Origin of the sequence: Paraburkholderia sp. RAU6.4a (genome assembly GCF_050435625.1) — a bacterium.
Taxonomy (GTDB): Bacteria; Pseudomonadota; Gammaproteobacteria; order Burkholderiales; family Burkholderiaceae; genus Paraburkholderia; species Paraburkholderia tuberum.
In genome coordinates, this window is the sequence record NZ_JBNDKQ010000003.1 from 2,646,379 (window position 1) to 2,702,375 (window position 55,997).

54 protein-coding genes and 4 pseudogenes (2 of these 58 only partly in view) are annotated in these 55,997 nt (G+C 62.3%); 37 read left to right on the forward strand and 21 right to left on the reverse strand.

The window, feature by feature from the left end:
- The 4 genes from OKW40_RS36780 to OKW40_RS36795 all read left to right on the forward strand — a co-directional run.
- Positions 1-1,300: the 3' portion of a molybdopterin cofactor-binding domain-containing protein gene (locus tag OKW40_RS36780; RefSeq protein ID WP_429493807.1), read on the forward strand. 953 nt of this gene lie to the left of the window's left edge; the window shows 1,300 of its 2,253 coding nt (coding positions 954-2,253); its start codon lies beyond the left edge, outside the window; its stop codon occupies positions 1,298-1,300.
- A gap of 17 nt (positions 1,301-1,317) precedes the next feature.
- Positions 1,318-2,622 (forward strand): c-type cytochrome, encoded by a 1,305-nt coding sequence (locus OKW40_RS36785; protein WP_429493808.1) that lies wholly within the window; start codon positions 1,318-1,320, stop codon positions 2,620-2,622.
- A gap of 301 nt (positions 2,623-2,923) precedes the next feature.
- Positions 2,924-4,234 (forward strand): MFS transporter, encoded by a 1,311-nt coding sequence (locus OKW40_RS36790; protein WP_429493809.1) that lies wholly within the window; start codon positions 2,924-2,926, stop codon positions 4,232-4,234.
- 103 nt (positions 4,235-4,337) lie between these two features.
- Positions 4,338-4,652 carry a cytochrome C oxidase subunit IV family protein gene (locus OKW40_RS36795; protein ID WP_184069323.1) on the forward strand — a complete coding sequence of 105 codons (315 nt, stop codon included), beginning with the start codon at positions 4,338-4,340 and terminating at the stop codon, positions 4,650-4,652.
- 1 nt (position 4,653) lies between these two features.
- Here OKW40_RS36795 and OKW40_RS36800 read toward each other — a convergent pair whose 3' ends face one another.
- On the reverse strand, positions 4,654-5,220 hold the full coding sequence (locus OKW40_RS36800; protein WP_429493810.1) for a hypothetical protein: 567 nt from the start codon (positions 5,218-5,220) through the stop codon (positions 4,654-4,656).
- Between the two features lie 257 nt (positions 5,221-5,477).
- Between OKW40_RS36800 and OKW40_RS36805 the strand changes: the two genes are divergently transcribed.
- From OKW40_RS36805 to OKW40_RS36830, 6 genes are all read left to right on the forward strand, one after another.
- Positions 5,478-5,837, forward strand: a complete 360-nt coding sequence (locus OKW40_RS36805) for a hypothetical protein (RefSeq protein WP_429493811.1) — start codon at positions 5,478-5,480, stop codon at positions 5,835-5,837.
- Positions 5,837-6,340, forward strand: a complete 504-nt coding sequence (locus OKW40_RS36810) for a DUF4123 domain-containing protein (RefSeq protein WP_429493812.1) — start codon at positions 5,837-5,839, stop codon at positions 6,338-6,340. Before OKW40_RS36805 ends, OKW40_RS36810 begins: the two co-directional genes overlap by 1 nt.
- Complete coding sequence (locus tag OKW40_RS36815) at positions 6,327-6,671, forward strand: hypothetical protein (protein WP_187610258.1); 345 nt, start codon at positions 6,327-6,329, stop codon at positions 6,669-6,671. Before OKW40_RS36810 ends, OKW40_RS36815 begins: the two co-directional genes overlap by 14 nt.
- Positions 6,672-6,907: 236 nt before the next feature.
- Positions 6,908-7,291: a restriction endonuclease fold toxin 5 domain-containing protein gene (locus tag OKW40_RS36820; protein WP_429493813.1), complete on the forward strand. Its 384-nt coding sequence runs from the start codon at positions 6,908-6,910 to the stop codon at positions 7,289-7,291.
- A 7-nt stretch (positions 7,292-7,298) separates the two neighbouring features.
- On the forward strand, positions 7,299-8,030 hold the full coding sequence (locus OKW40_RS36825) for an immunity 52 family protein (protein ID WP_429493814.1): 732 nt from the start codon (positions 7,299-7,301) through the stop codon (positions 8,028-8,030).
- 615 nt (positions 8,031-8,645) lie between these two features.
- Positions 8,646-9,215 carry a hypothetical protein gene (locus OKW40_RS36830; protein WP_429493815.1) on the forward strand — a complete coding sequence of 190 codons (570 nt, stop codon included), beginning with the start codon at positions 8,646-8,648 and terminating at the stop codon, positions 9,213-9,215.
- 27 nt (positions 9,216-9,242) lie between these two features.
- Here OKW40_RS36830 and OKW40_RS36835 read toward each other — a convergent pair whose 3' ends face one another.
- The 7 genes from OKW40_RS36835 to OKW40_RS36865 all read right to left on the reverse strand — a co-directional run bounded on the left by OKW40_RS36835 (position 9,243) and on the right by OKW40_RS36865 (position 15,710).
- Positions 9,243-9,899, reverse strand: a complete 657-nt coding sequence (locus OKW40_RS36835; protein ID WP_429493816.1) for an amino acid ABC transporter permease — start codon at positions 9,897-9,899, stop codon at positions 9,243-9,245.
- A 2-nt stretch (positions 9,900-9,901) separates the two neighbouring features.
- Positions 9,902-10,669 carry an amino acid ABC transporter permease gene (locus OKW40_RS36840; protein WP_187610261.1) on the reverse strand — a complete coding sequence of 256 codons (768 nt, stop codon included), beginning with the start codon at positions 10,667-10,669 and terminating at the stop codon, positions 9,902-9,904.
- Positions 10,670-10,731: 62 nt separating this feature from the next.
- Positions 10,732-11,553 carry a transporter substrate-binding domain-containing protein gene (locus OKW40_RS36845; RefSeq protein ID WP_429493817.1) on the reverse strand — a complete coding sequence of 274 codons (822 nt, stop codon included), beginning with the start codon at positions 11,551-11,553 and terminating at the stop codon, positions 10,732-10,734.
- Between the two features lie 62 nt (positions 11,554-11,615).
- On the reverse strand, positions 11,616-12,710 hold the full coding sequence (locus tag OKW40_RS36850; RefSeq protein WP_429493818.1) for an ABC transporter ATP-binding protein: 1,095 nt from the start codon (positions 12,708-12,710) through the stop codon (positions 11,616-11,618).
- Positions 12,711-12,736: 26 nt separating this feature from the next.
- Complete coding sequence (locus OKW40_RS36855) at positions 12,737-13,630, reverse strand: ABC transporter permease (RefSeq protein WP_429403206.1); 894 nt, start codon at positions 13,628-13,630, stop codon at positions 12,737-12,739.
- Positions 13,627-14,610 (reverse strand): ABC transporter permease, encoded by a 984-nt coding sequence (locus OKW40_RS36860; RefSeq protein ID WP_429354233.1) that lies wholly within the window; start codon positions 14,608-14,610, stop codon positions 13,627-13,629. The genes OKW40_RS36855 and OKW40_RS36860 overlap by 4 nt, the downstream gene beginning before the upstream one ends.
- 5 nt (positions 14,611-14,615) lie before the next feature.
- On the reverse strand, positions 14,616-15,710 hold the full coding sequence (locus tag OKW40_RS36865) for an ABC transporter substrate-binding protein (protein ID WP_429493819.1): 1,095 nt from the start codon (positions 15,708-15,710) through the stop codon (positions 14,616-14,618).
- A 491-nt stretch (positions 15,711-16,201) separates the two neighbouring features.
- Here OKW40_RS36865 and OKW40_RS36870 point away from each other — a divergent pair, with 491 nt between their 5' ends.
- Positions 16,202-17,095: a LysR substrate-binding domain-containing protein gene (locus OKW40_RS36870; protein ID WP_090805978.1), complete on the forward strand. Its 894-nt coding sequence runs from the start codon at positions 16,202-16,204 to the stop codon at positions 17,093-17,095.
- Positions 17,096-17,130: 35 nt separating this feature from the next.
- Here OKW40_RS36870 and OKW40_RS36875 read toward each other — a convergent pair.
- Positions 17,131-18,214 (reverse strand): annotated as a pseudogene (locus tag OKW40_RS36875) (calcium:proton antiporter).
- Between the two features lie 318 nt (positions 18,215-18,532).
- Positions 18,533-18,892, reverse strand: coding sequence for a BON domain-containing protein (locus tag OKW40_RS36880; RefSeq protein WP_184067215.1), 360 nt, complete (start codon positions 18,890-18,892; stop codon positions 18,533-18,535).
- 369 nt (positions 18,893-19,261) lie between these two features.
- Between OKW40_RS36880 and OKW40_RS36885 the strand changes: the two genes are divergently transcribed.
- Both OKW40_RS36885 and OKW40_RS36890 read left to right on the forward strand, forming a co-directional pair.
- Complete coding sequence (locus tag OKW40_RS36885; protein WP_184067218.1) at positions 19,262-19,891, forward strand: DNA-3-methyladenine glycosylase; 630 nt, start codon at positions 19,262-19,264, stop codon at positions 19,889-19,891.
- Positions 19,892-20,193: 302 nt separating this feature from the next.
- The gene (locus OKW40_RS36890) at positions 20,194-20,535 is read left to right on the forward strand and encodes a DUF4148 domain-containing protein (RefSeq protein WP_184067221.1); all 342 of its coding nucleotides are present in this window, start codon (positions 20,194-20,196) and stop codon (positions 20,533-20,535) included.
- A 267-nt stretch (positions 20,536-20,802) separates the two neighbouring features.
- Here the strand turns inward: OKW40_RS36890 and OKW40_RS36895 are convergent, their stop codons facing one another.
- The gene (locus tag OKW40_RS36895) at positions 20,803-21,246 is read right to left on the reverse strand and encodes a CBS domain-containing protein (RefSeq protein WP_018420894.1); all 444 of its coding nucleotides are present in this window, start codon (positions 21,244-21,246) and stop codon (positions 20,803-20,805) included.
- Positions 21,247-21,584: 338 nt separating this feature from the next.
- Between OKW40_RS36895 and ribA the strand changes: the two genes are divergently transcribed.
- The 3 genes and pseudogenes from ribA to OKW40_RS36910 form a co-directional block, all read left to right on the forward strand.
- Positions 21,585-22,235, forward strand: coding sequence for a GTP cyclohydrolase II (ribA, locus tag OKW40_RS36900; RefSeq protein ID WP_090805969.1), 651 nt, complete (start codon positions 21,585-21,587; stop codon positions 22,233-22,235).
- Positions 22,236-23,777: 1,542 nt separating this feature from the next.
- On the forward strand, positions 23,778-24,518 hold the full coding sequence (uppS, locus tag OKW40_RS36905; protein WP_429493820.1) for a polyprenyl diphosphate synthase: 741 nt from the start codon (positions 23,778-23,780) through the stop codon (positions 24,516-24,518).
- 10 nt (positions 24,519-24,528) lie between these two features.
- Positions 24,529-24,693 (forward strand): annotated as a pseudogene (locus OKW40_RS36910) (cation-transporting P-type ATPase); the annotation flags it as partial.
- A 195-nt stretch (positions 24,694-24,888) separates the two neighbouring features.
- On the opposite strand, the gene OKW40_RS36915 reads toward OKW40_RS36910, so the two are convergent.
- The 4 genes from OKW40_RS36915 to OKW40_RS36930 all read right to left on the reverse strand — a co-directional run bounded on the left by OKW40_RS36915 (position 24,889) and on the right by OKW40_RS36930 (position 28,786).
- On the reverse strand, positions 24,889-26,115 hold the full coding sequence (locus OKW40_RS36915; RefSeq protein ID WP_429493821.1) for a sugar-binding protein: 1,227 nt from the start codon (positions 26,113-26,115) through the stop codon (positions 24,889-24,891).
- A complete protein-coding gene (locus OKW40_RS36920) occupies positions 26,093-27,031 on the reverse strand; it encodes an ABC transporter permease (RefSeq protein WP_090805964.1) in 939 nt (312 codons plus the stop codon). Before OKW40_RS36920 ends, OKW40_RS36915 begins: the two co-directional genes overlap by 23 nt.
- Before the next feature lie 111 nt (positions 27,032-27,142).
- A complete protein-coding gene (locus OKW40_RS36925) occupies positions 27,143-27,883 on the reverse strand; it encodes an ATP-binding cassette domain-containing protein (protein WP_184067230.1) in 741 nt (246 codons plus the stop codon).
- A 468-nt stretch (positions 27,884-28,351) separates the two neighbouring features.
- Positions 28,352-28,786 (reverse strand): MarR family winged helix-turn-helix transcriptional regulator, encoded by a 435-nt coding sequence (locus OKW40_RS36930; protein WP_184034244.1) that lies wholly within the window; start codon positions 28,784-28,786, stop codon positions 28,352-28,354.
- A gap of 473 nt (positions 28,787-29,259) precedes the next feature.
- Here OKW40_RS36930 and OKW40_RS36935 point away from each other — a divergent pair, with 473 nt between their 5' ends.
- Positions 29,260-31,194, forward strand: coding sequence for a chloride channel protein (locus OKW40_RS36935; RefSeq protein WP_429493822.1), 1,935 nt, complete (start codon positions 29,260-29,262; stop codon positions 31,192-31,194).
- The gene (locus OKW40_RS36940; RefSeq protein ID WP_184067236.1) at positions 31,178-31,432 is read left to right on the forward strand and encodes a hypothetical protein; all 255 of its coding nucleotides are present in this window, start codon (positions 31,178-31,180) and stop codon (positions 31,430-31,432) included. The genes OKW40_RS36935 and OKW40_RS36940 overlap by 17 nt, the downstream gene beginning before the upstream one ends.
- A 28-nt stretch (positions 31,433-31,460) precedes the next feature.
- Here OKW40_RS36940 and pal read toward each other — a convergent pair.
- A pseudogene (gene pal, locus OKW40_RS36945) lies at positions 31,461-31,959 on the reverse strand (peptidoglycan-associated lipoprotein Pal).
- Between the two features lie 533 nt (positions 31,960-32,492).
- Between pal and OKW40_RS36950 the strand changes: the two are divergent.
- The 14 genes from OKW40_RS36950 (at position 32,493) to OKW40_RS37015 (ending at position 47,781) form a co-directional block, all read left to right on the forward strand.
- On the forward strand, positions 32,493-32,756 hold the full coding sequence (locus OKW40_RS36950; protein ID WP_429493823.1) for a chloride channel protein: 264 nt from the start codon (positions 32,493-32,495) through the stop codon (positions 32,754-32,756).
- Between the two features lie 255 nt (positions 32,757-33,011).
- Entirely contained in the window at positions 33,012-33,398 is a 387-nt protein-coding gene (locus tag OKW40_RS36955; protein WP_184069008.1) for a hypothetical protein, read from the forward strand.
- A 531-nt stretch (positions 33,399-33,929) separates the two neighbouring features.
- On the forward strand, positions 33,930-35,186 hold the full coding sequence (locus OKW40_RS36960; protein ID WP_184069005.1) for an ABC transporter substrate-binding protein: 1,257 nt from the start codon (positions 33,930-33,932) through the stop codon (positions 35,184-35,186).
- Between the two features lie 116 nt (positions 35,187-35,302).
- Positions 35,303-36,172, forward strand: coding sequence for a branched-chain amino acid ABC transporter permease (locus tag OKW40_RS36965; RefSeq protein ID WP_429353831.1), 870 nt, complete (start codon positions 35,303-35,305; stop codon positions 36,170-36,172).
- 53 nt (positions 36,173-36,225) lie between these two features.
- Entirely contained in the window at positions 36,226-37,119 is an 894-nt protein-coding gene (locus OKW40_RS36970; RefSeq protein WP_260321477.1) for a branched-chain amino acid ABC transporter permease, read from the forward strand.
- Complete coding sequence (locus tag OKW40_RS36975; RefSeq protein ID WP_429353830.1) at positions 37,116-37,865, forward strand: ABC transporter ATP-binding protein; 750 nt, start codon at positions 37,116-37,118, stop codon at positions 37,863-37,865. The genes OKW40_RS36970 and OKW40_RS36975 overlap by 4 nt, the downstream gene beginning before the upstream one ends.
- A complete protein-coding gene (locus tag OKW40_RS36980) occupies positions 37,862-38,590 on the forward strand; it encodes an ABC transporter ATP-binding protein (RefSeq protein WP_184049842.1) in 729 nt (242 codons plus the stop codon). The genes OKW40_RS36975 and OKW40_RS36980 overlap by 4 nt, the downstream gene beginning before the upstream one ends.
- Positions 38,591-38,834: 244 nt before the next feature.
- On the forward strand, positions 38,835-40,436 hold the full coding sequence (locus OKW40_RS36985; protein ID WP_187610277.1) for an APC family permease: 1,602 nt from the start codon (positions 38,835-38,837) through the stop codon (positions 40,434-40,436).
- A gap of 524 nt (positions 40,437-40,960) precedes the next feature.
- Positions 40,961-41,692 carry a YfdX family protein gene (locus OKW40_RS36990; protein ID WP_429493824.1) on the forward strand — a complete coding sequence of 244 codons (732 nt, stop codon included), beginning with the start codon at positions 40,961-40,963 and terminating at the stop codon, positions 41,690-41,692.
- Between the two features lie 375 nt (positions 41,693-42,067).
- Positions 42,068-42,391 carry a DUF1840 domain-containing protein gene (locus OKW40_RS36995; protein WP_090805945.1) on the forward strand — a complete coding sequence of 108 codons (324 nt, stop codon included), beginning with the start codon at positions 42,068-42,070 and terminating at the stop codon, positions 42,389-42,391.
- Positions 42,392-42,959: 568 nt separating this feature from the next.
- Entirely contained in the window at positions 42,960-44,123 is a 1,164-nt protein-coding gene (locus OKW40_RS37000) for an MFS transporter (RefSeq protein ID WP_429353827.1), read from the forward strand.
- 95 nt (positions 44,124-44,218) lie between these two features.
- The gene (locus tag OKW40_RS37005) at positions 44,219-45,511 is read left to right on the forward strand and encodes a chloride channel protein (protein WP_184050100.1); all 1,293 of its coding nucleotides are present in this window, start codon (positions 44,219-44,221) and stop codon (positions 45,509-45,511) included.
- 43 nt (positions 45,512-45,554) lie between these two features.
- The gene (locus tag OKW40_RS37010) at positions 45,555-46,214 is read left to right on the forward strand and encodes a hypothetical protein (protein WP_429493825.1); all 660 of its coding nucleotides are present in this window, start codon (positions 45,555-45,557) and stop codon (positions 46,212-46,214) included.
- A gap of 688 nt (positions 46,215-46,902) precedes the next feature.
- Positions 46,903-47,781, forward strand: a complete 879-nt coding sequence (locus OKW40_RS37015; RefSeq protein ID WP_429403194.1) for a DUF4396 domain-containing protein — start codon at positions 46,903-46,905, stop codon at positions 47,779-47,781.
- 395 nt (positions 47,782-48,176) lie between these two features.
- On the opposite strand, the gene OKW40_RS37020 is transcribed toward OKW40_RS37015, so the two are convergent.
- Complete coding sequence (locus OKW40_RS37020) at positions 48,177-48,587, reverse strand: hypothetical protein (RefSeq protein ID WP_429493826.1); 411 nt, start codon at positions 48,585-48,587, stop codon at positions 48,177-48,179.
- A 78-nt stretch (positions 48,588-48,665) separates the two neighbouring features.
- On the reverse strand, positions 48,666-49,571 hold the full coding sequence (locus OKW40_RS37025) for an NmrA family NAD(P)-binding protein (RefSeq protein WP_429493827.1): 906 nt from the start codon (positions 49,569-49,571) through the stop codon (positions 48,666-48,668).
- Between the two features lie 247 nt (positions 49,572-49,818).
- Here OKW40_RS37025 and OKW40_RS37030 point away from each other — a divergent pair, with 247 nt between their 5' ends.
- Positions 49,819-50,724 carry a helix-turn-helix domain-containing protein gene (locus tag OKW40_RS37030; RefSeq protein ID WP_429493828.1) on the forward strand — a complete coding sequence of 302 codons (906 nt, stop codon included), beginning with the start codon at positions 49,819-49,821 and terminating at the stop codon, positions 50,722-50,724.
- Between the two features lie 39 nt (positions 50,725-50,763).
- Here the strand turns inward: OKW40_RS37030 and OKW40_RS37035 are convergent, their stop codons facing one another.
- The 3 genes from OKW40_RS37035 to OKW40_RS37045 form a co-directional block, all read right to left on the reverse strand.
- Positions 50,764-51,615, reverse strand: coding sequence for an anti-sigma factor family protein (locus tag OKW40_RS37035; protein ID WP_090805934.1), 852 nt, complete (start codon positions 51,613-51,615; stop codon positions 50,764-50,766).
- Positions 51,612-52,130: a sigma-70 family RNA polymerase sigma factor gene (locus OKW40_RS37040; protein WP_018421072.1), complete on the reverse strand. Its 519-nt coding sequence runs from the start codon at positions 52,128-52,130 to the stop codon at positions 51,612-51,614. The genes OKW40_RS37035 and OKW40_RS37040 overlap by 4 nt, the downstream gene beginning before the upstream one ends.
- A gap of 158 nt (positions 52,131-52,288) precedes the next feature.
- The gene (locus OKW40_RS37045; RefSeq protein ID WP_429493829.1) at positions 52,289-53,014 is read right to left on the reverse strand and encodes an anti-sigma factor family protein; all 726 of its coding nucleotides are present in this window, start codon (positions 53,012-53,014) and stop codon (positions 52,289-52,291) included.
- A 166-nt stretch (positions 53,015-53,180) separates the two neighbouring features.
- Between OKW40_RS37045 and OKW40_RS37050 the strand changes: the two genes are divergently transcribed.
- The 4 genes and pseudogenes from OKW40_RS37050 to OKW40_RS37065 all read left to right on the forward strand — a co-directional run.
- Positions 53,181-53,471, forward strand: a complete 291-nt coding sequence (locus tag OKW40_RS37050; RefSeq protein WP_429493830.1) for a DUF4148 domain-containing protein — start codon at positions 53,181-53,183, stop codon at positions 53,469-53,471.
- A 206-nt stretch (positions 53,472-53,677) separates the two neighbouring features.
- Positions 53,678-54,740: pseudogene (locus tag OKW40_RS37055) on the forward strand (catalase family peroxidase).
- Positions 54,737-55,276, forward strand: a complete 540-nt coding sequence (locus OKW40_RS37060; protein ID WP_187610286.1) for a cytochrome b — start codon at positions 54,737-54,739, stop codon at positions 55,274-55,276. The pseudogene OKW40_RS37055 and the gene OKW40_RS37060 overlap by 4 nt, the downstream one beginning before the upstream one ends.
- Before the next feature lie 197 nt (positions 55,277-55,473).
- Positions 55,474-55,997: the beginning of an SNF2-related protein gene (locus OKW40_RS37065; protein ID WP_429493831.1), read on the forward strand. The gene runs 2,971 nt beyond the window's last position; the window shows 524 of its 3,495 coding nt (coding positions 1-524); the start codon lies at positions 55,474-55,476; its stop codon lies beyond the right edge, outside the window.

The window sequence follows — 55,997 nt, forward strand, 5'->3', positions numbered from 1 at the left end:
GAACGAGGGCGCGGGCGCGCAGGTATCGATGAAGCGCATCGTCGACGATCTCGCGGCGGCCTCGCAACATGGCGGCGCGGTGGCGCGCAAGGACGGCGACGTCGGCCGCGCGTTCGGCGATGCGAAGTCGCGCGTCGACGCGGTCTACCAGCAGCCGTTCCTCGCGCACGCGACGATGGAGCCGGTCAACGCCACGGTCCACGTGCGCGGCGACGCCTGCGAAATCTGGCTCGGCTCGCAGGTGCCGACGCGTGTCGTCGATGCGGCGGTCGCGGTCACGGGCTTGCCCGCCGACAAGATCATCGTGCACAACCATCTGATCGGCGGCGGCTTCGGACGGCGGCTCGAAACCGACATGGTCACGCAGGCCGTGAAGGTCGGCAAACAGGTGTCGACGCCGGTCAAGGTGCTGTGGACGCGCGAGGAGGACATCCAGCACGACATGTACCGACCGTACTACTACGACACGATCTCCGCCGGGCTCGACGCGAACGGCAAACCGATCGCGTGGCAGCATCGCATCGCCGGGTCGTCGATCATGGCGCGCTTCGCGCCGCCCGCGTTCAAGAACGGGCTCGACCCCGATGCGGTGGAGGTCGCCGCCGATCTGCCGTACGACCTGCCGAACCAACTGGTCGACTACGTGCGCGTGGAACCGCACGCGGTGCCCACCGCGTTCTGGCGCGGCGTCGGGCCGACGCGCGGCACGTTCGTCGTCGAGAGTTTCATCGATGAACTCGCCGCGCACGCGAAGATCGATCCGGTGCAGTACCGGCGCGATCTGCTCGGCAAATCGCCGCGCGCGCTGAACGTGCTCAACCTGGCCGCGCAGGCCGGCAACTGGGGCAGCGCGCTGCCCAAGGGGCAAGGGCGCGGCATCTCGGTGATGCACGCGTTCGGCAGCTTCTTCGCGATCGTCGTCGAGGTCGCGGTCGAGCAGGGCGAAGTGACGGTCAAGCGCGTCAACTGCGCGGTCGATTGCGGGATGTTCGTCAACCCGAACACGATCGAAGCGCAGGTGCAGGGCGGCATCATCTTCGGCATCACGGCGGCGCTTTATAGCGAGATCACGATCAAGGACGGTCGCGTCGAGCAGAACAACTTCACCGACTACCGGATGCTGCGCATCAACCAGACGCCGCCGATCGACGTGCATATCGTGAAGAGCGGCGAGGCGCCCGGCGGCATCGGCGAACCCGGCACCGCGGCGCTCGCGCCCGCGCTGACCAACGCGATCTATGCGGCCACCGGCACGCGGCTGCGGCAATTGCCGGTTGGCCGCCAACTGCACAACGCCTGACGCGAAAGGAGCCCGACATGAAAAAAATGCTGAAGGGTCTTGGCGCGGCGCTATGCGTCGCATTGCCGTTTATCGCCCAGGCGCCTGCTGATGCCGCAACTGCGTCAGCCACCGGCGCAGCCGATCAAACGCTCGTGCAACGCGGCGCTTACCTCGCTCAACTCGGCGATTGCGCCGCTTGCCACACCGCGCCGAAAGGCAAGCCGTTCGCCGGCGGCCTGCCGATGAACACGCCGATGGGCCGCATCTACGTGACCAATATCACGCCCGACGCACGGACCGGCATCGGTGGCTACACGGAAGCCGACTTCGCGCGGGCGCTGCGTGAGGGCGTCGCGAAAGACGGCCACAACCTGTATCCGGCGATGCCGTATCCGTCCTACGCGAAGGTCGACGACGACGACGTGAAGGCGCTGTACGCGTTCTTCATGCACGGCGTCGCGCCGGTGCAGCAGGCGAATCGCGAGTCCGACATCAAGTGGCCGTTGAACATGCGCTGGCCGCTGATGTTCTGGAACATGGCGTTTCTCGAGAAGGGTGCGTATCGCGATAAGCCGGGTAAGGACGTCGCGTGGAATCGCGGCGCGTATCTGGTGCAAGGGCTCGGACATTGCGGGTCGTGTCACACGCCGCGCGGTGTTGCGTTCCAGGAAAGTGCGCTCGACGAAAGCGGCAGCGCATTCCTGAGCGGCGCGCTGCTCGACGGCTGGTTCGCGTCGAACCTCACGGGCGAGCACAACACCGGGCTCGGCCGCTGGAGCGACGAGGATCTGCGCACGTTCCTGAAGACCGGCGCGAATCGCCATGCATCGGCGTTCGGCGCGATGACGAGCGTGATCAACAACAGCACGCAAGCGATGAGCGATCAGGACGTCGCGGCAGTCTCGACGTATCTGAAGTCGCTGCCGCCGGTCGGCGGCACCGGCGCGGCGGCCTATACGTACGATCCGCAGGCGACGAAGGTGTCGCTCGATCGCCCCGCGAACGATGCCGGCGCACGCGTCTATACGGCGTATTGCATGCATTGCCACGGCGTCGACGGGCACGGCTTCGCGCCGATGCTCGCGCCTCTCGCCGGCAATCCGAACGTGCTCGCGAAGGACGCGTCGTCGCTGATCAACGTCACGTTGAACGGCACCGGCGATCTCGTGATCGACGGCGTGCCGTCGCCGTTTCCGATGCCCGGCTTCGCCGCGGTGCTCGACGATCAGCAGATCGCCGACGTGCTGAGCTTCGTGCGGGCTGGCTGGAACAACGGCACGCCGGCGGTCGGTGCGGCGGAGGTGGCGAAGTTGCGGCAGTCGACGCAGGCGGGGCGTTGATCGGTCGCTAAGTGCGGCGCAGAAGCGCGCTTGCCGACCTCGCGCCGTTTCAGGTTGTGGGCCAACCGACGGCAGCTATCATAGTGGGCCGGCCACACCGCGCCTTCGTCGATGGACTCGCCGTCGGCCAATGCCGACATTTGCACCACGATCGATACAGGCGCATTGGTCCTATCGGAGTCCCCGTCGTGTTCGAACGGCTCTCAGAATTGGCCACGACCTTCGTCCGCGGTGCGGCGTCGAAGTCTCTGCGCGACGCTCATGGACTTCCGACATGACCCTATCCAGTCAAGCCCGAAACGTGTCGGTCACACCGTCGGCTTCTCGCCTGTCGACGCTCAGTCACATACAGATCGCGTCGCTGTGGTTTGCGCTCTTTACCCAATGGATGACGGTCGTTCCGGTGCTCGTGCCGGCACAGGTCGCCGATATGCTCGGACGCGATGCCGCGTTGAAGGAAGGCGTGGCCGGCTCCGTCATTGCGTCCGGCGCATTCATTGCGATGATCGTGGCGCCAATCGCCGGCGCGCTTTCAGATCGCTGCTCTGCAAAACATGGACGTCGGCGACCGTTTCTCGTCACCGGCGTGTTCGGCATTGCGGTTGCACTGGTATGGCTTGGTTCATTCAACGGCGGGGGGAGCGTAGGGATGTATACACTCGCGTTCCTGCATCTCCAGTTCTGGTGGAACTGGGCGGCGGGGCCGTACGCCGGGCTGGTGCCCGATGTCGTGCCAAAACAGGAAACCAACCGCGCGAGCGCGTGGCTCAACGTGATGACCGTGCTCGGCACGATCACTGGCAACGTGGTGCTCGTTGCCCTCTATTCTCCGGGCCACCTGTATCCTACGGTTGCCGCGTTCATTGCGATCATGTTGCTCTGCCTTTGGCTGACGATTCGCGGCTCGCGCGAGCCGACACCTGTCAGATCCCGAGAACGGTTCGAGCTCGTCACGTTCATGCGCTCGTTCTATCTCGATCCACGCCTGCACCGAAACTTTTACTGGGTGCTGGTAACCCGTCTGTTCGGCAACATGGGAATCTGGTCGATCTTCGCCTTCATGTTGTACTACCTGCAGGACGTGATCGGCATTCGTCATCCGACCAGTCTCCTGAATGGGCTGCTTGGCGTCGGCGTGGTGCTAGCGATCCCGGCCAGCCTGCTGGGCGCACGGCTCGCCGACCGGCACGGCGTCGTTCCCGTTGTCCGCCTGACCAGCTGGATCATGGCCGGAGCTGCGATTGGCTTTGTCCTGCTGGCGTTGCATCCAAACCTGTTGCTGGTGATCACAGTCGGGCTGGTTTTCTGCGCCGCTTACGGAACCTATCAAGCCGTCGACTGGGCACTCGCGCTGCAAGTGTTGCCAGACGATGCGTCCAGCGGCAAGGACATGGGCATCTGGCAAGTGTCGATGGTGCTACCGCAGATCCTCGGCCCTGCCGCGACCGGGTGGATGCTGTCATGGGTCAAGGCGTTTGCCGGTGCCGGACCCGCCTATGTCGTCGCGTTCGTCGTCGCAGCAGGGTGGTTCGTGCTCGCGGCGTGGTTCGTCTCTCGCATCAAGATTGCTTCCCGGCAGCACGTATCCACCGGGGTCAGCGGGCGATCATGAGATGGCGCTCGCTCGCGCATGGCGGTCTGATCCCGGAGATGCTCCGACTTGAACTCCAGAAAACCAAATGTCGGCAGCAAATCGGCAGTTTCGCGTCGAGCCTTTGCATGCATTGCGTCTGGGCGCGTGGAATAGCGCGATCAACCTGTTTATCGCAGTGGCAAAGGGGTTGCTGGTGGCGATCTACTTCATGGATTTGCGCCGTGCCTCGCCGATGCTGCGCATCGCGGAGGTCACCGCATTGCTGGCATTGGGCCTGCTTTTCGGCTTGAACGGTACCGATTATTCGACGCGAACCATTCACGTCTCGCCTTGGCAGGCGCCGGCCGGGCCGCAAGATGCTGGGGCGGCCGGGGCATCGGGTCGTCAGCTTTCTGGTGCTGCGGTCGGCGCTCCGTGCGACGCGGGCCGATGCTGAATCAGCCGGCCGATCGGTAATGGCGCGCTCGTTCGGCTAGGCGCGCCTTCAATGCCGACGTTTGTCGGGAAATTTCCATTGCGGCCGAGTGTGCGCGGTCGAGGCACGGCGTCGTGTGATCGACTCTTTTTTCATGAGCCGTTAGGTACAGGACATTCTTGAAGTTTCCCCAGAACAAGTTCTTTTCGCCGTGGAGCATTTCAACGTCGTCGTACAGAGACGGCTCGTAAAGCCCACAGATCATTCGCAGTTCATCGGTTTCCTTGCGGATAGACAGGTAGCGCTGATCATATTCATATTCGCCCATTTCAGCGCGCCAGTTGATATCTATGCTGTCTTGTGAGAACTCTCGACCTATGGCGGTCAACTGCCGATGCACTGTAGCCAGTCGCTCAAGGGCAAGAGCTTTCTCTTTCTCGCGCAACTCGCCATTCCGTTTCAATGTCTCCTGCTCGATCTGAAAGCGATGATTGCTCCGCTGCGTCTGCATCTGGATAACGGCGGTGAGAGCGCCGCCGAGCAAGGCGGCCGAACCAGCAACGATTGACGAAAGGATCGCGGTATCCATATTGAGTGAAAGAAATATTGAAAAGTGAACTGGCGGATATGGACGCATCATGGACAAAGTACTAATCGGCGTCAATCAATAACGGCACAGGCGGCTCGATGCAATCATTTTAGTCCTGCGCCAGCAAGAATGTGCCTGAAACCTTCAGAATTGTGAAAGTCTGTCAAAACCGCGTTATCTCAATTTAAAGTCGTTGACCGTGTCGCTTTTTAGATGGTTAATTCGTCGGGTGTTTTCTGGAAAACAGCAGAGGTCAGATGGAGCAGCAGAAACAGGATGAAACCGGGGGTAAGGAAGAGTGCCAGCTTTGCCGTATCACCTATTCAATCTACTCAAACTTCCCGCCAATGCCGTCCGCAATTGCGCTGAACGCCGAAACCGGCGAATGGTTTCCGTTCGATAGGCTTCGGTCGTATTCAAACGGCTACGACATGGCCGAGGCCCTCGGTTACGCGTGGGCATGCGATTGTCGCGGACGCTCCCCTGATACCGCGCAGAAAAAAGGCCCGTTATCGATCCACCGCGCAACGCCCCGGTCGGCGCTTCCGCAGTCGTCTATCTGTCTCGAATGCATGATCCACGCTGCCGGGCAAGGCGCGATGACCCTGGAACGCTGATGATTCCCACCTCTGTCAATGAACAGCTTCGCCAGTACGGGGAACGGCACTTCAGTGGCCACGTGCTGGCGCTCGTGGATGGCATCCAGTACCAGCAGCATACCGGCCAGCAACTCACGCCCGAAAACGATAGGACGGTTTCGCTGTTCGCGGGCACGAACGACATGGCACTCGCACACGCGGGGCCGTGGCTGTTTGATCCGAAGACGACACCCGACCATCTTGCGAACCTGCGCGAACTCGAACAGGCCCGCCCTGGCGTGATCTGGCTGATCACCTCAGAGAGCCTGGAGAGGCAGGCCGCAAATCTGCGCCCGCACCTGAATATCCAAATACCGGACGGACGATCCGCTCTGCTGCGCTTCTGGGACCCCAGGGTGTTGCATGCGCTCAATGCGGTATGCCACGGCAAGAGCGAGCGCGATCTTTTCAGGGCTGCCGAAGCTTGGCACTACCTCAACGAAGGAAGACGGTTCACCATCAACGACAATGGAATTTACTGAAGGACAATGGGCGCTTCTGAAAGACTACGAAGACCGTAACTATGTGGACTTTATCCGTGGTCATATCGTGCGCGACTATCCCGCGCTGGCCAATGATCCGACCTTGCGCGACCGGCTTAATGCGGCCTTCGCGCAAACAAAGGTACTCCGCTTTACGCGTGACGTGCCGATAGTCGATTTCCTGTATGCGGAAGCAACCACGCCGGGGTTTTACTGGATTCCGGCGGTCATAGCATGGCTGCACAAATCAGGCGTTCCGGCTGAACAGCGATTCGAAATGCTGCTACAGGCGACGGGTAAAAGACAACAAGAAATGAAGGAGAAACGCTGATGGGTTTTCCATTCCCGGCGACGCTCGCACGCGCAGCAAACGCAATGGCGCAGGCAATGCCAATACCTGTTCCGGTCCCCACCACCGCACCGTCTGCTGGTCCTGCGGGCAGCAGCGGCACTGGCGCGGGTGCAGACGGCGGATGGGGCGAACTACCGCGTGACCGGAGCCGCGAGCGCGAAAGGCCATGCAAGTGCCCACCAGAGAAGGGCGATGAAGTCACGCGCAGGTACGGTATGAGTCCGAAGTCCCGGCGTTATCAAGCCCGTATCACCGGAAAAGCATATGGGATCGACACTGACGCCAAAGGCTGCGAGACTCGCGGTGGTTGGAATCAGGAGTGGGCGTGGCTTGGAACTGATTTCGATGGCTTCGTGACGGCACAGTGCCTATTGCAAGAGGCAAAGGATGACTACGATCAGTTCCTAGATGAAGACGATGAACCGGTCTTTTGGTTTGCGGGATTCAAAAGTATGGCCGATACCATCGCAGAGCAGGCGAAGAAAGTGAATGCCAACCCTCCATCGAGATTGATGTGGTATTTTGGGACACCTAAAGCAAGGGAATACATAATGCCAACGCTGCTGAAAAACGGCGTCCCTTCTGTCTACCAACCTTGAGATCGCAATGAATCTATTTGCTCAGTATAGGGATACGCCCAATTTACCCAATGCCGACTTCGACTTTCATCTGCGTCGCTTAAGGCCTGTAGTTGATGCACTTGCAAGTCAAGATGCAATGCTTAAGGAGTGGTATATCCAGGGGGGCAGCGCCGAGGAAGCGCTTCGGTATCGCGTTTACGGAGAGAATCGTCAACCTTTGCCTACGGCCATTGATGAGATGACAAAAGAATACAAGGGAAAATCGAGGGATGATCCAAAATCAATTGGGATTTGGAATGGGGCGGCACAGAAAGATGGTGCTTCATTCACGATATCTATCGATGGTGGAGATGGTTTCTCCCAACAATTCGACTTTAATGTCAAAGAAAGATCAAATGAATCATCTCGACTTGGGGGGTATCAAGCCGTCGCGCAGATTGTCACGAAAGTCGTAGAAGTGTATGCGCCGTCCTATGCCATCTTCGGTCCACGCAAGTACTTTGTCAACTCGGTTTTCGATAATCGTCCCGGCGTAAGCTGGATGCTCTACCTACCGCACGCTCTCACAGCCGCCCAAGTGCCCGAAGCGCGCGCCCTTATCCCTGTCATGTGCGATGGCAAGCAGCAAGGCACGATCATCGTCAGCGTGACGGATGAAGTCTTTGACGTGAACAACCGGGAGCACGTCAATTCGGCTAATGATATCGAAATCCGCCTCGCCGACCAAGACCTGTTGCCGCGTTTCGTTGATCTCTGAGTTCGGCTCGCTACCACCGCTTCGGCGGGGCTTTGCCTGCGAAAAGGCCCGGCGAGCGGGCCTTTCGTGGTTACGCGTGATTCCAGAGAGTGGCCTCAGGGGCGATCGGCCACGATGCCACTTGCGCTGTTCCGCTGCGATCTTCTCCAGCAGTTGCAACAGCTGTTTCGCGCCTGCCGGCTTCATCCGCCTGTTCCATAGCGGCCCGGTATTCATCAGGCGTCGGCTTGACGCCATCACAGCACCGGTTCACCACCACCGTAAGCGCATCCATCGGCGGCCCGGCATACCGGGCACGCAACGATGCCATTGCATCACACGTGAGTTGGGTCAGGTCTTGACAATTAGTAGAAAGTCGCAAAAACAAAAAAAGGGTTACACGCCGATGCGTTGTAACCCTTCAATGATTTCGGTTGGTTGCGGGGGAGGAATTTGGCACAAGGAGACAGATTGTGGGGCATTGCCAGAAAATTGACGAGGAAATCCAATGGAGAAATGCAGCGTATAAACGCTATCGCGGCCTGTCCATCGGCGTCTACTATAAGAAAATCACGGGGTGCGCGGACGGCCTGAGCGCCGATCCGATTCAATGCAACGCCTTCCGGATATGGTGAAATGAGAATAGCCGCCTTTATCGCGATCCTGTGTATTGGCTACGTCGCCGATTCGCAATCCGCTATCGGTATGGAAGTGGTCACGCGTTGCGGACTCCGAAGCGATCAGAGTCATACGCTCGCATTGCTGCGCGATCATCCCATAGATAGCACGGCGATTTTCTATCTCAGCAAGAACAGCACCGCGCCGGTACGACTTTATGCGGGGGACGAGGATCAATCGCGGGGCGATGAAATACAGGTGGCATGTATCGATTCAAAGGAGCGCGTATTCGTGATATCCGGCGAATTCATATCGAACTATCTCCAAGGCGTTGCGATCCGCTACAACACGAAGGCGGGGCGATGGGAGTGCGTCGATTTCGCCGAGCGCGAACGCCCAGCCGCCATTTATCTCGATCCGAAAGGGTTAGTCGTACTGATACCCAATAGCGGGCGGAACGAGTCTCCCGAGCGATACATTATTTACCGATACGACCCTGGTGCCGGACTAGCGAAGCGAGCCTATTCGGATCACCTTCCGCATTCCAGTGTTGTGCCAATTCCGGTCCCCAAAAATCGACCGGAGTGACAACAACAAACACGTTTGTTGATAGGGTCACCGATGCTGTCCCACCTTCTGCCGCTTTTCGAGCACGCGAGCATACCAGGTCAGCGGAAAACACATCGCGAAGTAGATCATCGCGACCATGCCGTAGATCGGAAACGGCCGGAACGCGGCATTCGTGATCATCGTGCCGGTCTTCGTCAGTTCGGCGAAACCGATGATCGACGCGAGCGCGGTGCTCTTGACCACCTGCACGAGAAAACCGACGCTCGGCGCGACCGCGATCTTCAGCGCCTGCGGCCACACGATGTAGCGCAACTGCTGGCCGAACGTCATACCGAGGCTCGCACCCGCGGCCCACTGACCGCGCGGCACCGCTTCGACGCAGCCGCGCCAGATGTCGACCAGATACGCGCTCGTATAGAGCGTCAGCGTGACGGTCGCGGCGGCCCACGGCGACACGTCGATGCCGATGAGCGGCAAGCCGAAGAAGGCGAGAAAAAGCTGCATCAAGAGCGGCGTGCCCTGAAACACCTCGACGTACAGCACGACGATGCGGCGCAGCCACGCGATCGGCGACACGCGCATCGCGAGCAGCACGAGCCCGACGATCCCGCCGCCGACGAACGCGATCAGCGACAGCAGCAGGGTCCAGCGCGCGGCGAGCAGCAGGTTGCGGGCGATGTCCCACAGCGTGAATTCGACCATGATCAGCGCTCCGTCGGCAGGGTGCGCGCGCCGCGCCACATCAGGCGGCTGCGCCAGTTGCGCGGCAAGCCGTCGTTGCCGCTACTACTGCGGTTGTTACCTCGTGCCGCACGGCCCGCGAACAGCCCGCGGCCGAAGCGGTTCAACAGCTGCCGCAACACGATCGACATCAGCAGATAGGCGGCCGTGATGATCACGTAGCTCTCGAACGAGCGGAAGTTGCGCGACTGGATGAAGTTCGCCGCATAGGTCAGGTCGGGCACCGAGATCTGCGACACGACGGCCGAGCCGAGCATCACGATCAGCACCTGGCCGAGCAGCGCGGGAAACACGTTGGCGAGCGCCTGCGGCAGCACGACGTAGCGGAACACCTGGCGCCCATGCAGGCCGAGCGCCTGGGCGGCCTGCACCTGGCCGCGCGAAATCGAATCGATGCCGGCGCGCACGATCTCGATCGCGTACGCGCCGAGATTGACGGTCATCGCAAGAATCGCGGCCTCTATTTCGTCGATATGAATGCCGAGGCTCGGCAGGCCGAAAAACACGAAGAACAACTGCACCAGAAACGGCGTGTTGCGGATCAGCTCGACGTAGCTCGCGACCAGCCAGCGCGCCCACTTCGGCCCGGCCGCCGCGATGCTCGCGCCGGCGATCCCCACCAGCCCACCCGCCAGGGTCGACACGGCCGTGAGGCCGAGCGTCACGGCGGCGCCGCGCGCGAGCATCCCCGCATACAGGCCGAAGCCGCTGAAATCGAACGCGTAAGTCATGGCCTCGTGCCCATCGTAGGATCAGATCGCGGCGCGGCCTTCACGGCGCCACGCCACAGGTTTCAAAAATCGGCCGGCAGCGGCGCGCGCAGCCACTTCTGCGAAATCGCGTTCATCGTGCCGTCCTTGCGGGCCTTGGCAATCGTTTCGTCGACCTTCGCCTTCAGGCGCGGCTCGTTCTTGTTCAGACCGACGTGATCGGGCGAGCTGAACAGCGCGAACTTCTGCTCCGGATCGTTCGCCGGATGCCGCGCGAGAATCGTCGCGCCGACGTCGTTGCCGACCACCATCAACTGTACCTGACCAGAAAGAAACGCCGAAATAGCGCCGTTCGGATCGTCGAAACGTTTGATGTTCGCCGACGGCGGCGCGATCTTCGTCACGCTCAGGTCTTCGAGCGTGCCGCGCGCGACCGAGATCGACTTGCCGCCGAGGTCGGCGGCGGTCTTCACCGGCAGCGACTTCGGGCCGAACACCGCGAGGTAGTACGGCGCGTAGGGTTGCGAGAAGTCGATCACTTTTTCGCGCTCGGGCGTCTGGCCGACCGACAGCAACAGGTCGGCCTTGTGGTCGGCGAGAAAGGCCATGCGGTTGTCGCCGGTGACCGGCACCAGTTCGACCTTCGCGTTGAGCGCCTTGCCGATCAGATTGGCGACGTCGATGTCGTAGCCGACCGGTTTCATGTCCGGACCGATCGAGCCGAACGGCGGATAGTCCTCGAATACGCCAATGCGCACGGTGCCGGACTTCGCGATGTCGTCGAGCGCGTCGGCATGCGCGGCCGACGGCAGTGCGCACAGCGCGCCGAGCGCGGTCATCGCGAGCGTCGCGGCGAGCGTCGCGAACACGCGGCGGGTCGATTGGAGAGCGGGGTGCTGGTTCATGATGTGTTCCTCTGTCGTAATACGGTAGTTATTCAGGCAAAGCCGTGTGATGGATTCGGGTATCAGGCGGCGCGCGCGGCGATCAGCTTGCACGCGTGCGGCGGCAGCTCGGCGAGCACCGGCATGCCGAGCGCGAGCCCGGGCGTTTCGCGCGGCGTGGTTGCGGCGGTCAGCGTGAAGCCCACGCAATCGATCGTCGCTTCGAGCGAGGCGCCGACGTCGCGAATGAACGTGACGGTACCGGGCAGCCGGTTCGGGTTCGGTGCTTCCGTGGCCGCCTTCACGCAGATGTCCTCGGGGCGAATCAGCAGGCGGATCGCGTCGCCGGCCGCACCCGGCTGCCGCGCATCGGCGAGCGGCGCGCCCGGGTGCGGCGTCACCGCGATGCGCCGTCCGCCCGGCAGGCTCACGACGCCCGCGCCGTCGTACCTCACCGGCAGAATGTTGCCGAGCCCGATGAAGTCGGCGACGAACTCGCTGACCGGATCGCGGTAGATGTCGAGCGGCTTGCCGACCTGCGCGATGCGGCCTTTCTCCATCACGACGATCTCGTCGGCCATCGTCATCGCTTCGCGCTGGTCGTGCGTGACCATGATCGTCGTGATGCCGAGGCGTTGCTGCAGCAGGCGGATTTCGACCTGCATCGCTTCGCGCAGCTTCGCGTCGAGCGCGGACAGCGGTTCGTCGAGCAGCAGCAGTTGCGGCTCCGAAGCGATCGCGCGCGCGATCGCGACGCGTTGGCGCTGACCGCCCGACAGTTGCGTGACCGGCCGGTTCGCCATGTGCGGCAGCTGGATCAGTTCGAGCAGTTCGGCGACGCGGCGCGTTTGCCGTTCTTTCGCGACCTTGCGCAGCTTCAGCGGATACGCAACGTTCTGCGCGACCGTCATATGCGGAAACAGCGCGAGCGACTGGAACACCATGCCGAAGTCGCGCCGATTGGCCGGCAGTCGCGTGATGTCGCGGCCGGCGAAATGAATGCTGCCCTCGGTCGGCGTTTCGAGGCCTGCGATCATCCGCAGCAGCGTGGTCTTGCCGCAGCCGGATGGGCCGAGAAAGCACACGAGCTTGCCGTCGGGCACGCTCAGGTCGACGTCGTCGACGGCATGCACGGCGCCGAAGCGCCGCGTGACGGCCTGCAAGGTCAGATGGGTCATCGGAGGCTCCAGCAAAGGTGGCGGGTTCACAGCGCGACGCCTTCGTCGCCGATCAGCTTTTCGAGCAGCCAGATCAGCGCGAAGTCGATCGCGACGATGACCACCGCGAAACAGAACACGGTCGGATCGAGCGACGACACCGTGCGGCTATAGAGCCATACCGGCAGCGTCATCGTGTCGATGCTGTAGAGAAAGAACGTCACCGTGAACTCGTTGAACGACACGATGAAGGCGAACAGCATGCCGGCGAGAATGCCGGGGCGCATCAGCGGCAGCACCACGTCGATGAGCGCGCGGCCGGGGCTCGCGCCCATCACGAGCGCGGCTTCCTCGAACTCGGGGCCGATCGACGCGACCGACGCCGCGCAGTTCTTCACCGTGAACGGCAGCGCCAGGATCACATGCGCGATGATCAGCCGGCCGACGCCAAGCTCGACCGGCAGCACGTTGAACACCAGCAGCAGCGACAGGCCGAGCATCACGAGCGGATAGACGAGCGGCAGCGCGACCAGTTGCTCGACCACCGGCTTGCCGTGAAAACGGTAGCGCGACAGCGCGTACGCGGCGGGCACGGAGACCAGCGTCGCGATCAGCATCGTCGATAGCGCGACGACGAGACTCGTGCTCAGCGCGGCGCCCATCGACAGCGTATCGGTCGCGTCCGGTGACACGAAGCTGTGCCACGCCGCGCGGTACCAGTGCAGGCTGTACGCGTGAGGCGGGAATTCGAGCGTGTCGGCCGCGCTGAACGACATCGCGATCATCGTCAGGATCGGCAGCGCGGCGAGAAACAGCACCACGCCGGCGACGAGCGCGGTCGCGCGGCCGAGCTGGCCGGGCATCGTCTGCGGCAGGCGCGGGAAGCGCGGCGAACGAGGTTCGGTGCGCGGCAGGTGCGAGGTCGGCAGCGGCGTGCTCATGCGTGAGGCTCCCCGGTCAGGCGTTGGGTGCGGCGCACGAGCCGTTGCGACAGCGCCATCACGGCGAGCGTCGCGATCATCAGCACCACGCCGGAAGCGGAGGCGGCCGGCCAGTTCAAGAGCGGCGCGACCTGATCGTGCACCAGCACCGCGAGCATCGGCACACGCCGGCCGCCGAGCAGCAGCGGCACCGCGAACGCGCTCGCGTTGTACGCGAACACCAGCAGCGCGCCCGACACGAGGCCCGGCATCGCGAGCGGCAGCAGCACGTGACGCAGCGTTTGCCAGCGTGTCGCGCCGAGAGTCGCGGCGGCTTCCTCGTACGAGAGCGACACCGCGCGCATCGCGCTGGACAGCGGCAGCACGGCGAGCGGAAACGCGGTCTGGATCAGCCCGAGCAACACGCCATGCTCGCGATACAGCCACATCACCGGACGCTCGACCAGTCCGCTCGCGAGCAGCGCGTGATTGAGCAGACCCGCCGGGCCGAGGATCACGAGCCAGCCATAGCCTTGCAGCAGCAGATTGACGAGCAGCGGCAGCAGCACACCCGCGAGCAGCAGCCGGCGCGCGAGCCGCGATGTCGTGCGCGCCATCGCGAGCGCGACCGGAATCGCGAGCACGACCGCGCACAGCATGCTCTGGAACGCGAGCCGCAGCGTTAGCCACAACGATTTCAGGAAGTAGCCGTCGAGCAGGTCCGCGTAGTTCTGCAGCGTGAAGCTGCGCCATTCGTTGCCGGACGTGCCAAAGCTCATGCGCAGCACGACCAGCGCGGCCGCGCCGAGTATCGCCAGAAACAAAAGGATCGGCGCGAGCAGCAGCCACGGGCGCGCTTTCGCGAGCGTCGTTGCGCCGGCAGCGGGGTCGGTCACGGCCGTCGCAACCACTGCGGAAGCGGAGGCGCCGCCGCCGGGCGCTGGGCCCGGCGCGGCTTCGTCCGGCATCATCGCGGCACGCCGCGGGAAGCGCGCGAGCATCGTGGTTACGCCGAGAAGATTTCGGTGTAGCGCTTGATCCATGCCGGCTGCACGGCGGCGAGCGCCTTGTCGTCATGCAGCACGGCTTTCTCGGCGATCTGCTGCGGGCTCGGCACGAACGCGCGGCTCTCGGCCGGAATCATCGCTTTCGAGTTGACCGGGCCGTTCAGCACATCGGCCGCCATGCGGCCTTGCACGCCGGCATCGAGCGAGTGATTGATGAACGCGTGGATCAGGTCGGTATCGCCCGGATGCGCTTTCGGAATCACCGTGAACATCAGTTGCGTCGCGAAGCCTTCCTTCATGCCGTAGGTCACGCCCATCTTGTATTCGGGCTTGCGGATCTGATCCGGGAAAAACGCGGGCGAGTAGATGCCGCCGATGTCGAGCGAGCCCGTGCGGAACAGGTCGGCCACCTGGTTCGGGTTCTCGCCGAGCGTCATCACGCGGTCTTTGAGCTGCGCGAGCTTCTTGAAGCCGGGCTCGATGTTCTGCTGCGAGCCGCCGTTCATCTTCGCGGCGATGATCGCGAGATCGACCGCTTCGGCCCACTCGGGCGGCGGCAGGAAAACGCGACCGGCGTATTTCGGGTCCCACAGCGCCTCGTACGACGAAGGCGGCGTCTTGACCGTCGCGGTGTTGTAGATGAGGCCGTCGGACCACAGCAGATAGCCGACGCCGAAACCGTTCGCGCCGGTGCGGTACGGCGGCGCGACTTCTTTCAGGTTCGGCAGGCGGTCGAGGTCGGGCTTCATCAGCAGGCCCGCGTCGGCGAGGCCGGAGGCGCCGACGCCGGCGAGCGTGATCACGTCATAAGTGGGGCGCTCGCCCGCTGCCTTGACTTTGGCGACCATGCCGGAGGTGCCGTCGGCGCGATCGGCGATGACCTTCGCGCCGGTCTTCGCGGTGAAGGTCGCGGCGATGTTGCGCAGCGCGGCCGTGCCGGTATCGTCCGACCACGTCAGGATGCGCAGCGTCTTGCCGCTGAAGTTGTGCTCCTGCGCGCGCAGGTTGAGGAACGGCATCGGCAGCGCGGATGCCGCGAGCGCCGTACCGATTGTCTTGATGGCCTGCCTTCTACCCCGTTTGATCTGCTGCATGGCGGTCTCCTGTGTTGAACGCCCGTTGCCCATGATTCGCCGTGACCGCTGCCGGATCTACCGTGCGTGGATGCACTGTAGGTTTGCCAAAATCACGCAACAATCGAAATATGCGCATGGATCGCATGACGTACGCTCATGGCTCGCCGCCGGCGAACGCGGTGGCGAGCGATTTGGCGACGCGCCGGGAAGCTACGGGCGATGGCTTATGCGGGTTAACGTCCAGATCTGGCTGAGGAATCCCAGCGGGCGTCGAGGTATGAGGAAAGCTCGGTTCTGGTGCGATTGCTGAAGGCTTTTTTGCACCGCGCCGGTGCGACATTCCTCGGTACGGGCGTTTTTCACGCATGCCATGAGTCGAACGCATGCGGGTTTGCCCCGCGCCCACTCGTGCGCGCATAGCCGATCGCGTATGCTGTGGGCTTGACGGGCAGGGCGGCGAGGGGCGCTGCCGCAGCCACGCAATGATTTTTTCTGATCCTGGACATCCGATGCGACGCCTACCGCCGCTCAACGCGCTGCAGATTTTCGAAACCGTCGCGCGCCATCGCAGCTTCACGCGTGCCGCCGACCATCTGTGCCTGACGCAAGGCGCGGTCAGCCGGCAGATCATCGCGCTCGAGGAGTACTACAAGTTTCCGCTGTTCAAGCGTCACGCAAAGGGGCTGACGCTGACCGCCGAGGGCGAAATGCTGCTGCCGGCGGTCAAGGAGAGCTTCGCGCGGATCGAGGAAATGTCGCTGCGCTTGACGAGGCAGCGCACCGATCTCGCGCTCAAGGTGCCGACCTGCGTGATGCGCTGGATGCTGCCGAAGATCATGCGCTTCCAGTCCGACTATCCCGATCTGCACGTGCAGATCACGACCACCTGGCAGCACGACGTCGATTTCCAGAGCGAGCCGTTCGACGCGGCGATCATCTATGGTTCGTCGCCCGGTGCGGACGTGCAGGCGGTGTCGCTGTTCGAGGAGCGTCTGACGCCGGTCTGCACGCCCGAGCTGCTGAAGGACAAGCCGCTCGCGCAGGTCGCCGATCTCGGGCGCCACACGCTGCTGCATCCGACGCGCGATCACCGCGACTGGAAGATGTGGCTCGCGAAAGTCGCGGAAGCCGATTCGGCGGGCGCCGCGACGATCGACGCGGAGCTCGGCCCGAGCTTCGATACGCTCGACATGGCGACCAACGCCGCCGCGCAGGGTTTCGGTGTCGCGATCAGCGACCTCGCGCTAATCGACGAGGACGTCGCCGCCCGGCGCCTCGTGCGGCCGTTCGATACCGTGCTGAAGACCGGCTGGCGCTATTACTTCGTGTATCCGGACTCAGTCGCGCAACAGCAGAAGCTGAATCTGTTCCGCGACTGGATCGCCGAGCATTGGGAAGAGTGAGGTTGCCGTCCGCCCGTGCCGGATAAGGCATCGCGTCACGGCGCGAACGACAGAAACAGATAAGCCGCGAACAGCGACAGATGCACGGCGCCTTGCAGAATCGTCGTGCGCCCGGTGCTGAGCGTCAGCGTCGCGACCACCAGCGTGAGCGCGAGCAGCACCATGTCCTTGCCATCGATGCCGAGCACGATGGGCTGACCGATGTACAGGAACACGCCGGCGACGGTGGGAATGGTCAGGCCGATACTCGCCAGTGACGAGCCGAGCGCGAGGTTCAGGCTGGTCTGCAGACGGTCGGCGCGCGCCGCGCGCAGCGCCGCGAGTCCTTCCGGCAACAGCACCAGCGACGCAATCACGATACCGACCACCGCTGGCGGCGCGCCCACGCTCAGCACCGCTGACTCGACCACCGGCGACAGCACTTTCGCGAGCAGCACGACCGCGACGAGGCTCACGAGCAGCAGCGCGCCGCTGATGGCTGCGAGGCGCGCGCCGGGCGGCTCGGCATGGACGTCTTCGTCGGGCACGCCGGCGAGGAAGTAGTCGCGATGGCGCACCGTCTGCACGAACACGAACACGCAGTACAGCACCAGCGACGACACGCCGGCAAACGCGAGCTGCGACGGCGACAGGACAGGCCCGGGGCTGGTGGTCGTGAAATTCGGCATCACGAGCGTCAGTACCGACAGCGATGCGAGCACCGCCAGCGCGGCCGCCGCGCCGCGGCTCTGGAAGTCCTGTTCCAGATGACGGATGCCGCCCACCAGCAGACACAGCCCGACGAGCCCGTTGCAGACGATCATCACGGCCGCGAATACCGTATCGCGCGCGAGGCCGGCTTTCTCGGGACCGGACGTCAACATCACCGAGACGATCAGCGCCACCTCGATCACCGTGACGGCGACCGCGAGCACCAGCGTGCCAAACGGCTCGCCGACGCGATGCGCGACCACTTCGGCATGATGCACGGCGGCAAACACGGCCGCGCAAAGCGACATGCCGGCCAGTGCGAGCAGCAGCGTATTGCCCGGCATCGCGTAGGGCGGCGGCGAGCACGATCCAGCTAACGATCGGCGCGACGAGAGTCCAACGAGGCAAGACGGTCGCGGACGAAGTCATGCGGCCTTCCTTTCGGTGCGTATGTGAACCTGAAGTAATATCTTAACAAGTGACGTTAAGCTATTAAATTATCGGGGATAACTCGTTACGAGAAGCCGTCGCCACGCGGTCGGGTCGTCATCGCGACGCGCGTAGCGCATTGAAAATATCGCGGTTTCGGGGGCGCGGGGAATCGCCGCGTCGGATGGTGCGATGGCCGCACCGTGAGGCAATGGTGTCGAGCGCTGCATCGGAGGGGAATTGGCGTCGCGGCGGAGCTTTCCGCCGTCGACGCCAGCTTGCTGCTGTTACCGCAACTTCTTCGGCCGTTCGACCGGATTACTGGCCCATGGCGCGGATCGACAGCGCGCTCTTCACCGACGTCACGCCTGCCACGCCTTGAGCGGCGTTCGTCGCGAGTTCGATCTGAGCCTGTTCCGGCACCGAGCCTTCCAGCGTGACGGCGCCTTCGCGTGCGCGCACGGTGATGTTGCCGACGGTCAGGCCCTTCGTACGTGCGAGCGTCGCGCGGACCTTCTTCTGCAGCGCGCGATTAGCCGCGCGAGTCTGCTTGGCGGTCGGTGCCATTGCCGCCGGCGCTGCGGTCGCGGCCGCCTCGCTGCTTTGCGCGTACGCGTTGAGGGAAGCGAGAACGACCAGTGCGCCGCCGATCATCTTGATTGCTGAGAATGCTTTCATTCAACCATCTCCTGTTGTCGTAGAACGTCGATCCCCGGATGGGGTCGATTTTTTTACACCAGCGGGTACGGCGGGATTCAATGCCAATGGAACAGGTACAGCAGTCTGCGAACGCTTTCAGCCGACACGCAGTTTCAGCGAGCCGCGAAGCGCGCGCCGAAACATGCAAACGGCCGTGTGACCGGCCGGATGAACACAATACAACAATTGGTGCCATGTTGACTTCCATGGCGCAGAAAATGAGGCTTCGGTACAACGAATTTGTCGAGCGTAACCGGTCGATGACGTGGGAGTGGGGCGACTGCGCGCTTGTCGCGAGGCCGTAGGTTTCAGCACCGATTTCAGCACCGACTCAAGGACACCCAGCGCATGCGAAACGAAGCTCTTCCGATCCGACCGTTGCGCCGCGAGGATCTGCCGATCGATACCGTGGAACTCGCGCGCTTCATGGTCGGCAAATATCTCGTGCACGATCTGCCCGAAGGACGCCTGAGCGGACGCATCGTCGAGACCGAGGCGTATCCGCTCGGCGACTCGACGAGCCATGCGTTCATCGGACGTCGTCCGTACAACGGGTCGATGTTCCTCGCGCGCGGTCATGCTTATGTGCGGCTGACCTACGGCGTGTCTTACATGCTCAACATGTCGTCCGAAGCGGAGGAGGTCGGCGCCGGCATCCTGCTGCGCGCGATCGAACCGCTCGAAGGACTCGCGCTGATGGAAGCGCGCCGTCCCGGCGTGCCGCTGCGCGATCTCGCGCGCGGACCCGGCCGGCTGACGGTGGCGTTCGGCATCGGCCAGGCGCTCGACGGCCGCGATTTGTGTACGGGGCGGGGGCTATGGATCGGCGTGATCGAGACTGGCGACGCGCCGATCGGCGTGACGACGCGCATCGGCCTGTCGCGCGAGATGCACCGTCCGTTGCGATTTTTCGAGCCGGGCAGCGCGTTCGTCAGCGGCCCGCGCAAGCTACTGACGATTCCGCATTCGGGCGCATGACGTCGCAGCTACGCGCGTACATCGATTCAGACGTTTCGGCGTGCGTGCGGGCGAATTTTTTCTTCGATCAGACGTATTTCGGAAACATCAGACGCAAAGGTGACGATCCGGGCAATTGTTACCCCAAAGATCATGCTAACGGAGGCGGTTCCACGATATTTTCCGAGATCGTTGCGAACTGAGCAATTTTCTATCTCGAAATTAAGGGTTTTCCCTTGGCAGTGCGGTGACTAGACTCAAGTCATTCGCTGGACACCGAGGTGTCGGCGATGCAGATAAAACCACATTGGAGGGAAGTCACCATGAAATCGCTGATCAAGGCAGTTGCCATTGCGGCCCTTGTCGCCGCGCCAGTCGTATCGTTCGCGCAGTCGAGCCAGCAGCCGGTCACCCGCGCGGAAGTCCGCAGCGAACTGATCCAGCTGGAGCACGCGGGCTACAACCCGGCGACCTCGAGCGACCCGAAATATCCGGCCGACATCCAGGCCGCCGAGCAGCGCGTGCAGGCGCAAAATCCGACCGTCGCGCAAACCCAGCCGAGCGCTGATACCAGCGGTTACGGCGCGCCGATGAGCGGATCGACCCAGGCGGGCGGCATGAAGCAGCCGATGAGCGGCCCGAAGAGCGTCTATTTCGGTAACTAATTTCGGTAACTAAGCAGGCAGCAGAATCTGTGTGCGCGTCGTTTGACGGCGCACACAGCGTTTCATACCCGGTACTGTTTCAAACGAGCGCGCCGCACTCATGCGCCCGAGAGCGTGTGATCCGCGCGCGTAGCGTTCCTCTTTCCGAAGGAACCTCCGCTGCCGCAAGGTAGCTTGGCCCAAGCTCTTAGAGGTTTGGGCTTTTTTTGCGCCTGGTCCCGCGCGGATGATCGATGCGGTGTCGCTCAGCGAAAACCGTGCTGCCTGTCAGAGCCGTTCGCCGTGAATATAGAACTCGAGTTGCTGAATCGTGAACTGCTGTTCCGCGATGATGTCCTTCACGAGGTCGCCAATCGACACCATGCCGACCAGCCTCTCGTTGTCGATGACAGGCAGGTGACGCATGCGCCGCTCGGTCATCAGCGCCATGCAGTCTTCGGTCGTCTGGTCCGGACGAACGAAGCGCACCGCCTTGCTCATGATGTCGCGCACCGGCGTCGCCTTCGACGACCGGTCCATCAGCACGATCTTGCGCGCGTAGTCGCGCTCCGTGATGATGCCGGCGATGCTGTCGCCGTCCGTCACCACCAGCGCGCCGATGCTTTTCTCGGCCATCAACCGGATCGCCTCGTAGACGGAATCGTCGGCGCCGATCGTGTAGACGTCGGAGGGGTTCGGTTTCGTTTTAAGAAGCTGTGCAACGCTTGTCATGGAGCGGCTCCGTTTCGCAATGCAGCACGCCGAAGTGGCGCACTGTCGTGAGGGACAGGCGATACCAGTATAGGCGCGACGTGCGCCCGCGGTACACCGGGAATACCTCGGGCGCGCCGGACGATGCGCGCTGGATTGACGCGGTCCGCACGGGCTTGTTTCGGGTCTCGGGCTCGTGTTTCGCGTGATGCGCGTGTGCCGGGTGCGGCTTGTCGCGGGGCAGCGTCCCGTGCAAGCGAAGGGGCATCCACGTGCTGCATGCGGATTAGCGGTAAACTCGCAATCCACACCTTATCCCCGGCTCGACCGGGTTCATGCCAGCACCATTGTTCAACGCCATGCTCACGTCTCAGGATCCATCGCCCGCAGCGGACGGCGCCGTCACCGGCGAATGCGTCGTGCTCGACGCCACCGCCACGCTGCCCACGCGCTACGGCACGTTCACTTCCTATGTGTTTCGCGTGGTCGACAGCGGCGCCGAACATCTCGCGCTCGTGATGGGCGATGTCGCCAACCAGTCGTCGGTGCTGACGCGCCTGCATTCGGAATGTCTGACGGGCGACGTGCTCGGCTCCTATCGCTGCGACTGCGGCGAGCAGCTCGATCTCGCGCTGCGCTATATCGCGGCAGAGGGTTGCGGCGTACTGCTGTATCTGCGCGGCCACGAAGGACGCGGCATCGGTCTGTCGAACAAGATCCGCGCGTATGCGCTGCAGGAGCAAGGGCGCGATACCGTCGAAGCCAACCTCGATCTCGGCCTGCCCGACGATTCACGCGAATACGATTCTGCCGCGGGCATCCTGCGCACGCTGAAGGTCACGTCGGTGCGGCTGATGAGTAACAATCCCGAAAAGTTCGACACGCTGTCGAAGCACGGCATTCCGGTGTGCGAGCGTGTCGCGCTCGCGATTCCGATGCGCGAGGAAAACGAGCGGTATATCCGCACGAAGCAGCTGAAGTTCGGGCATTACTTCGACGAGAATGAGTAGCCATGTTTTCAGGCTTGTCTCGGTAAGCCCAAAGCCTTCCCAGGATATACGGCAAGTAACTGAATTTTAAGAAAAATATTAACGCTTCAGGCCCGTCGGTTCGTGTGTCGACGCGTGTCTCCGCTTACCCAAACTTGTGATGCTGGCATAGGTTTTTGTGCCGTTATGCAGAAAACCTGCGCCGAGGGAAGAATGCGCTTTGATGCACGTGCCGTGGCCAAGCTGCCGAGCGGCAAGCACATGACGTTTGAGGGATTTCCAGGCCTACGCCTACCAGGCTTCAACGAGCCGCAAGTCACGGACGTATCGCTATAAGTCGCCGATCGACGGTCGCATGCGACAGGTGAAGCTCGTGAGTGGCCGTCGACCTCATTTGCCGCAGCGATCGCTGCGTGGCAAACGAAGCGCGTCGAACGCGATTCCGGAGCCGAACCTTCGACACTGCGGAGAACGGGAATCAGCGGCTGCGCACCCAGGCGATTACACCGTCAGACAGCGGTGCCGCGACTATCTGGAAGGGTATGTAGAAGTAAATCGGAAGACAAAGGGAGCGGTCGAGGTCGCGCGTATATTCAAGGCGAAGCTGGGGCCTATAGGGGATATGCGCGTCACAGCCGTCACACGCGCCCAGGCTTTCGATTTCCTCGAGTCGTACCGGTCGACGCCGGTGCTCGCCTCGCGCCTTCGCATGGAACTGGGTAGCGCCTGGCATTACGCGCTTGATGCTGGTCGTCTTCCTGAACAACATCAGCAAGAAGTGGACGATGCCGATCCGCGACTGGAAGGCCGCACTGAACCGCTTCACGATCCAGTTCGAAGAGCGGCTGGTGCCGGGTTAAGCCTCAACCCGTTTACACAAAATTCCGGACACCCCCCGCGCTTGCCCGTCACGCATTGGTCCGCCCACGACCTTCGACGCGCAACTCGGACGCTTCTTGCAACGCTGGGATGTCCCAACGATATTGCCGAGGCAGTCCTCGGCCACGTACAGCCCGGAATCATCGGCGTCTACAACCGCGATACTTATCACAGGGAAAGGCGTGAGTGGCTCACGCAGCTGTCGCATCGCCTGGCGGCTCCAGCGCCGCCCAGATCTCGTTGCTTATTTTTCGTCTTGTCATCCTGCCAGGATATGGCGTCTGGGCCCAGCCGCGCTGTCCAGGTTGTATCGACGACTCTTAGCGGGAAACGGTATACCACTACACCGCGTAGCTGATCACGTCGGGTGGAAATCGATAGCCAACATAGGAGAGCGGGTTGTCGACGGCGGTATCGTTCTGTTGGGCGGCTGCTTTCATGAACGAAATCATCGCCGGGCCCCCTTAAACCTGCCAATACGTGAACAAAGCCTGGAGAGTATCTCCGTCTTAAGCATCCTTTCAGTTTCGTCTGCATACCATACGATTGTCCATTTCGTCCGGTGGCCCAGCCGATTGTCCACGTGATTTGGTGGCGGTCGAGTTGATCACCAGGAAAAGAGTCCAGGGGCACCTTCATGACCTTCGGGGACTTTCGTGTTCCGCCTGACTCGCGGCGGTTCCCATGATCCATAAAAGTTCGACCGTTAGCGTACCGGCCGTGACCGATGTGCCGCGGCACATTGCAATCATTATGGACGGCAATGGCCGCTGGGCGGCGCAGCGCAGGCTGCCCCGAGTGGCCGGTCACCTCAAGGGTGTCGAAGCGGTCCGCGCGATCGTCGAGGGCTGCGCGCGGCGCGGCGTCGAATTCCTGACGCTGTTTGCATTCAGTTCGGAGAACTGGCGCCGGCCGGAGGACGAAGTGTCGTTCCTGATGCGTCTGTTCGGGGCGACGCTACAGCGTGAAACGGCACGGTTGCACAAGAATGGCATCCGCTTGCGCGTCGTTGGTGATCTATCGGCGTTCGATGCGCACCTTCGGGCGCTCGTGAAGCGAGGGGAAATCAGAACCGCCCACAATACGCGTATGACGCTGACCATTGCGGCGAATTACGGCGGTCGTTGGGATATCCTTCACGCTATAAGCGAGTTACCCGCACGGAGTGCCGTCGATGGTCACGCTGTGCCGGTCGACGAAGCCAGCTTCGCGCAATATCTGGCGATGGCGTACGCGCCGGAACCCGATCTGCTGATCCGGACCGGAGGTGAGCAGCGCATCAGCAACTTCCTGCTATGGCAGCTCGCGTACACTGAACTCTACTTCACCGACATATTCTGGCCAGATTTTGACGACGCCGCGCTTGATGCCGCACTCGCATCATATCGGGCGCGCGAACGTCGTTTTGGGCGCGCAAATGCATGACAGAGGGCCCATGACAACGACATCCGGCAGCACGTCGCATTTGGGGCTGAGCAGCGCGCAAGCCGCGCGTCTGCTGAGCGAGCGCGGCAGGAACGAGCACAACGAGCATCGCGTCGGAGGGCCGACGCGTATCGCGGCACGGTTTTGGGCGCCCGTACTCTCGATGCTCGAGGCGGCGATCGCCCTTCAACTGATCAACGGCGAACGTGTCGAAGCGTGCATTGTTGGCGCGCTATTGGTGTTCAATGCCGCGCCCGGCCTCTTTCAGGAAGAGCAGGCAAATTGTGTCGTCGATGCATTGAGGCAGCGCAGAGTCGGCTCGGTGTCGATCCGGCTCCCGCGTTATCGTGATGATGTGGGCCGCCGGCCTTCAATGCTTCAGGCAAGTGTCGGCGTTCTTCCATGTGCAGACGTCGAGTCCGGTGTGAATGACCGGAGGTACCGACTTCCCTTCCGCGAGGTCACGCATGACCATCGCGGCGCGGTAGCCCATTTCCTCGGGCCGCTGGCCGACGAGCACATTCACCTTGTGTTCCTTGAGCGCTTGCAGTTCGGGCCCGAGCGTATCCGCCGAGACGATCACGAACTTGCCGTTCTTGATCTTGTCCATTATCGGCGCGACAACCTGCGAAAAGGCCTGCGGCGCAAAGAGAGGCCAGCCGCCCGCTAGCAGAAAGGCGTCGAGACCGGTAGGGTGGGCGGTCAGCGTGTCCTGCATCATCTGGTTCGCCTTGGCGGCGTCGTCGTTCACGTAGAGCGGACAGCCACTGATCTCATGCCAGCCGTTCTCGCCAGCGAGCTTGGTGATCCCTTTCTTCCCGGAGAGCACATCGCGCGCGCCCTGGGCCCGCTGGTTGATGTTCTCCGCTGCCGGATTGCCCATCACCAGGCAGACATTGCCGCCTTTCGGCATCAGCATCTTCAACTGCTCGCCAAGCTTGGCGCCCAGTTCGTAGTTGTCGGTGCCGACATAGCTCTTGCGCAGTGACGCATCCTTCGGCAGCAGATCGGCATCCGCGGTGATGACCGGGACCGATCCGCCGCGGCGGCGCAGCACCTCCGCCACAGCCGGCGCGTTCGCTGGCGAGATCGCCATGCTCGCGACGCCCTTGGTCAGCAGGTCGTCGATGATCTGCACTTGCGCGCTCTCGTCCGCGGCGGTCGCGGGACCGGTGTAGTAGCAGTTGTAGCCTTGCTTGTTGAGTTCCTTGTTCGCCCGTTCGCATCCTTGATGCATGAGGTCGAAGTACGGGTTGTCGAGACCCTTCACCACCAGCGCAAGGGTCTTATCGGCCGCGAAGCCAGAGGACGCCAGCATCGCGAGTCCTCCAGCCGCGGCAAGACACATCCACAGTTTCTTCATTGCTTCCTCCTGTTCGGCGCCGGCTCTACGGTGCCCATGTGGGCCTACACAGTCTTTAACGATCGAACGACAGGCCCGAAATCGGAACTCGGCCTTGGAGCGGATCCTCGCGGTCTTGTGAACCCATGCGTGCGGCAGTTCCGCGCCTAATCCGGCCGCACCCGCTTCCCGCGGCACCGGCCGGGAAGCGGCCGGCGCGTCCAACGACATTTCAATCTCCTTGCCGCTCGCCACCGAGCCTGTTAAAAAGCACCGCGACGACGATGAAGCTGCCGACGACCGTGCCCTGCCAGAACGCGTCGACGCCGAGCAGGATCAGGCTGTTGCGGATGACCTCGATGAGCGCCGCGCCGACGATCGTGCCGAAGGCGCTGCCAACCCCGCCGATCAGATTGGTCCCGCCGACCACGGTAGCAGCGATCACGCGCAGTTCGTCGCCCGTGCCGAGGCCTGTCGTCACCGCGCCTAGCCAGCCGACTTCGAGAATCGCCGCGACGCCCGCCATGAGGCCGCAGAGCATGTAGACGGAACAAACGATGCGGCGCACCGGTACGCCGGTGAGAGTCGCCGCATGACGGTTGCCGCCGATCGCGAACACATAGCGGCCCCAGCGCGTCCAGCCGAACGCGAACCAGAACAACAGCCCAAGCAGGATCAGGAACCACACCGGATTGGCGACGCCGAGCGTCGCGCCGCCGCCGAGCGCGAGGAGCTTGCTCCCGTCGGGGCCGAAATCGAAAATGGTCCGGCTGCGGGAGATCACGAGTGCGAGGCTGCGGCCGACGCTCAGCATGGCGAGCGTCACGACGAAAGGCTGCATGCCGAGATACGCGATGAGCAAGCCGTTGACGAGGCCGACCAGCCCGGCGGTCAGTAGTCCCATGCCGATACCGGCCCAGATCGGGTAGCCCGCGTTCATGACGACCGAGAGCACGATACCGCTGATGCCGATCGTCGAGCCAACCGAAATGTCGATGCCGCCCGTGACGATCACCGCCATCATTCCCAGCGCCACGATGGCGACGAAGGCGAAGTTTCGCGTAACGTTGAAAAGATTCTCGGAGGTCGCGAAGGTCGAGGTCGCGAAAGACAGGGCGATACAGGCGACGATCGTTGCCAGCACGACCCAGAACACCTGGCTTGCGAGCAATCCCGACCAGCGAGTATGCGTCCTCGCGGACTGTGGATCATCGAGCAATGGCGGGGTTGTAGGGGGCCTTCGCGGCGCGTCGTTCAATGGTGGCTCCGATGCGAGGCAGTTTCAGGCAGCGGCGATGGCGCCGGTGATCAGTCCGGTCACTTCTTCCGGGGAGGACTCTTCGGTCTTCTTGTCGGCGACCTTGCGCCCGCGCCGCATGACAACCACCCGATGGGCAACGGCGAATACGTCAGGCATGCGGTGGCTGATGAGGATGACGGCGATACCGTGTTCGGACAGGCGTCTGATGAGATCCAGCACCTCGACGACCTGGCGCACACTGATCGAGGCGGTCGGCTCGTCCATGAGGACGAGCCTTGCTTCCGAGAGGCGTGTGCGGGCGATGGCCACCGCCTGCCGCTGTCCCCCCGACATTTGCCTGACGAGGTCGCGCGGGCGCGTCTCGGACTTCAGTGCCTTGAACAGTTCACCCGCACGCCGATACATGGTCGCGTGATCGAGCACGCGGATAGGCCCGAACCCGACCCGCGGTTCGCGGCCAAGGAAAACGTTGGCGGCTGCCGTCAGGTTGTCGCAGAGCGCGAGATCCTGATAGACGACTTCGATGCCGCGCGCGCGCGCGTCGACCGGCTTGTTGAAATGCACGGGATTTCCATCGATGAGAATTTCGCCGTGCGAAGGTGGAAAGTTGCCGGCGACGACCTTCACCAAAGTCGATTTCCCGGCCCCGTTATCGCCCATGAGCCCCACGACCTGACCTGACTCCAGACTGAGCGTCACGTCGGTCAGGGCCTGAATGGCGCCGAAATGCCTGGAAACGCCTCTGAGCTCAAGAAGACTCATGGACAGTCGTGCTCGCTGGAGTGGGGGCGTCCATGGCATTGGCCGGACGGCCAGTAGACACGCGAAGGAAGTAAATATTTTTTAGCGCACGATAGGGCATTTAGCAAGGCACTTCGGCCACCTGTCGAACGTGCCGCCGAATCGGAAGGCGCGTCCAGTGCGGCTGCGCACGAAGCGGCGAGCGGTGGCCGCTGAGGGGCGTCGAACCACTCGCGTCCATCGGAAAATGTCATCCAGCGGACTTCGCGGCACAGGCGCCGCTCCTGGCATGACAAGTACGATCGCCCCAATTAAGGCAGGCCTGAAAGCTTCTGGCGCGTCCGTGCGAGGGTAATCACCCATTAGCCCAAGCGGTCTTGGATGTCTTGAGAATGGGTCGTACGGACACGGGCCAAAGGGCTGGCACGCGGAGATCGTCGCTGGCGCGCCGGCCGTCGACGAATGCTCATCCCTGGCGCCGCTGCATGATCACCAATCTGGCGATTTGGCCGCTCCGCCAACCAGTGGTGTCTGTTGAACCTGAAACTGCCCCAGCGCCCAACCGAATGACTCGATTTCCCGCTTATGCAGCATCGCGAGCTTCAACAGGCACCGCTCGCCTTTTTCCGTCAGGTGGACCTGCACGAGTCGCCGGTCGGAAGCGTCGGGGCGACGCTCGACGAGCCCGGCGGCTTCGCAGCGGGACACGAGCGCCGCGGTGCCGTTGGGCGCTGCCTGCAACCGTTCAGCCAGTTCGCCGATACTGGCCCAGGAGCGGTCGGGAAATCCCCTGACGTGAAGGAGCATCTGATATTGCAGAGGCGTGACTCCTTCCGCGTGAGTAATTTCTTCCGAATACCGCAGGAACCTGCGTAACTGGTAACGGAATGCCGACATGGCTTCGAGATCCTGCTTGTTGGGCATGCCGACCCGGATGTGCGGTGATGTTTGCTTCACTTTGCTACCTGTCTCGTTCGGAACATGGACCAGGCGCCTGAAACCGGATTCTCTGCAGCCTTGCTGAAATCCTGTTGCTCTATCGCAAGGCGCACCGGCAATGCGGCGTGACGGGGTGACAGCGCAAAATCGTATCAGATGGATTGCGTGCCCGCGCCGGATCTGGATGCGGTGAACGGTGGGTGTTCCGTATCGCCACGAGCGTCAAGGTTGGTGAACACGCGTTGATAGGACTATAGTGCATGGCACGGCATGACATGATTGCCGAGGCCTGTCTACCCGGTCGCACCGACCGATTCAGGCGGGCGGTGCGATGTTCGATCATCCCCCCAAGACCGCTCGGCTTCTTTCTGCGTGGACCTTGTATTGCGTGCATGGGACCGATCGAGGCCCCCGCGCCGAACGATGACGCGGTGTTGTCATGCGAGGAGAAGCGGGATATGGCCCCCACGAAGCTCGACGGTAAGGAAGGAGATTCGGCACCTCCTGAAAACGCGCAAGAAGTCGTGAAGCCGCTCGACCTCTATCGCATGAGCATGCTGGGGTTCTGCCTCGGGATCGTGACCGGTTTTGGCGCGGTCGTGTTCAGGATGCTGATCGGCACTATCCATAATGCGGCGTTTCTCGGACGCCTTTCGCCGCTCTACGACGCGAGCCAGTTTACCCCGCCGTCGCCGTGGGGCGCATGGGTGATTCTCGTGCCGGTAGCAGGCGGCTTCGTGGTCACGTGGCTGGTAAGCCGCTTCGCACCGGAAGCAAAAGGGCATGGCGTGCCAGAAGTGATGGACGCGATCTATTTCGGGGGCGGCGTGATCCGTCCGGTCGTGGCGGTCGTCAAGTCGCTCGCATCGGCCATCGCGATCGGCACCGGTGCGGCGGTGGGCCGGGAAGGTCCGATCATCCAGATCGGTTCGGCACTGGGCTCGACGCTGGGTCAGTGGCTGCGGATGCCCGCCAGTCAGCGGATCATTCTCGTTGCGAGCGGCGCGGGGGCCGGCATTGCCGCGACGTTCAATACGCCGATCGGCGGCGTACTGTTCGCGACCGAGCTGATGATGCCGGAAATCAGCGTGGGGACTTTTCTGCCCGTCGCACTGGCAACGGGCACCGCCACGTTCGTGGGACGGCTGTTCCTTGGCGGAGCAGCGGCTTTCCTGGTTCCCCCTCAACTCGGAGCGCTCGATAACCATCTCGCGAGCGGCTTCACGCTGCTGCTTTACGCGCTGCTCGGGGTCGTGGCCGGCGTGGCGGCCGCGTTGCTGATTCGCGGATTGCACTGGGCGGAGGACGCCTTCGATCGCGTTCCGGGGCGTTTTGCGCGCCACGCGCTCGGCATGCTGTTCGTCGGCGTAATGATGTATCTGCTGATGCGCTACGCAGGCCACTACTACGTGGAAGGCGTGGGCTACGCCACGATCCAGGCGACGCTCAATGAACAGTTGCAAGGTGGCCTGTTCCTGCTGCTGCTTGCGCTGTGCAAGATGGCCGCGACGTCGGTTAGCCTCGGCTCCGGCTCGTCGGGCGGCGTGTTCTCGCCGTCGCTGTTCATCGGCGCGACGTTGGGCGCCGCACTGGCGTCCCTGTTCCATCTGCTGGTGCCGGCCGCTCCGGTCAGCGTGCCTGCATTCGCGATGGTCGGCATGGGGGCGGTGGTCGCGGGCGGCACGGGTGCCGCGATGACGGCAGTGGCGATGATCTTCGAAATGACGCGCGATTACGACATCGTGCTGCCGATGATACTTGCGGTTGCGTTCAGCATCGGCACCCGCCGGCTCCTCTCGCGCGAGACGATCTACACGATGAAACTCGTCAGGCGCGGTCATGTCATTCCAGATGCGTTGCACGCCAATATGTTTCTCGTGCAGAACGCGGGGGCGATCATGGAGGCCGACATACTGGTGCTCGACGCGGACGTCCCGTTTCGCGATCTCCTCGATCGCATGGGCGTCGCGCCGTTCCGGCACATCGTCGTCACGAAGGCAGGCATGCTGTACGGCGTGCTGCGCATCAACACCGGCCTGCGCCGCGCGGTCAGCCATGACAATCCGACGGTCACGATCGGGCAACTCGCGCATCGCAACTTCATCGTCGTGAAGCGATCCGATGCGGCGTTCGAAGTGATCAGCGAACTCCGGCAGCGCCGCGCGGTGATGGCCGTGGTCCTCGTCGATGCCGCTGTCGATGGCGCGTTCGACGTGTCCGGCGTGATTGCGAAGGAGCATATTGCGGACGCCGTCGCCCGCAGTATCGATATTTTCCAGCCCCGGGTTCGCGGAAGGACCGCCACGTCGATGCAATCCGTGCGCGTCAACGACGCTTCGTATGCCGTGCACGGCAGGGGTCTCAAGGTGAGCGACCGTGAAGCTGAAAACTGAGTGGCGGACGTTGCGCGAGCGGCTCAAGGCCGCGGTGCACCTTGCGGATTCCGGGAGCACACGGGAAGACCGTTCGCCCGACGCAACCCCCGACCCGCGCGAGTGGGTGATCGTCTATCGCACCGAGCGCGGGTTCTGCTGCATGTACCGGGGCGAGCCGGTCGAATTCGACGAGATGCTGGACGTGCAGATCTGGTCGGAGGAAGAGGACGTGCGGCTCTGGTACTTCGGGCTTTGAACTGGTCCGCGCGTCGTGCGCTGCGCAATTAGCGGTACACCAGGTCGGCGCGGCGATTCTGCGACCACGACGCCTCGTCGTGCCCCAGCGCAACCGGTTTTTCTTTGCCCAGGCTGACGGCTTCCAGTTGAGTCCCGGGCACGCCAAGCGTTTCCAACTCACGCATGACGGCCTGCGAGCGCCGCTCGCCCAGGGCGAGATTGTAATTCGGTGGTGCCGCGCTCGTCGGTGTTGCCCTGTATCAGCACATGCTGGGACGGATGCCGGCGCAGATAGTCCGCATGTGCCTGGAGTAGCGCCTGATAGTCATCCCTGACCGTATAGCTGTCGAAATCGAAATAGATGCTTCGCTTTGCAAGCGGACTGTTGGGATTGTTCAGTTCGTCGATCGTCGAGGGACCGGTACTGAGCGCCGACGCATTGGCAGCCTGGCCGCTCGATGTGACCGTTTGCGGCGTTTTCGTTTCATGACATCCCGCGAGCAGCGCGAGCATCACGAACGTGAGCCGGATCGTGCATTTTTTCATTCTGTCTCCGAGAAAAGTGACGACGTGGAGCAGGGCAGTACGTCGAGGGAAGCGACGTCTTGAAGTCTATGTGGCGTTTGCGTGGTGTGCCTCCGTATTTTCCCAGGCGATGCCGCCATCGGAGCAGCCGCCGTTATCTCGCGAAGGTCATCTGAATGAACTCCTGCCGTGTTCCCCCTTCCTGGCTTTACGAAAAAGGTGCAGGAATCGCTTGAATAAATGTCACAACGTGCTTATTCTAGGGGCTAGTGGTGTGGGACCTGGCGTGCCGATATTGCATGTTATGGCGTATGGTCCGGCAGCAAGCCCACTCGTTTTCAGGCGACAGAAGGCGATTCCCCTCCGCCCAGCTTCACGGCTGGGCTTTTTTTGCGTTGATCCCTATCTGACGTTGAAACCGTCTGCCACTTTCTTCCGCGTCCTGGACAGAAGAACGCTGCAAGATGTTCGGCGGCTTTGGTTCCACTATGGAATCTTCTGGGTGGGCCCGTTGGTCACCGCTCTCGTCGCAGTGCTGGAAGCGCATCTGATTGATGCAGATTGTGACATATTGCGGCGTGCCGACGATCCACGTCGGCGCATCGCTGATGCTTAACGTGCGGCACTTCCATCCCGCGCGATTTCGGACCATCCGCGGCGTCGATCTCGAGCACAGGCTCGCGTTCGCCGGCGCCCCCGCAGGTCTGTCGGCGGCGTTCAATGCGCCGCTTGTGAACGCGGTCTTTGCCATCAAGGAATTGACCCGCAGCTTCGACGCACGCATGAGCGGCGTGATCATTACGGCGCAATCGAAGTAGGCAATTACATGCCCGGTCTGCTCGCCGTCGCGGTGCTGCTGATCGGCGTCATCTCCGGGTTGGCAAGGCCTTCGTGATTGTCATCGCGATGATCAATAGGGAGCACCGGGTGCGGGATCCATCGGTGCGCTGCACTCGCAGATAGGGAGTAAACACAGATTTATTTGGCAGAGGCGACCCGCTATCATGCAGCGACTGTGCCGTGAGGCGGCAAGTTCCAAACGTCTGAATTCTGAAGTGACACAGCGATCATTCATGAAGTCTGCGCCAGACTCATCAAAACTCCTTCGCAAGCTCACCAAGGCCGTGCTGTTGGTCGCGACAGCCATTTGCGGCAGCGTGAACGCGATGACAGGTGATCGTATGCTGGACGAGTTAGTGCCGCTGGATTCCTCTGGTCCATGGGCCAAGATGAGGTCTTCGAGCAGAGGCTCGACCTCTGAGGCAGTATCCTCTCCAACGACACCATGGTATCCGGAGCGCGCCGATCCGTATTCCCGGTCTTCTTTGGCGGACATATCGCTGGCAGCGCACGGCGAAATCCTGGCGTTTGACGATGCGTACACGCCGTCACGTAATGCGTTTGGCGCAGGAAGTTTCGCACTCAGCGCGTTGGGTTTCGGGGCTTCGAGCCTCGATTAATCATCTCGATCGCGGTAGCGAGGGCCGTGGCTCGTCTTGCCTGATTGTGGAGGGGAACTCACCCATTCGAAATCGGCCATCTCTGTAACGGACGCCGCGCACGAAACGCCGATGTGGTCCCACAATTTTGCCTTCGCTTTGGCGCAATCTTTGACAAGCGAATCGGTTGCGAGCGCGACCACTACCTACGATGCTGCCAGATCTCCCAACACCCGGCGCGAGCATCGGGGTTGTTCCAGATGCCCCAATGGAGGAAGGGTTCTTCAGAGTGGAGGTTTTCCCGAGTCTCTTTCATGCGCATCCCGGGACATTTACTGAAGCGCTTTACCCGCGCACCGCACCGGTGTGCGTTGAATCACCGCGATAGACCGGCTGGCACTCAGAGGTTTCGTTACGTCTCATGGAATTATGTCATATCGTGCACTAACATTTGATATGCGTTGGAAATCCGAAGCGTAGAAATCGGACCCAGCTTTCCCAGGAGGAGAGCGCGAGCATTGCTCGGACGTGTCCATTCTGTGGGAGACCGAAATGGGAAGACTATCGACCGCGGGCCGACGGCATCGCCGGCTCGTACTGAAGGCTGCTGCCGCAGCCGGAATTGCGCAGATCGGCGCACCCTTCATCATCAAGGCGCGCGGAGAGGTTCCAATCAAATTCGGGCTCGACGATCCGTTGACAGGTACCTATGCCGAACTCGGCAAGAACGAGCAAATGGGTTGCGAATACGCGATCGATCAGATCAATGCGCGCGGGGGCATATTGGGTCGTCCGGTTCAGCTCATCGTGGAGGATTCCACCAGCGCGGATACTGGCGCTGCTGTACAGAAGGCGCGCAAGCTGATCGAACGTGACAAGGTGGACTTCCTGCTTGGCAATGTCAACTCGGCCATGGCGCTTGCGATCGGGCAGGTTTCAAACGAATTGAAAACACTGCATATCGTGACGGGTGGGCATACCGACGCCGTGACCGGTACAGATTGTCACTGGAACGTCTTTCGGGTCTGCAATACGACGAGGATGGAAACCAACTCGGTATCGAAGGTCCTGTTCGACCGGTACGGAAAAAAATGGTTTTTCATCACCCCCGATTACGCATTTGGCCACACCTTGCAACTCGGCTTCGAGGCGAGCCTGAAGAAGTTCGGAGGGGTGGAGGCTGGAGCCGCGTTGGCGCCGCTTGGCACCACCGACTATTCGTCATATTTGATCAAGGCGCAGGCTGCCGATCCTGACGTCATCCTGTTTCTTACCGCAGGTCAGGATGCTGTCAATTCGCTTAAGCAGGCGGTGCAGTTCGGCCTTAACAAGCGTTTCCACATCGCCGGGGCGCAGCAGGAACTGGAGGTGCTCGAGGGCTTGCCGCCGGATGCGCGAATCGGTACGTGGGTATTCGAATGGTACTGGGACCAGCCCAACGTACCCCACGTAGCGGAATACGTGGCCGGCATCCGTAAGAAGGCCGGGAGAGTGCCGACTGCCAGACACTGGTTCGGGCACGTCGCTGTCAATAGCGTTGCACTCGTCGCTAATCAGGAGAAGACGCTTGACGCGGTGAAACTGGCACGGGCGCTCGAAGGCTTCAAGTTGCCGCCGGACGTAGGGCTGATGCCGGACACACCGTTCTATCGGGCCGGCAACCATCAGCTCATGCCGGATCTCTATGTGGGACATGCGGTAGCGCAGGGACCTAGACCTGATGATCTATTCCACGTCGATCAGCTGGTAAAGGGCATCGACGCGGCGCTGCCGGTCGGCGAAACCGGCTGCCGTCTGACATGGGCATGACCGGTTCGGGGAGCCAGACAGGGGGCTGAGTGCCTAATGATGTCGCGCTGCCGCAACGGCCGCGCGACCGATGAGCCGGGACATCGGAAGCGGACGTCGGCAGCACAGGTAACGGTATGACGCAACTGATCCTGTTCAACGTTTTCAACGGTATCGTCATTGGCGCGTTTTACGCGCTGATGGCGCTTGGCCTGTCGCTGATCCTGAATCTGAGCGGTGTCATCAACTTCGCGCACGGCGGATTCCTGGCAATCGGCGCTTACCTCGCCTACACGATCATGCCGTATGTCGGCTTTTGGGCGGCGCTTGTTATTGCACCCTTGCTGACGGCTGCTCTCGGACTGCTGATCGAGCGGGTACTGATTCGCCGGCTGTATGGAAGAGATCCCCTATACAGTCTGCTGCTCACGTTCGGGCTCGCGTTTCTGCTGCAGGACGGTAGCCGCTATATCTGGGGGCCTCAGACATTGCCATACCAGATTCCGGACGCGCTGAACCAGCCATTGACGTCCTCGTTCTTCTTTCTAACGGGCTATCGTGTGTTCATGGTCGTTCTGGTTGTGATCGTCGTGGCGGCGCTCTTCATGTTCCTGAAGTTCACTCGATCCGGCATTCGTATCCGCGCTGGTGTCGGAGACCTCGAAACGGTCGCGACACTGGGCGTGAATGTACGGTGGCTTCGCAGCATGAATTTCGGCCTCGGCATCTTTCTCGCGGGGCTGGCTGGCGTACTGGCAGCCGGCATGCTCGGACTGCAACCGACAATCGGGGATTCGCTCATCATGCCGAGTTTCGTTGCGATCATCGTCGGGGGACTGGGCAGCCTGCCGGGTACGCTGCTCGGCGGCATTCTCATTGGCGTCGCTTCTGGCCTGACTTCTGTCTTTTTCCCGTCCGCGACCGAAGCGGTGATTTACGTCCTGATGGGTCTAGTGCTGCTCGTACGTCCGCGCGGACTGCTGGGTGAGGAAGGGAGGGTCCAGTGAGATCATCACTGCAACTCGCGGGGGATGCGGCGGTCTGGCTGGCGCTCGCAGCCATGCCGTACTGGATCACCTGGCTCGGCGGCTATACGGCACTTGGTACACGCGTAGTAGTGATGGCATTGGCGGCGATGGCGCTCAATTTTCTACTCGGTTTTACTGGCGTGTTGTCGTTCGGTCACGCGGCATATTTTGGTCTCGGCGCGTATGGCGTTGGTATGACGATCCGTTATCTGGTGCCGAATACGCCGCTTGGTATCGTCATTGGGGTCGCGGCCGGCACGCTGGCGGCGGCGCTCATCGGCGCGCTGATTGCCAGGCTTCGGGGCGTGTATTTCGCGATGGCGACGATCGCATTCGGCCAGGTGTTCTACTTCGTCGCCTTTCGCTGGAACGCCGTGACTGGCGGCGACGATGGACTCTCCGGATGGCATCGCATGCCTCTCCACTTTGGCCAGCAGAGAATCGACATTCTTGGCAACAGCACCGTGTTTTACTATTTCGTTCTGCTTTGCTTTGCCGTGTCGGTTGGCGTCATGACTGCGCTGTTGCGCTCTCCGTTTGGCCGTACGCTTCTGGCGATACGCGAGAACGAAAAACGGGCGCGCTTCCTGGGGCTGCCGGTGGAGCAGCATATCTGGCTGTCGTTCGTGATCTCCTGCTTTTTCGTGAGTTTTGCCGGTACCTTGTACGCGCTGCTCAACAACTTCGCCGATCCGCATGATCTGCGGTGGGACCAGTCAGGCGATTTTGTGATCATGGCCGTGCTGGGGGGAATGCGCTCGTTGTGGGGACCGCTGATCGGCGCGGCCGTCTTCGTGCTGGTTCAGGATTACATCTCCACACGGACTGAGAACTGGATGTCGTTTATCGGCCTGCTGTTCATCCTCGTCGTTCTGTTCTTTCCCCGTGGCGTGCTGGGCATCCGGACGGGCGGGGGGCGTTCATGAGCCTGCTCGTAGTCGATCACGTATCTCACCGGTTCGGCAATCTTCGCGCGGTTAGCGATGTTTGCCTGACTGTGGAAGCCGGTGAGCTTCGCGCGGTAATTGGACCTAACGGTGCAGGAAAGACGACGTTCTTCAATCTGATCAGTGGGTTCTTTCCGCCTACGTCGGGGCGTATCGTGTTCGACGGACGCGACGTGACCCGGCTTGCGCCTCATCGCCGCGTTGCCATGGGAATGGCGCGGACTTTCCAGATTACGGAAGTTTTTCCTGAGTTGTCCGTTCGCGATAATCTGCGGATTCCGGTCGAACTTCGGGCCGGGCACAGGCTCTCGCCGTGGCTATCGAGGGCGGCGCGCGCGACCGTCAACCAGCGGCTGGAAGAATTGCTCGTGCTCGGCGGACTCGAGCAGCGTGCGCGCCGGTTGGTGGGTGAACTGTCGCTTGGCGACCAGCGAGCCACGGAAATCATCATGTCGCTCGCACTCGAACCCAGGCTCCTGCTCCTCGACGAACCGACCGCGGGGATGGGAGATCAGGAAACCTACGACGTGACGCAACTGATACGACGCCTGCACCGCGATCGATCGCTGACGATGATTCTGATCGAGCACGACATGCGCGTCATCTTCCAGCTGGCACAGCGCATCATGGTGCTCGCCGAAGGCAGGATTCTGGCAGAAGGAACGCCCGAAGAAATCTCCGGCAATCAAGCCGTGCAAGCAGCCTATCTGGGAACAGCAAAATGAGTGCCCTGGTTGCCGAGGGACTGCAGACCTGGTACGGCAAGAGCCACATTCTGCATGGCGTATCGGTGGACGTTGACGACGGCCAGATTGTCGCCCTGGTAGGGCGCAACGGCGCCGGCAAGACGACAACCATGCGAAGCCTGATGGGATTGACCCGGCCACGCGCGGGAAGGGTGAACATTCTAGGCCGCGAAACGACCGGCTGGCCGCCAGACCGGGTCGCGGCGCTCGGTGTCGGATATGTGCCGGAGGGTAGGCGCATATTCGCGGGTCTCAGCGTGGAAGAAAATCTGCTTGTGCCCAACGGGCGCACCGGTCCTTGGACTATCGCGCGGGTGTTTGAGCTTTTTCCCCGGTTACGCGAGCGTCGGAACAGCAAGGGCCGGCAACTCTCCGGAGGGGAGCAGGAAATGCTCGCGATCGCACGCGGCCTGCTGCTCAACCCACGCGTACTGCTTCTCGATGAGCCGTCTCAAGGTCTCGCACCGCTGATGGTGCAGGAAGTGTTTGATGTGATCGTCAGAATGCGCGCCGAAGGCATGTCGGTGCTTCTGGTTGAGCAGAACGTTCGAGCGGCTGTCGAGATTGCCGACGCGGCTTGCGTGCTGGACGATGGTCGGGTCGTTTTTTCCGGATCCGCGCGAGAACTTGCGCGCGACGAAGCTCGTGTGCGTACTCTGGCCGGGGCCAGTGCGAGCGATTGGCGCATGCTCGACGATGCTTGAATCGCATGAAGCCATGCCACGAATTTGAAATGGCACAGTGTGAACTAACGCTCGTCGAGGCGCACAGGCATTTCCAAGCCCTTTAATTGTTGCTTCGGTTCACGGCGGGAATTTTATCGCCGTCTTTGCGGTCGAAGCGTTCAGGGTGAGCCGTTCATGTATGACGGTGCGCGGATGCGCACCGCCTCTTTCGCGCAACGCCGGTTCAAAGCCGAACTTCGGGGCAGGCGCAAGGAGACCAGAAATGAGCACGATTTCCGACCTGACGCTATCGGGCAAACTGCGTCGCGATGCTGGGATAGTGGGGTTGCTGTTCGCAAGCACCACTAGCATGATTGGTTCAGGGTGGCTGTTCGGCGCCTACCATGCATCGAGAATAGCCGGTCCGTTGAGCATAGGCAGTTGGGCGCTTGGCGCTGTCATCATCATGCTGATTGCGCTATGTTTCGCGGAGCTTGCCGCCGTTTTTCCTCGTAGTGGGGCGCTGGTTCATATGAGCCACGCGAGCCATGGCGACGGACTTGGAAGGTTGTGGTGCTGGCTGCTCTTCCTCGCCTATGTCCCGGTGCCTGCAGTCGAAGCCGAAGCAATCGTCACTTATGCAAGCAACTATCTGCCATGGCTGATCCGTCCTGGCTCCGCCGGCGTGCTGAGTTTGGCGGGCTTCTTCGTGTGCGCCGGTTTGCTCGGAATAACCGCGCTGCTGAATCTGATGGTGATCAGATGGCTGCTCAACGTCAATTCAACCATTACGTGGTGGAAAATTCTGGTGCCGATACTGACCATCGTTGGCTTGATGGCAGCGAGCACCCACTGGGATGTCGTGCGTGCGGCGCCTGACACCTACAAGCTCTCCGGCATGTTCACGGCACTTCCCGCAGCAGGTATCGTTTTCAGCTATTTGGGCTTCCGTACTGCGATCGACCTCGGCGGCGAAACGGCCAATCCACATCGCGACATTCCGCTAGCCGTGATTGGCTCGGTCGTGCTCGCTGCAGTGGTTTACATCATGTTGCAAGTGGCCTTTATCTGGGCGCTGTCGCCGGTCGATCTCGCGCACGGATGGGCACACCTCAGCTTCAAGGGGGAAATGGGACCGTTCGCTGGACTTGCCGCGACGCTCGGGCTCGGCTGGATGGCGACGCTTCTCTATATCGACGCCTATATATCGCCTGGAGGCACGGGGCTGATGTATGTAACCGGCGGATCGCGCGTCCTCTTTGCTACGGGCGAAATGGAGGCAGGTCCCCGCGTGCTGACAAAGCTGAACCGCAACAAGGTGCCATGGCTGGCGGTTCTCGTGATGTGGGTGGTTGGCACCATTTTCCTGCTGCCGTTTCCTGCATGGCAGAAGATGGTCGACTACATTACTTCGGTTACGGTGCTGACATATGGTCTTGGTCCGGTCGCGTTGCTGGTGTTGCGCCGTAACCTTCCGGAACTGCATCGTCCATTTCGCATGTGGGCCGCGCCCGTGCTGGCGCCAGTCGCATTTATCTGCAGCAACCTCGTAATATATTGGACTGGCTTTGCAACGAACACCTTTCTGTTTGCGCTGGTGGCGATCGGTTTCGTACTCTACGCGGCGTACTACCACATCGTCTTGCGCAAAGCTGCGAAAGACTTCGGCTGGAACAACATTGCGTGGCTGTTGCCGTGGTTTGGGGGCATCTGGTTATTGTCGTGGCTCGGCGGCGTCGGTGGCGGACTCGGTGTGATCGGATTCGGTTGGGACATTCTTCTAGTGGCGCTCTGGAGCGTGATCGTAATGAGGCTCGCAATGCGCTGCGCGTTGGGCGTCGAGCAGACGCGAGCAATGATGGAGCGAATGGACGCGACGAGTTGACTGGCAACGCCATCGTTCAGCGAGGGAGGAGTCAACGGAAGCTCTATCCGTTAGCGGGGCGCTTGAAGGGACTACCCGAGTACCCGCCTGAACTGCAAGCCAGACTTCCAACGGTGAGATCTGGTCAGGGAGTCGCGCTTATGAAATGAGCGGCGATCGAGCAAGACTTGTCTAACCGGAAGCGAAGGGCAGAATGAGCGCCCTCTAACGCCGATGATCACGAGTATGTGCGATGAACCTGACGTCATTGCGCATCAGAAGCGGCAGTGGTCCCTTCGCGCTGCTACCACATCATGCGAACGCTAACTGGCGAGGTCCGGTTCTTCGCACTACCCAGTGCTGCCGCCTTGCGTTCGGATGGCTCCTTCTTAAGCGTCCTTTAAGCACCACGGCCTAGCTTTAAAGCGTCAACTGTTCGAAGTTCAAGCCCTGTGAAAGTCTCGCATGCCATATGCGCCGCCGATGTGAGCGCGCAAAGCCGCATGCGACGTCTGGAACTGGACACTCGCTAAGGAGAATGAACCATGAAAAGGCATCAGGTTATCGCTGTCATGTGCGCGTTGCTCTCCGCCGCCTATTGTGGTGCGACCGTGCAGGCCGCCGAGTCCCCGCGGGCCGTCGCGTCGGACATGGGCAAAGTCTCGGGGAAAGGAAACGAGGCCTTCCAGCAGATCGAACTTGCGCGGCTCGCAATCTTCAACGGTAACGGTTCGGAGGCCGCCACGCTTGTAAAAGCCGCCCAGAAATCACTGCAGGAAGCGCAGGCTGACAATACTGCTTTTACCAAGGCTGAAAAAGACTTGAAACTTCCACCCACGGCTTCCAGCGCGCCGCATGTCCAAGCGGACGTCGCTCGCGCTTCGCAGGAGCTGACGTGGCTTCCAGTTGGCGCTGACGTAACTATCACCGACAATCTCGCCCAGTCTTCCGAGAAATCCAAAGCGGTGGCATCCGCGAATGAGCACATCAAGCAAGGTCAGCGGGATCAGGCGCTCAACGCCCTGAAGGTCGCGAATATTAACGTTGCCTACACCATGGAACTCGTTCCGCTAAAACTGGTGATCGCGGACGTCAATGACGCTGCGAGGCTGATCTCTCATCACCAGTACTATCAAGCAAATGACGCCCTCCGGCAGGCGGTGGCGAGCGTGCGGTATGACTGGGTCGACCTGGACGCCATTCCTCAGCACGCACAAACCGCACAAATGGCTTCGAAGCCTGCCGAGCATCCCGCCTCGTCCGCGAGCGCACGATGAATCTGTCCGCGATGCCAAAGCGTCCCTGGCGGTACAGAGGGACAATTTAGCCTTAGCTTATTCTGGAGGGTCATCACGCCCCCAAAGAGCAGTCGATCATGGCATTTATTGCCTCCGCTTATGCCACAACACAACGAACGTCGTGCGCAGCCAATGAGCGCTGCCCGCGAGTCAGATTCATGTCGACCTGCCTGCGCGCCGGTAGTGTATGGTCCGCGCATCTGATCTTTATATAGCACAATGTGACACATTGGCCTACACTTTGGATATCGAGATTAGCGCAAGCCTCGTTGCTGGTTATAAGCGTCGATTGCATCAGGCGGCCGTTTCGGCGGCCGTCGCAACGGCACAGTTGTCCTTCGCGGAGAGGTCTGTATGCTTGTTACGTTCAAGTGCCGTTCAACTCCGGACGTCGTCATGCTGCGGAACCTCGCGGAATATCTCCTCGCAGCCATTGGTAAGCAAGTCGCCACTCGTGGCGTCATCAGCCACGACGAACTGGGTACGGTGATAACGCGGCTTGAACGCGCTATCGAAGATCAGGCACGCACTGAATTAGCCCTCAACGTCCTCCATCACGTGCCGAACGACCATAGTTCAAACAGTGCGGCCGCGACCGTCGAACATCGCGCCTGGCCATTGCTCGACATGATGCGCGAGGCCCATCGCCATGGCGACGATATTCTCTGGGGTATTTAGACCGTTGGAGCGCTGAGGTGCCGGCGCATGTCTTCGTTATCGCGAGACAGCGCCGATGCCGTTGTCAGCGCAAGGGCGTTCCAGGGGATAGACGCGATAAGTCTGCAGATGCGACCTGACGTTCAAAGGATCATCGTCGCCACGCGCATCGAACCCGGCGCCGACGCATCATTTATTAGCGACCTGCCGCATCGGACCAATAATTCTCGACATGTCGCGAAGCGAAATGATTGCGATCCGACGTAATCTGCGCGAGCGGTAAATCGCGCGTGCCCATCGGCGTGCCGGCGGCGGTGCCGCGCGCGACACGAGCGAGGGCTCATGGGCCGGGTTTTAAGTTTCGTTTAAGTTTTCGCGTCTAAATTCTGACAAATGTCATGTCGTGCCATAATATTGCACCAGGCTTTCAGCGGGTGCGGCGCGGAATCGCGTGACTTCGACGTGTCCTCAGCTTGCCGGTCAAGCACGTCCGACTGCAGCATCGGCAGCTATCTTCACCCAGCGACTGCTGGGTTTTTTTTTACACGATATGAGCGCAACTTCCACATCGGCCACTTCCCGCTCGCGCATGAGTGCGCTCGAACTGCGAGCGACGCTGTCGCTCGCAGCGATCTTTGCACTGCGCATGCTCGGTCTGTTCATGATCATGCCGGTGTTTTCGGTGTATGCGAAAACCATTCCCGGCGGCGACAATCTCCTGCTGGTCGGCATCGCGCTGGGGGCGTACGGCGTCACTCAATCGCTTTTCTATATCTTCTACGGCTGGGTTTCCGACAAGGTTGGCCGCAAGCCAGTTATCGCGACGGGTCTCGTAATATTTGCGATCGGCAGCTTCGTCGCCGCGGGGGCGCACGATATTGTGTGGATAATCGTCGGTCGCGTGATCCAGGGAATGGGCGCCGTTTCCTCCGCGGTGCTCGCTTTTATTGCCGACCTCACTGCCGAGCAGCACCGCACAAAAGCAATGGCGATGGTGGGTGCCTCGATCGGCATTTCTTTTGCGGTGGCGATCGTGGGTGCGCCTCTGGTGTTCCACTGGCTCGGGATGAGCGGCCTGTTCTCGCTGGTCGGCGCGCTCTCGATTCTCGCGGTGGGCGTCGTGATCTGGGTCGTGCCGGATTCGCCGAACCGGCCCGTCCACTTGCGGGCGCCATTTGCCGAAGTGCTCCACAACGTCGAGCTGCTGCGCCTGAACTTCGGCGTGCTCGTACTGCACGCCACGCAAACGGCGCTGTTCCTTGTGGTGCCTCGCCTGCTCGTCGACGCAGGGCTGCCGGTCTCGTTGCACTGGAAGGTCTATCTGCCGGTCATGGGTATTGCGTTCGTCATGATGGTGCCGGCCATCATTGCCGCGGAGAAGCGGGGGAAAATGAAGGCCGTGGTCGTCTCTGCAATCGGTCTGATCCTCATTGGCCAGCTATTGCTTGGCTCGCTCGAACATACACTCGTTATCGTGCCCGCCGTCCTGTTCGTGTATTTCCTCGGCTTTAACATCCTCGAAGCGTCGCAGCCCTCGCTCGTCTCGAAGCTCGCGCCGGGCGATCGGAAGGGTGCGGCCACGGGCGTATACAACACCACGCAGTCGATCGGCCTTGCCCTCGGCGGCGTGGTTGGCGGCTGGCTTCTAAAACACAATGGCGCGAACGCGGTGTTTTACGCGTGCTCCGGGCTCGTATTGTGCTGGCTCGCAATCGCGTTCAATATGAAGGTTCCGTCACCGCGGAAAGCCTGAGTCGCGCTTCTGGCGCGAAATGCAGCCGGTGAGGGCGTCGCCGGAGAAAACCTAGAAGAAAAACAGGGGAACAGATCGTGCGCATTCTCGCGCTGATGGACCGTCGAAAGCTGCAGCGCATCAACCGGTTATGGCTCCACTATGGCGTGTTCTGGTTGGGGGCGATCGCCGTAGGCCTGGTCGCGGTGCTTTACGCGAAGCTGATCGATTTCGGCTACGCGGTATTCCTTCGCTATGCGGCTGACCGGTTCTGGCTGCCTCTGATCGTGGCGCCCGCAACCGGCGCCGTTACGGTGTGGCTTACACGGCGCTTCTTTGACGGTTCCGAGGGCAGCGGTATCCCCCAGGTGATCGCCATGCTGCACGGGCCGAACGAACTCGGGCCACGGCTGCTTACACTGCGTATTCTCGTTGGAAAGATTCTGGTCTCGTTCCTGGCCCTGCTCGGTGGCTTTACCATCGGCCGCGAAGGTCCGACCATTCATGTTGGCGCCGCCCTGATGTTCAGCCTGAGGCGCTTTTACCCGAGGCGTTTTCTGGCGATCCGGCCGGGCGTGCTGGAGCGCAGACTCGCGCTCGCGGGTGCGGCCGCCGGTTTGTCGGCGGCATTCAATGCTCCGCTCGCAGGCGTGGTGTTCGCCATTGAGGAACTCATGCGCAGCTTCGAGGAGCGCGCGAGCGGCGTGCTGATCACGGCAATCATCTTCGCTGGCGTCGTTTCACTTGGGCTTCAGGGAAACTATGTGTATTTCGGCACGATCGATATCGGGTCGGGATTGCCCCGATGGATTAGCCTCGCCGTAGTGCTGATCGGTGTCCTTGCGGGCGCGCTAGGGGGATGCTTCTGCTGGCTGTTGCTCAACACGAAGCGCTGGATGCCCGAAGTTCTGCTCGAACTGCGCGTGAAGCGGCCTGTGCTATTCGGCGCGCTATGCGGCCTGGTCATTGCGGTCGTCGGCGTGAGCGCCAATGGCCATACATTTGGCAGCGGCTATGCCGAAGCGCGGAGCATGCTGGAAGGCAGCGCGCATGTCAGCGCGGCATACCCGCTCCTGAAGATGGTCTCGATGGTGGGGTCGTATCTGCCAGGCGCGCCCGGAGGCCTGTTCGCCCCGTCGCTCGCGATCGGGGCTGGCATCGGCAATACGGTTCACATGGCGTTCTCGCAGATCCAGCTTCCGATGCTCATCGCGCTCGGCATGGTCGGCTATCTGGCGGCGGTCACCCAGAGCCCAATCACGGCGTTCGTGATCGTCATCGAGATGATCAACGGGCACGCGCTCGTTATCTCGCTGATGGCCACGGCGCTCATCGCGAGTCGCGTCTCGCGCTTTTTTGCGCCACCGCTGTACGAGGCGCTCTCGGAGCGTTATCTGCGCAAGCCGTGAGGCAAAGGCGACGGTAGGTCGAACAGACATCGACGGAGTTCATATGGGGATCGCAGACAGAATCGAAAAGCGTCTATTGGGCATGGCGCGCGTGCTATGTCTGATCGCGCTAGTTGGCGCCATCCTGGCGATGATCGCATTAATGTTTGCGCTTGGCGTTCCGAGGACGGCAGCTGTTATCACAGATCCGCCCGTCAGCGCGAGCGAGGTACTCTCTTCGATAGCGGGTTCGGAGGCGGCCAACGACGGTCTGAAGATCGGCAGCGCGTACGGCAACGCCATGGCGGATGTCGCTGGCGCCGCGGGATTAATTATCCCCGCTCCGCTTAATGCCCTGTTGAACCAGAATAATGCAAGCCAACCGCTGCTCAAGGCGTGGCTCGAGCGTATTCCCCAAGCCGACCGACAGCAGTTCCTGGATGAACTGTCCGACGTCGTTGCGGCTGCCGGGCAGCACGCTGCTACGTGGGAATGGGACAACCGCGAGCGGTATGTTGCAGCGGCCATGGATCAGTATGCCCGTGTCAAGATTGGGCGGATTGATGCGGCCCAAAGCGCCGTTCAGGCGGCAGAGGGCAAAAACGCTCAGTTCGGTTCGTCGCTGGGAATTCTTCTCGCGTTGACAGGTTTCCTGACTTTGCTGCTACTGCTCACAGCGATCGAACGCAATACGCGTAATAGCGCGGTGAAAAGACAGGAATGAGCTGGCGCGACTTGAGATGGGATGCCGATGTAAGGTGTTTTCTGTTGCACCAACTGTTCTGAACCGGCGCGACCTCTCGCCACTCGCACAGCGCGGGCCGGAGACGCACGCCGGATTAAAGTCGAGACAGGTGGCGCGGTCGCTCCTCTGACGGCAGAGTCGATCGCTCGACCTGCTGGTTTGATCTGTCGGAGCGTTTCGGAGGCCGCGCCAACGCGAGGCCAAACTCACTTCTTGTGATTCTGACCGATGGCCCGGGCAACGTGCCGAGCGGGAGATCACCGCGAACAGGAGCCTATCTGCAGAGCAGTCCCTGGGTAGATAAGGGTCCAGGTTTGCATCGCGAAGCTCGCGCAACTTACAGCTGTGCAGCCGTTAGCTTCGGGCGGCGCGCTGGCATGTGCGTCGCAGCACCGCAATGGGCACGTCGTGCGACGCAGGGTTCAGAGAAGGTCGGTTTCACAGAAACGATTGGAAAAACCCGATGGGCAATTGCGGAGGGCTATCTGATTGACGTTACGTGGTCAGAGCGCTGTCATCGTCGCTACTCTCTGATCGTCTTTTTCGCGCGCGGCGAAATATTGTCCGAGCTGCCCAGGATCGGCACGTTTCCCATGCGTTAAGCCTACATCGGTCGACGTTACAAGTGTTCACGACAAACGGTCCACGACAAACGACGTGCTTAACGATGCATCGCGACCGTTCGGTTGACGCGCAATCTCGCTTGGTCATCAGGAGACCCGTAACCGGGCGTCTGCCCGAATCGAGCCGTTGTTCATCAGCCAATCTTGCAGAGCCGGAACGGCAGTTGCTCTTCTGTGCGCTATCGGTGCAAAGCCTTTCAAGACCAACGATGACTTACGGTACTTTTCCAGCGTGGCTCCATAGTCTGTCAATCACCTGGATTGTGTTAGGCGTGGTGTGTGCCGCCATCATTGTGACTGACGAGGTAAGACATCCGCAGAAGATGTGGATCATGAGCCTGGTTTGGCCGCTGACCACGCTATTCGGCACAGTTCTCTGGCTTGCTGCCTATTATGCATGGGGACGCAACGTGCTCGCCGCCGAAGCTGGCGATAAAACGCAACCGTTCACAGTGATCGTGATGAAAGGCACTAGTCATTGCGGCGCTGGTTGCACACTCGGCGACATTGTCGTCGAATGGTCAGCGTTTGCGTTTCCAGGGTTGGCGGTGTGGTTCGGATGGCACAGCGTATTCAACGAGAAAACTTTTGCCGTCTGGATCCCAGACTTCATGATCGCCTTTCTGCTAGGAATCGGTTTTCAGTACTTCACCATCAAGCCGATGCGCGACCTGTCAATTGGACAGGGCGTGATCGCTGCAGTCAAAGCGGATATTGCCTCGATAACCGCGTGGCAGATTGGCATGTATGGAGCAATGGCGACCATTCAGTTCTTATGGTTCAAGCCGGTTTTTGGCGGCATCGCGAACGTGACAAGTTCGGAGTTCTGGTTCGCCATGCAGATCGCCATGCTCGCGGGCTTCGTAACGAGCTACCCTGTGAACTGGTGGCTGATTCGTTCCGGTGTGAAGGAGAAGATGTAGACCAAACCCTCAGCGAAAAGGGCGCTGATGGCGACAGGCAAAATCGCAACTGACGTGAAGGCGGTCCCACAGGATGTGCGGCGATTGGATACTAGCTGCGTCCCAAACGCGTTCACCCGGACAAAACGTGCATTGTGATGGATGCCGGATGACCGTAGTAATCTGGACCTCACCCCCAATACAACCAACGTGCGACTTCACGCGCTCGTGAGTCCGCGGAGACGGGCAGGCGTCGAACAAACCTCAAGACCACCCGCCGGCCGACTCAGTTAGGCAAGTGGCGTGGTTGTACCTTAAAAGTCGTCGTTGTGGTCAGAGAAGCTCGAACCGTGGCTCAGGGTTGATCGCGTTGAAAAAGGCCGTGACCCGACTGTATCGCTGACGGTATCAACCTCTCAGTCAGTGGTCCGGCGTAAGCGTTGGCGTAGGTTGGTACGAGAAAGCTCGCCCGGCTCACTATTTCGACGAGAACGAGTAAACCGGCTCGATAAGCGGGTTGGTGGCGGCTTGCGGCGCGGTGCTTGCCACCAGGCCGGCACCTTCAGCGCCGCTTGACCCGCCCGCGGCTCACGACTGAGAACCTGGAACACGCCGAAATCGTCATTGCTGTCGGGAATCGCGGCGAGCAGGTTGGCAAGCGCGCGCCAGCCCATGAAGCTCGATAGCCTTATCGCTATGCGCAGCCAGCGCTCGGCGCGTGAGCTCGGGCGCGTTGACGGTGTTGACGCTACGCACTGCATCCGTCGCATTGCGTTTTTCGTTGATCTGGCGTCGATCGATGCGCGAAGCAACGGGCAGGACTGCATGCTGTCTCTCCAGTGTTGAACGCCTTCGACGCTGTTCGCGCCGCGCCACGCCGTCCGCTTGCCCTACATCCACGCGGATCACCGCGCCGCCGCTGCCGTACCGGCCACGCCCGATAGCAGCGCCCTCAACACCTGTCGCAACGTGGTGGCGCCGAAGCGTCGCTCGCTGATATTCGCCTCGACGTCGATGCGTCCAGCGTTGTGCGCGTCGTACAGATCGACGATCAGTTGGGCGTGCCGCTCGCCGAGCCCGGCGCCGCGCAGCACGGCACTCCATTCGTCGCGCGGCACCCGGTGGGCGATAACCGGCCGCCCGGACAGTTCCGCCAAGGTACGCGCGACGTCGAGCGCGCTTACCCGCTCTTTCCCTTCGATACTGACCACCCGTGGCGTCGCGCGCGAAGGCCCTTCATCGAGCAGCAACTGCGCGGCAAGCTCGCCGACGTCCTGCGCCGCGACGGTCGGAAACAGCTTGTCGAGCGGATCATGCAGACTCGGCAGCGCGCCCCGGCCGAGCGCGACCGGCAGCACGCGTGCCCAGTTCTGCATGTGCTCGGCGGCGCGCAACAAGATCAGCGACGACGCGACGGTGCGCAACCGCGTTTCGAGGTAGTGGAACAGCGTCGTGATGCCGGTGCCATCCGCGTGCTCGGCGCCGTAGTCGGACAGCGCGAGGAGCCGCGGTGGCGCGCTGATGCGCAAAGCCGCGACGCCCGCGTCGATGATGCGCCGCATGGCGGCCGCGGGATCGTCATGCGCTCGCGGCACCGGACAGAGCCATTGCACTGCCTGCGCGCCGTCGATCGCGCGCGCGACCAGCTGTGGGTCGTTCAGGTCGGCGATCGCGAGCTCGCAGCCGATTGCCGCGAGCGCTTCGGCTTGCGTTGCGTCGCGCACCACCGCGCGTACCGGGTGGCCCGCGCGACGCAAGGCGGTTGCGCTCGCGTGTCCCACGTGACCGGTCGCTCCGAAAATGACGAACACGTTGTGCTCCTTTTGAGGATCGCTATGACGTGATGGTAGGGACGCGGTGCTCGCGAGGCGCTCAGATCTGGATGACTTTGCGCAGATCTGGATGATTTTTTACGCCGATGCCGCGCAGGTCGCCCAGGTCGCGCGAGTCGCGTTGGCTGTTCGCGAGCTACCAAATTCCGTCACGCCGGCGAACCTGCCAAAAACGCCGCACAATGCAGGCATCTCGCCGTCATTCAGCTCACTCAGGAGACAAGCGATGAACGCCGTCACCCCGATTCCCGCGCCTGTGCCGCACAGCGGCTCGCGCATCGCCGTGCGCACGAGCAGGGCGCTTGGCTGGCAAGGCTTCGGTGCGGAGCTGGTCAACGTGTCGGCCGGTTTGCATCGGATGCCCGCGTTTCGCCATCATCGCGTGGGCGTGCACGTTGGTGCGCCGGTGACTGCGCGCTGTCTGTGCGATGCGCGCCGCCACACGCGGATTCAGGCGCACGGCGACGCCGACGTGATCCCCGCGGGGCTCGAAGGTCAGTGGAACGATGACGCCGCCTGCACGATTTTCAGCGTCTGGTTTGCAGAGGACTTCGCGCGACGGACGGTCGAGCAACTCGCGTTGAACTCGGCCGACGCGCAGCTGCGCCCGCGCTTCCAGATGCGCGATCCGCGCTTTCAGCATCTCGCCTGGGCGCTGCGCGCGGAGCTCGAAGCGGACGATGCGTCCGATCCGCTCTACGCCGAAAGTCTGTGTACGGCGATGCTGGTGCGTCTGATCGGCGTCGAACCCATGCCGGGCAACCGGCGGCGTACGCTCGCGCCGCGCACGGCCGCACGTGTGATCGAGTTTATCGACGCGCATCTCGATCAGCGTCTGACGCTCGACGAGCTCGCCGCGCAGGCGCAACTGAGCGTGCCGCATTTCAAGGCGCTGTTTCGCGACACGCTCGGTGTGCCCGTGCATCAGTACGTGGTACAGCGCAGGGTCGAGCGCGCGCGAACGCTGCTGCTGCAGGGACGCCTCAGTGCAAGCCAGATCGCGCTCGAAACGGGCTTTACGCATCAGAGCCATATGGCGCACTGGATGTCGCGTTTGCTCGGTGCAACGCCGCGTGAACTGCGCGGCGCCGCGCGCGATGACACGGCCATGTCGGGGCAGGAGAAGACATGACGTTGATGCGCGAACCGCGCGGCGCGGAACCCATCCGCTTCAACCGGGCGCGGCCCCCGTCAACTGCGCATAGACATCATGCGCGAGCTGCAGCAGCTCCTTGCGATCGATCCCACCCGACACCGCATAGCCAAAATCGCCGTCGACCCAATAGAACACGTTGACGGGCCCCGCCTGATACAGCTTGAACGCGGTCGTATTCGCGTTCTCGCGACGATGCGAGATGCACAGCGTGACGCGCTCGCCGTTCGGTCCGCGATACATGAACTGCGCGGTCGGACCGTCGTCGCCGGGCAGCAGGCGGCCGCCCGACAGCATGAATCCGCTCTTCGACAGCATCGGCGGATGGACCTCGGTGCCGAGCCGGTTCGCGAGCCATTGCACGAAGTCCTGCTCGCGATCGGCGCTCATGTCGCCCGGCCGGTCGATCGCCGGCATGTAGACGACGTGCGCGAGCGCCGCCTGGCGCGCGAAGCCCTCGGCGCTGTCCGCGCTGACCGGACGATTTCCGGCTTGCGTTTCGGCCCCAGGGTCGGTTCGATCGATCGCAACCGGTGGAATCAGATCGTTCCTGTGCATGCCGATGCCCACGCCGAGCACGAGCGCCGCGGCCATGCCCGCGAACTGCGCGGCAAAACGCGGCCAGTTCGCGGCCGCTCGCGCGCGGCGCGGCACACCGGTCTGCAGACGCTTCGGCACGGGCTCGCTGAGCACGCGGTCGTAGCGCTCGTGAAGCAGACCATTGAGCGAAAAGTAATCGCTGACGCGCGCGGCCAGCTCCGGATTCTGTTCGAGCGCGCGCTCCACCTCGTCGCGCCGCTCGCCGGACAGCGTGCCGTCCACGTACGCGTGCAAGTCTTCTTCGCCGATCGGCATTTGCGGCTCGCTCATCGCACCACCTGTAATTTCGCACCGGGCTGGGCGCCCGCCATCAAAGCCCGCAGCCGTTCGCGTCCGCGCGAGAGCCGCGACATCACCGTGCCAATCGGAACGTTCAGCGCGAGCGCGACATCGGCATAGCTCATCTCCTCGAGACCGACCAGCAGCACCACCTCGCGCTGTTCGACCGGCAGCCGCTGCAACGCGTAGTCGAGGTCGCGCATTTCGAGCGAACGCGTCTGGCCCGACGGCACCGCGAGCTCGCTTTCGGCGATGCTGTCGTCGTCGACCGCGACGTGGACCGCGCGCGCCGACGCCTTGCGCGCCTGATTCGCGAAGACGTTGTGCATGATCGTGAACAGCCACGCGCGCAGATCGGTGCCCGGCTGGAACAGACGGGTGCGGCCGAGCGCGCGCTCGAGCGTGTCCTGCACGAGGTCGTCGGCGAGCTCCCGATTGTTGATCAGCGCCCGCGCATAGCGCCGCAGACGCGGCACGTGCTCGATCAGCTCGTCACGGACATCCATGGTTGATCCCGGTCAAGGGGCGTGGGGGTGGCATCGGCTTCACTCGCGTCGGTATCGATACGCGCCGGGCCGGTCGCGGAGGCTTCCGTCGCACGATGCGTTCGAACTGCAAACACCTGTCAGCGCATTTTATTCCGCGAGGGCCGCGCCCACCGGCGTCAGCGCGCGCTCATCACGTCGGCGGCGCGCATCAGGCCGTGGGTGCGCGCATTGCCCGCGACGACGAAACGCTGCCGCTGCGCGGTCCACGTCAACAGCCGCAGCTCGCCGATGCGGCGCGCGGCCCACTGCGGCTCTTCCCGCGCAAACGGTGCCGCGGCCGACAGCACGACCACCGGTTGCTGATCGCCGTTCAGATAGACGAGTTCGTCCGCGCGCTGCAATGGCCCGAGCCGCAGCACGCGTTGCTCGACGAGGCGCAGGCCGATCGCGCCGAGATCCGGCGCGGCTGGATCGACGCGCGTCGGCGATGCCGAGGAAAAGGGCCGTGCGGTGGCTTCGGCGAGCGCCATCACGGCGGCATTATCGAGCGCTCGTGCCGACACCTGAGTCGCCAGGAGCCAACCGCTGATGGCGCTCAGCATCAGCGCGAGCGCGACGAGCGCGACAAGTGTTCGGCGTGCGCGACCACCCGGTTGCGGGCGCATGCGCAGCGGACGCGATCCGCCGAGGCGCCCAGGCGCGGGCTCCTCGGCGGTCTGAAACGTGGCCTGGATCTGTGCGTTCAAGCGGTCGTAAAAGGCGACACGCCGTGCTTCCGCCGGATGCTTGACGAGATAGTCGCGCAGCGACGCGGCGCGCTCGGGCGTCAGCGTGCCGTCCGCATAGGCCTGGATGTCGTCTTCGGAGGGCGGAGCGCCGGAGGGGCGGTGAGTCGAGGTCATGATGATGCGCGGTCTTGATTGCTGCTATCGGACGGCAAACACGGCGGCGGGGACATTTATTCCCCGCGCCGGCGATGTTTTTTTCACGCCACGAATACAGGAATAAACGCTGCCCACCCGTGGTTCTCCCTGGTGCGAACCCGCACAACTCTCCAAGGAGTCGATCATGAAAAAGCTTTCGTTGGTTGCTTTGTCGCTCGTCGTTCTCGCCGCTTCGTCGAGCGCGTTTGCGCAGGGCAAGACACGCGCTCAGGTGTACCAGGAACTGATCGAGGCGCAGCAGAACGGTCTCGACTACATCACCGACGCGTCCTATCCCGATGTCAGTCCCGTGTTCGCACGTCAGGTCGAGCAGCGCAAGCAGGCGCTCGCCGCGCAAGCGGCGCTCGCCGCGCAAGCGGCGCTCGCCGCGAGCCACGTCGCGAACTCGGGAGCGCCGGCTGTTGGCACCCATTGAAGCAGCATCGGCCACTGGCGCGCGAATGGGTTTGAATGTGCGCGCCAGGGCCGGATGGAATAGACCGTAGCGAGGCGTGTTCGCCCGTACGTTGGTCGATGAGTCGATCGACCCATCGATCGAATCGTCGATCCATCCGGCAAGGAGTTTCCGTGACACCACCCTTCGCACCCAAACCCAACCCCGCCGGCTCCGACCCGCGGCCGATCTGCGTGACATGCCGGCTCGCCGCGATCGGCGCGGTCGCGCTCGCGCTCGCGCTCGCGGGCGGCTTCGCCTACACCGCGGGGTGGCTGACGCCCGCGCGTCTGACCGCCCCGCGCATCATCGATACGTTCGAGGCGGTCGCGGGCCCGCATCCGGGCTATCGACGCAATCACGCCAAGGGCCTGTGCGTCGACGGCTATTTCGACAGCAACGGCAATGGCGCGGCGCTGTCGCACGCGGCAGTGTTCGCGCCGGGCCGCACGCCGGTGTCGGGTCGCTTCGCGGTGCCCGGCGGTAATCCGTCCGCGCCCGATACGAGCTCGCCGGTGCGCAGTCTCGCGCTGCAGTTCCGGCTTCGCGATGGCGAACAGTGGCGTACCGGCATGAACTCGACGCCGGTGTTCGCGGTGCATACGCCAGCTCAGTTCTATCAGCAATTGCTGGCCGCGAAGCCCGACCCCTGCGACCGGCAAACCGGACCCCGCGAAGCTGAAGGCATTCTACGCGGCCAATCCCGAGACGCAGCCGTTCCAGCGCTGGGTCAAGTCGCACGCGCCGTCGTCGAGCCTCGCGAACGCCGCATACTACGGCATCGACGCGTTTCTGTTTACCGATGCCCACGGCACGACGCGCGCCGTGCGCTGGGCCGTCGTGCCCGACACGCCATACGCGCCGATCACCGCGGCGCAGCAGGCCGAAAAGAACTTCCTCGCCGCCGATCTCGACGAGCGTCTGCAACACGGACCGTTGCGCTGGCATCTGCTGTTGACCGTCGCGCAACCGGGCGACCCGACCAGCGACGCGACGCTGCAGTGGCCCGACGACCGCCAGCGCGTCGACGCGGGGACGCTCGTGATCGAACGCACCACGTCGCAGGAGGACGGCGCCTGCCGCGACATCAACTTCGATCCGACGATCGTGCCCGCCGGCATCGCGCCATCGGACGATCCGCTGCTCGCCGCGCGCTCTGCGGCCTACGCACAGTCGTTCCAACGCCGCACGCGCGAGGAGGCGCTGCATCCCGAGATCCATCGAACCCAGCCAAACGGAGAGCCTTCATGACGCGCACCCGCACTCACTTCAGTCCGCTCGCGCGGCTGCTGCACTGGACGATGGCGCCGCTGATCGTCGCGATGCTGTTTATCGGCGTGGGCATGGTGGCGACGGTATCGCGTGCCCATGATGCGTTGGTCGCGCTGCATCGGCCGCTCGGCATCGCGTTGCTGCTGCTCGTGCTGGTGCGGCTCGCGGTGCGCGTGATGCGCGGCAGTCCGCCATTGCCCGCGCGCATGTCGAAGCCGCAACGAATCGCGGCGCATGCGTCGCACCTCGTGCTGTACGGGCTGATGCTCGCGATGCCGCTGATCGGCTGGGCGATGCTATCGGCGGCCGGCTATCCGGTCACGCTGTTCGGTCCGCTGCATCTGCCGCCGATCGCACCGCACAACGTCGCGCTGTTCGCGCTGCTGCGCGCGCTACATACGTGGCTCGCGTTCGCGTTGTTCGCGACGGTGCTGCTGCATCTGGCGGCGGCGTTGTTGCATGGGCTGATCCTGCGCGACGGAGTGTGGGGCAGCATGGCCCGCGGCGAACGCTAATATGGGTCGAACCGCGGCTTGACCGGGTTGCTCCCGAACTGTCCAAATCGCCCGCCCTGGCGATTTTCGTCCAACGCGTAAAATGGCCGGTTATCACTGGCAAATCGCAACTGGACAGAATCGGCCGGGCGTCGCGCGGCGCCCCGTCATGGTCCACGCGCGCTTGCCTTCGCCGGTTTGAACAGGAATGCACGCGGATGTCATCAGTTTTCTTCGATCGGGAAAGGATTGCGGAATGGCTCGGCGAGCGCACCGTCGCCAAGGCGCGCTCGGTGGGCGCGGTCAGCAACGTCAAATGGCAGGGAGACTCGCTGTCGGGCGACGTGCAGGGCTCGCAGCCGGGGCCGTACCTGACACGGGTTCGCTTTCGTACCGATGGCGGGTCGCCGTCGGCCGAAGGCAAATGCACGTGCCCGGTCGGCCGCAATTGCAAGCACGTCGCGGCGCTGCTGCTCGCGGAACTCGACTACCACGACGAGATGGATCACATCACGCAGGTCGAGGACGGCAGTGACCCGGCGACGTCGGAGGTGTTCATCGCGCGACGGATTACGGTGCCGGGCGCGCCGCCGGCGCCATCTTCATCTCAAGGTGTGCGACCCGAACTGGTCAGCTGGCTCGAGCGTTTTCGCGCGCGCGCCCGCGCGGCCGACGCCGCCGAAAAAGACGCCGCCCGGAAGCTCGACGCCACGCGCAAGGAAACGCTCGCCTATCGGCTCAA

What these genes read in the sequence shown, in the direction of transcription:
- OKW40_RS36985 (WP_187610277.1), top strand. Translation starts at nt 38,835, where the DNA reads ATGAGCACGATTTCCGACCTGACGCTATCGGGCAAACTGCGTCGCGAT.
- OKW40_RS37035 (WP_090805934.1), bottom strand. Translation starts at nt 51,615, where the DNA reads ATGAGCGAGCCGCAAATGCCGATCGGCGAAGAAGACTTGCACGCGTAC.
- OKW40_RS37000 (WP_429353827.1), top strand. Translation starts at nt 42,960, where the DNA reads ATGAGTGCGCTCGAACTGCGAGCGACGCTGTCGCTCGCAGCGATCTTT.
- OKW40_RS36810 (WP_429493812.1), top strand. Translation starts at nt 5,837, where the DNA reads ATGATTCCCACCTCTGTCAATGAACAGCTTCGCCAGTACGGGGAACGG.
- OKW40_RS36930 (WP_184034244.1), bottom strand. Translation starts at nt 28,786, where the DNA reads ATGCCCAACAAGCAGGATCTCGAAGCCATGTCGGCATTCCGTTACCAG.
- OKW40_RS36850 (WP_429493818.1), bottom strand. Translation starts at nt 12,710, where the DNA reads ATGACCCATCTGACCTTGCAGGCCGTCACGCGGCGCTTCGGCGCCGTG.
- OKW40_RS37005 (WP_184050100.1), top strand. Translation starts at nt 44,219, where the DNA reads ATGGACCGTCGAAAGCTGCAGCGCATCAACCGGTTATGGCTCCACTAT.
- OKW40_RS36960 (WP_184069005.1), top strand. Translation starts at nt 33,930, where the DNA reads ATGGGAAGACTATCGACCGCGGGCCGACGGCATCGCCGGCTCGTACTG.
- OKW40_RS36970 (WP_260321477.1), top strand. Translation starts at nt 36,226, where the DNA reads ATGCCGTACTGGATCACCTGGCTCGGCGGCTATACGGCACTTGGTACA.
- OKW40_RS36890 (WP_184067221.1), top strand. Translation starts at nt 20,194, where the DNA reads ATGAAATCGCTGATCAAGGCAGTTGCCATTGCGGCCCTTGTCGCCGCG.
- OKW40_RS36855 (WP_429403206.1), bottom strand. Translation starts at nt 13,630, where the DNA reads ATGAGCACGCCGCTGCCGACCTCGCACCTGCCGCGCACCGAACCTCGT.
- OKW40_RS36845 (WP_429493817.1), bottom strand. Translation starts at nt 11,553, where the DNA reads ATGAACCAGCACCCCGCTCTCCAATCGACCCGCCGCGTGTTCGCGACG.
- OKW40_RS36805 (WP_429493811.1), top strand. Translation starts at nt 5,478, where the DNA reads ATGGAGCAGCAGAAACAGGATGAAACCGGGGGTAAGGAAGAGTGCCAG.
- OKW40_RS37020 (WP_429493826.1), bottom strand. Translation starts at nt 48,587, where the DNA reads ATGCAGTCCTGCCCGTTGCTTCGCGCATCGATCGACGCCAGATCAACG.
- OKW40_RS36785 (WP_429493808.1), top strand. Translation starts at nt 1,318, where the DNA reads ATGAAAAAAATGCTGAAGGGTCTTGGCGCGGCGCTATGCGTCGCATTG.
- OKW40_RS37050 (WP_429493830.1), top strand. Translation starts at nt 53,181, where the DNA reads ATGAAAAAGCTTTCGTTGGTTGCTTTGTCGCTCGTCGTTCTCGCCGCT.
- OKW40_RS36925 (WP_184067230.1), bottom strand. Translation starts at nt 27,883, where the DNA reads ATGAGTCTTCTTGAGCTCAGAGGCGTTTCCAGGCATTTCGGCGCCATT.
- uppS (WP_429493820.1), top strand. Translation starts at nt 23,778, where the DNA reads ATGATCCATAAAAGTTCGACCGTTAGCGTACCGGCCGTGACCGATGTG.
- OKW40_RS36860 (WP_429354233.1), bottom strand. Translation starts at nt 14,610, where the DNA reads ATGCTCGCGCGCTTCCCGCGGCGTGCCGCGATGATGCCGGACGAAGCC.
- OKW40_RS37010 (WP_429493825.1), top strand. Translation starts at nt 45,555, where the DNA reads ATGGGGATCGCAGACAGAATCGAAAAGCGTCTATTGGGCATGGCGCGC.
- OKW40_RS37060 (WP_187610286.1), top strand. Translation starts at nt 54,737, where the DNA reads ATGACGCGCACCCGCACTCACTTCAGTCCGCTCGCGCGGCTGCTGCAC.
- OKW40_RS37045 (WP_429493829.1), bottom strand. Translation starts at nt 53,014, where the DNA reads ATGACCTCGACTCACCGCCCCTCCGGCGCTCCGCCCTCCGAAGACGAC.
- OKW40_RS36820 (WP_429493813.1), top strand. Translation starts at nt 6,908, where the DNA reads ATGAGTCCGAAGTCCCGGCGTTATCAAGCCCGTATCACCGGAAAAGCA.
- OKW40_RS36995 (WP_090805945.1), top strand. Translation starts at nt 42,068, where the DNA reads ATGCTTGTTACGTTCAAGTGCCGTTCAACTCCGGACGTCGTCATGCTG.
- OKW40_RS36870 (WP_090805978.1), top strand. Translation starts at nt 16,202, where the DNA reads ATGCGACGCCTACCGCCGCTCAACGCGCTGCAGATTTTCGAAACCGTC.
- OKW40_RS37040 (WP_018421072.1), bottom strand. Translation starts at nt 52,130, where the DNA reads ATGGATGTCCGTGACGAGCTGATCGAGCACGTGCCGCGTCTGCGGCGC.
- OKW40_RS36955 (WP_184069008.1), top strand. Translation starts at nt 33,012, where the DNA reads ATGAAGTCTGCGCCAGACTCATCAAAACTCCTTCGCAAGCTCACCAAG.
- OKW40_RS36840 (WP_187610261.1), bottom strand. Translation starts at nt 10,669, where the DNA reads ATGACTTACGCGTTCGATTTCAGCGGCTTCGGCCTGTATGCGGGGATG.
- OKW40_RS36980 (WP_184049842.1), top strand. Translation starts at nt 37,862, where the DNA reads ATGAGTGCCCTGGTTGCCGAGGGACTGCAGACCTGGTACGGCAAGAGC.
- OKW40_RS36935 (WP_429493822.1), top strand. Translation starts at nt 29,260, where the DNA reads ATGGCCCCCACGAAGCTCGACGGTAAGGAAGGAGATTCGGCACCTCCT.
- OKW40_RS36895 (WP_018420894.1), bottom strand. Translation starts at nt 21,246, where the DNA reads ATGACAAGCGTTGCACAGCTTCTTAAAACGAAACCGAACCCCTCCGAC.
- OKW40_RS36965 (WP_429353831.1), top strand. Translation starts at nt 35,303, where the DNA reads ATGACGCAACTGATCCTGTTCAACGTTTTCAACGGTATCGTCATTGGC.
- OKW40_RS36825 (WP_429493814.1), top strand. Translation starts at nt 7,299, where the DNA reads ATGAATCTATTTGCTCAGTATAGGGATACGCCCAATTTACCCAATGCC.
- OKW40_RS36830 (WP_429493815.1), top strand. Translation starts at nt 8,646, where the DNA reads ATGAGAATAGCCGCCTTTATCGCGATCCTGTGTATTGGCTACGTCGCC.
- OKW40_RS37030 (WP_429493828.1), top strand. Translation starts at nt 49,819, where the DNA reads ATGAACGCCGTCACCCCGATTCCCGCGCCTGTGCCGCACAGCGGCTCG.
- OKW40_RS36815 (WP_187610258.1), top strand. Translation starts at nt 6,327, where the DNA reads ATGGAATTTACTGAAGGACAATGGGCGCTTCTGAAAGACTACGAAGAC.
- OKW40_RS36885 (WP_184067218.1), top strand. Translation starts at nt 19,262, where the DNA reads ATGCGAAACGAAGCTCTTCCGATCCGACCGTTGCGCCGCGAGGATCTG.
- OKW40_RS36865 (WP_429493819.1), bottom strand. Translation starts at nt 15,710, where the DNA reads ATGCAGCAGATCAAACGGGGTAGAAGGCAGGCCATCAAGACAATCGGT.
- OKW40_RS36835 (WP_429493816.1), bottom strand. Translation starts at nt 9,899, where the DNA reads ATGGTCGAATTCACGCTGTGGGACATCGCCCGCAACCTGCTGCTCGCC.
- OKW40_RS37015 (WP_429403194.1), top strand. Translation starts at nt 46,903, where the DNA reads ATGCATCGCGACCGTTCGGTTGACGCGCAATCTCGCTTGGTCATCAGG.
- OKW40_RS36975 (WP_429353830.1), top strand. Translation starts at nt 37,116, where the DNA reads ATGAGCCTGCTCGTAGTCGATCACGTATCTCACCGGTTCGGCAATCTT.
- OKW40_RS36950 (WP_429493823.1), top strand. Translation starts at nt 32,493, where the DNA reads ATGCAGATTGTGACATATTGCGGCGTGCCGACGATCCACGTCGGCGCA.
- ribA (WP_090805969.1), top strand. Translation starts at nt 21,585, where the DNA reads ATGCTCACGTCTCAGGATCCATCGCCCGCAGCGGACGGCGCCGTCACC.
- OKW40_RS36990 (WP_429493824.1), top strand. Translation starts at nt 40,961, where the DNA reads ATGAAAAGGCATCAGGTTATCGCTGTCATGTGCGCGTTGCTCTCCGCC.
- OKW40_RS36880 (WP_184067215.1), bottom strand. Translation starts at nt 18,892, where the DNA reads ATGAAAGCATTCTCAGCAATCAAGATGATCGGCGGCGCACTGGTCGTT.
- OKW40_RS36800 (WP_429493810.1), bottom strand. Translation starts at nt 5,220, where the DNA reads ATGGATACCGCGATCCTTTCGTCAATCGTTGCTGGTTCGGCCGCCTTG.